Raw genomic sequence first — 51346 nt, 5'->3', positions numbered from 1 at the left:
GATCCGAGACCACTCTTCGTCGCTTAGATAAAATAACTTTCTGCCCATCCAAACCTCCTATCATCAGAAAGCTTGAATCACAGTTCCAATGTCACGAAAAGCACCAATTGAGTACAGACCCTAGTTCTAATCCTTGCTCACGTAGGCCTGAAGCCGCGCGACGTCTGCGATCGCGGCATGGTTCTGTTTAATCTGCACGCCGACATCCTGAAGCCGGTGGAACGCCCGCGACAGACTTTCGGGTTTCATGCCCAGCCGCCCGGCAATCAGCACCTTGTCATAGGGTAGCGTGACCGTGCAGGAGCCTGACGAAACGGCGCAGAGCTCCAGCAGAAACGTGGCGACACGTTGCTGTCCGGTCTGCGTGGTCAGCTGCTCGATCTGTTCCACCAGGGTGTGCAGATGCTTGAAAATGGTGGTGATGATCGCGGTGCAGACTTCCGGACGCGAGGTCATGAGATCTGAAATGGTCCCGGCGCTCACCTGCATCAGCCTGCAGGGGGTGACGGCCTCGGCTCCAAAGGGGAAGACATCGTCATGGAAGACCAGGGTCTCGCCGAAGCTTTGGCCCCTGGTAAAGACCCCGACCACGGCTTCGCTGCCGTGCCGCGTATTGCGGAACAGCTTGACCCAACCCTCGAGGACGATGAACACGCTCTCCGCCGGATCGCCCTGCAAGAACACGATCTGCCCGCGGTCGTAGGTCCTGGTGACCGCACGGGCCTGAAGCGCCTCGGCAAGGTCTTCCGGCAGGCTCGCGAAAAACAGAGACGCATTTTCAATGCCTGTTTCTTTGGATTTCTGCCGAGGTGCCCTGCTCATGACATGCGGTTCTTTCATACTGCGACGGGTATGAAACCTGGCCGGTTGTTCACCGACGCAGTATATAGGCTTTTCCGCGGGGATAGAACTCTGGCGTGAAGTAAGAAACCAGAAGTTTCGGAGCAACCTCCGGGATCGCACGCAGCATCGAAGCCACCCGCGGCTTCGCCGGCATCACTTCCGACATCACTTCCGGCATCACGACGGTCTCCGAGACCGCCGCCGATGTCAGTCAGTCTTCAGACGGCATCCTGAGCATCACCGGTGACCTGCGCCAGAAAACCGACAGTCTCCGGAACGAACTGCGCGAGAAGGACTGCGGCTCACCCGGCCGCCCGCGGCGGCCGCTGAGCCTCGTCTGTCTCTGGGCCATAATGCAGCATCTGGGACGTGTCCTCACTCCGCCGCTTGCGTGGCTTCCTTCTTGATGCCGTGTTCCCATTCGTAGATGTAGTCGCGGGTTTGCGGCACGGCAGTGGGGTTCTTGGTGATCTGGATCTGGAAGACCACGAGGCCCTGGTGGCGGAAGCCCATTTCGCAGCCCAGCAGATAGGCTTCCCACATGCGGCAGAAGCGCTCGTCGTAGTGCTCGGCGATCTTCGCCCGGTTGGCCTGGAAGCGTTCCTCCCAGTTGCGCAGGGTTTCGGCGTAATGCAGGCGCAGCACTTCGATGTCCGTGACCTCCAGCATGACGTCCTCGATCACCGGCAGGACCTCGCCCAGGGTCGGCACGTCGGCGCCGGGGAAGATGTATTTGCGGATGAAGGGGTTCGTCGGTCCCGGATCGTTGATACGCCCGACCGAGTGCAGCACGAAAACGCCGTCGTCTTCCAGCATGTCGCTGACCTTCTGGAAAAACTCGTGATAGTTCTGCTTGCCGACATGCTCGAACATGCCCACGGAGACAATGCGGTCGTAGCGGTTCGTGTCTTCGCGGTAATCGCGCAGGTGAAACTCCACCTGCTTCTCCAGGCCCGCCTTCTGGACCCGCTCGCTGCTGACCTTGTGCTGTTCGCGGCTAAGGGTCACACCCGTGACATCGCAGCCGCCTTCCTGCGCCATGTAGAGGCCGAGCCCGCCCCAGCCCGAGCCGATGTCGAGCAGTTTCAGCCCCGGCCGGTTCAGGTGCAGCTTGGCGGCGAGGTGCAGCTTCTTGTCGGTCTGAGCCTGCTCCAGAGTCTCGTCGCCGTTGCGGAAGTAGGCGCAGGAATACTGCCGGTCCGTATCCAGGAACAGATCGTAGAGTTCGCCCGAGAGATCATAGTGGTGCGCGACGTTTTTCTGGGCCTTGCCCACCGGATTGTATTGCTTCAGCTTGCGCGTGTGGCGGGCCAGCTTGAAGCCCAGCATGACCAGCCTGTTCTTCTCCAGGACGTGATAGTTGCGCGCCAGCATCTCCAGAAAGATCCGCAGGCTGCCCTCTTCAATGGTGATCTCCCCGTCCATATAGGCTTCGGCGAGATAGAGCGGGGGGTTGAGCACCAGCTTGTACTCGAGACTTCTGTTGTGCAGATGCAGGGTTACGCGTTCCCCGCTGCCGTCGCCGCAATCGTAAGTCCGGCCCCGCGCATCGATCAGGCGCAGGTCGCCCTCTAAAATCACCTTCTGCATCAACTTCGGAAACAGCATACAAGCACTCCTAAATTTGACCCGGCCGCTGCGGTTTCCCCTGGGCGATTTTTGATCGGAGTTCCAGGCCCGGGGGCGCAGTGGATTTTTCTTAAGGATTCGTTACATCATTGTGGCGTCATAATTCTCATAGTGCAATTCTCAGTAGAATGCCTGGCTGCTGGATTTGACAAAAAAGAATTTGTCCTGCGTGTGGGTTGGGGGAACATGAGGGATATCGGGCGAGCATCCGGCTTCAAACCGATCTCTAAAATTTTAAATATGTATAGCCATTGCATAGTCATTGGCTATACTCTATATGAGTGCAGGAAGTGAGGTCCGAGATGGCCGCCAAAGAGAATGCGAAGAAAAAATCCAAGAAGGACAGTCAACTGGTCATTCGCATCAACAGCGAGGAGAGAGACCAATTTGTTGACCTCTGCGATGAGCTCGATTCAAGCGCTGCTCGGGAGATCCGCGCCTTCATTCGTGAGTTCCTTCGCAAGAACAAGCGCCCGGACTAATTGCTTCCGAACCTCCCTTAACCTCTGATAGGAGACAGATCCTTGTCTAAGAAATCGAAAATCAAAGACCTGAAAAAAGAAGTCAAAAGCCGCAAAGCCAAGGTGGCAGCCCAGTCAGCCAAGCTGAAAAAAGCTAAAAAAGCTCTGAAAAAAGCCGCCTAAAGCGGGTTCACGCGATCCGGCGGAACCGCACAGTAAGGCTTCCGCCGGATCGTGATTCGCCAAGTCGTGATTTCGCCGTCCGTCCGCATCGCCTCCGTCGCGGGCGTCTTAACTGCGGCGGTATTTACGGATCACCGCATCGAGAGTCAGGGAGAGGCCGGTCATCGCCGCTACCCTGTCACGTGCTGCTCCCGTTGACTTGCGCCCGTGCGGCGTCATCTCCAGAAGATCCATCAGCAGTTCGGCGTTGGGGACACTTGCCTCAAACCGGCTGACGGTTTCGCCCATGAGCTCATAACCGTTTGCCGTCGCGGCTTCATGACGGGGCGGGGCGTGGACCTGGAGTGTTGGATAGATGATCTCGCGCAGTTCGATCAGGTGCCGGGGGCCGGCATCCACCACCAGCACAAACTGCCCACTTCTTTGAAGCGCCGCCCAGTCGGGCCAGGTCTCAAATCCGAAGAGGCTGGTAATGCCCGTTACTGTCCCCTGAACCAGCGGCAGCCGCTTGTTGCTCGCCACCACCCAGGCCAGGTCCTTACTTCGCTTTGCGGCGGCCATCACGGCCCACTTGGAAATGTCGGCGCCGAGAATTTTCGGCGCGGCGTCCCCCATCCGATTGCGCAGGTCTGCAGCAAGGCGCGCCGTATAGAAACCCTCTCCGCAACCCGCGTCCACCAGCAGCGTCTCTTCTTGCCCGCGCGCCGCAAATTCTTCGAACGCAAGCCCGCAGACCGCGTCGGCCAGGGGATCGAACAGGCCCGCATCCAGCACCCGCCGCCGTGCCGCCACCATGGACTTGCTGTCCCCCGGGTCGCGGGACTTCTTAAACTGTACGGGCAGCAGGTTGATATAGCCGCGCGCTGAAATGTCAAAGCTGTGACCGCCCGCGCAGACCAGGGAACCCGCCCCTGGCATGAGCGGCTGACCGTCCAGCGGACAGACGAAGGGAATGGCGTTCAGGGGCGATGGCCGTGGCGAATGCAAGGGCGAATCAGGCGGCGGGGGTGTGGTCATTATTGAACTGCTTGCATTGAGAAAACATCCTGCCCTCCTGCCTTATCGGCTGGCGTCCGTTTCTGCAAACACTCCGCGCACTAACGACCATCAAGGAATAGGGGTCCTTAACCTAGGTTGAGGACTCCTATTCCTTGATGGTCTTGATCGTGTTTTGCCTGGTTTTAGGCAGGAGAGGTCTCGAAAGCGGGCCCGTAGGCCCGGTGAGAGGCGTCAACGCACCTAAAACCCGGCAAAATACGACCCATCCGGGCGATAAGATTATGAGTTCTGGGAACCACGTTCTGGACAGCGTCGTGTCGCCCTTCTTTCAGCTATGGGGTCACGATGCTATAGCATCGCTCCACTCTTAACTCCTTGCCAGAAAACATAATTTTATCGTCAAGACCGTCAAGAAATAGGAGTCCTCAACCTAAGGCCGTGGCCCATCCAAGTCGAGGGGCTGAGCTCCGGGAAGAGCGCAAGTGTGTGTCCCTCCCCAGCAAGTTCAGCGAAATTGATCCCCGGTAACGACCCGCCATCCCAGGGGCCGGCTCGACCCTCATTGTCGAACGTTCCTCACCAGGGGCAAATCGAACCAGTTCGCTTTTCGCGACCTCCCTGACCTAAGCCAGGTGCTCCTTGAAAAAGTCGATGGTCCGGGTCCAGGCGAGCTCCGCCGCTTCCTGGTCGTAGCGGGGCGTGGTGTCGTTGTGGAACCCGTGGTTGGCGTCTGGATAGATATAGGCCCTGTAGTCCTTGTCGTTCGCCTTCAGCGCGGCTTCATAGGCGGGCCAACCTTCGTTGATACGCTTGTCGAGCTCACCGAAATGCAGCAGGAGAGGGGCCTGGATGCGCGGCACGTCCTCGGCTTTCGCATGCCGTCCATAGAAGGGCACCGAGGCCGAGAGTTCGGGATAGGCGACGGCCAGGGCATTGCAGACGCCCCCACCATAGCAAAATCCGACGGCACCCACTTTGTCGCTGCTGTCGTCGCGGGCCATCAGGTGTTCGAAACCGGCGAAGAAGTCGTTCATCAGCTTCGTGCCGTCCACCGTCTTTTGAAGCGCCCGGCCATCATCGTCGTTTCCGGGGTATCCGCCGACCGAGGTCAGGCCGTCAGGGGCCAGCGCCAGGAACCCGGCTTTGGCCGTTCGCCGTGCCACGTCTTCGATGTAGGGGTTGAGACCCCGGTTCTCGTGAACCACCAGCACGGCAGGCGGCGGTCCGGAGACCTCCAACGGTTTTACCAGGTAACCTTTGACCGTGCCGTGGCCGTTCGGCGAGTCGTACTCGATGTATTCCGCCTTGATCGCCGGGTCGTCCTCGGCCACCTGCTGCGCCAGCGCATATTTCGGTGACAGCAGGTTGAGCAGGCCCAGCGCCGTCACACCGCCCACTGCGAACTTTCCCGCGCCCTCCAGAAATTCGCGCTTGGTAATTCTGCCATGCGCATAGAAATCGTAGAGGTCCAGAAGTTCCTGATCGAAGTCCTTTGCCGTAAGACGCATGATTCGGCTCCCTGTTATTGCTGATCGTTCGATGAGGCTTTAGCTACATCATCTTGCTGTTCGCCAGGCAGAATCAAGGGCCCGCCCCATTGATCCGCTCTTTTTACGAGCGGTAAGCGGCTGGACCCCGATCTCCCCGGCATCTCTATCGTCGCCGCATCTCTATCGTCGCGGCAATTCTAGAGGATGCTCTGCAAATCGGGACCCAGCGCATTGTATTGGCAGTGTGGGATTTGTGCGATGGCCGTTACCTTCATCCTCTCAGGGTCTGCGGGATAAGGTTGTCCACCACCGGCAGCTTGCGGAGGGCATAGGCGCCGTTGCCGTTCAGGGCGACGGCGATCGCGATCACGACCAGCAGCAGGGGAAATTCCCATCCGCCACCCTCGTTGCTGAAGACCCAGCCGTTGCCGGCATGCGTCCAGAACGCGCCCAGGAGGATGGGCAGGGAAAGGACCGCGGCGAGCCGCGTGTAGAGACCGAGTATGATCGCGGTACCGCCGACAATTTCACCGAAGATGGTCAGGTAGGCGACGATCGCCGGCAGGCCGAGGCTCTCAAAAAAGCCAACCGTTCCTGGGATGGTGAAGACGAAAAGCTTGAGCAGTCCGTGGGCGAGTAAAATCCCTCCCAGCGCCAGTCGCATGATGAAAGCACTGTGCCTGGCATTCATTTCCTGTGTCATGACTTATCTCCGTTTCTCTGTGGGCTTGGTGTCTGCATGACTGGAAGATTGTGTTTTGGACTGAAATTGATAATATTGAGTTTCAGAAAGAAATTATTTCCATTTGATTGATAATTAAATTGGACCAGTTATCGCGAGTCGGCATCTTCATTGCCGTGGTCAGGAACGAGAGTTTTATCGGGGCCGCCCGTGATCTCGGCATCACCAGCTCGGCCGTCTCCAAGCAGGTTCAGAACCTGGAACTCGATCTGCAGGTCAAACTTCTCAACCGCACGACGCGGAAGGTTTCCGTCACGGAAGAGGGGGCGGTCTTCTTCGCGCGCGCCGCACGGGCCCTGGACGACCTGCGCGAGGCCCAGGAACAGGTTTACGAGCTGAAGTCCCGCCCCCGGGGGCCGTTGAAGGTCAGCCTGCCGCTCAGCCTGGGGATCAAGTATCTGGGGCGGGCGGTCGCCGCCTTCGCGCGGCGCTATCCCGAGGTCGAGCTGGATGTCAGTCTGGATGACCGTTTCGTCGATATCTCCGCAGAGGGTTTCGATCTGGTGGTGCGGATCGGATCCCTTGAGGACAGCAGCCTGACCGCACGGCGTCTGGCCTCCTGTCCCTTCGTCATCTGCGCCAGCCCGGCGTATCTCAAGCAACATGGCACACCGGCCGCCCCAGCGGACCTGGCCCGCCACAACGTCATGCTCTACACCCGTAACAACGCACGGCACGAGTGGCGTTACAAAGGACGTGGCAAGCGGCCCGGCCAGGTCGATCTGAAGGGCAGCTTTAAATGCGATTCGGGCAGTGTGCTCTGTGATGCCGCGCTCGAGGGTATCGGAATTGTGGCGCTGCCGATCTTTTATGTCGCGGAGCATCTGAAAGACGGCAGTCTGCGGTCTCTCCTGCCGGGCTATGTCACCTGGCCCGAACGCGATATCCACGCCGTCTTCCCGCCAAACCGCTTTCTATCGACGCGGCTGCGGCTGCTGATCGATCATCTGAGCGCGGCCTGCAGGGATCTGCCCTGGGAGTAAGAGGCACGCCGAGGCTCACCTTGCGCGGCGCTTAACCCGGGTCCGCGTCCCGCGCCAGGTCACGGTAAAGCTGGAGAGTTGGCTCGGCGTCGGCGGCCTCATGGCATCGCCGTGGCATGGTAACCTCGGCGAAGTGCCCGGGATCTATGTTGGGCCAGTTCCGGCGTTGCGCTTCGATCAGGACCCTTGCGTCCTCCGTGCGGTCCAGGCCGTTCAGCAGGGCGGCCATCCGCAGGACGGTATCGGGCGTCTGGAAAATCTGATGGGTCCGCTGTTCCGCGGCCAACGCAAGATCCAGCTCGCTTCTGTTCAGATGCAGCATGCTGACCCAGGTCAGTGTCACCCAGCGCACGGGATTGTCCGGCGCGAGCGCGGCATCGTAGGCGATCGCTGCCTCCAGGACTTCGTCGGGGGGTGGGCTGCAGGTGTAGGGAAAGGTCTCGACCAGGATGCGCGCCAGGACGTGACTGGGGTCAAGCTCCAGGACCCGGGCCATGCTCCGCGTTGCCTGTCCGATCTTGCCCACGTGCCAGTAGTGAATGGCGAGGTTGAACAGAACGTCCGCGTCGCTGGGTGCCAACTCATGGGCCGAATGAGCATGAAACAGTGCCTCCTTCAGCGTGGCGTGGGAATTTGACGGCGGATCCACGGCGGCAAGATAGGCCAGTTTGTCGGCGAGAACCGCGTGAGCCTGGCCGAAGCGGGGCCGGAGCGTCACCGAGCGCCGCGCCAGTTCGATCCGTTCTTTCTCCCATTCCAGGCTGCTGAGCGCCTCGCCCGGTGCCCAGGTCGCCATAAGATAAAGTTCCCATGCCGAGAGGTCGTTCGGGTCTTTTGCCGAAATTGCGCGCTTTGAGGCGCTGTAGAGCTGTGGCCGCAGATCGCTTGAAACCGCCATGACAAAGCTGTCGCGGAAAGCTTCGACTTTCGGGGAATCCTCAGGGTAGGTCCGGGCCCAGATGACTTCTCCGCTCGTGCCGTCCAAAAGCTCCACGGCGACACGCAGACTGCCGGAAAGCTCCTGCACGCTTCCGGTCACGAAGTACGCGACCTGTCCGCTGCGGCCGAGCGCACGCAAATCCTCCGTGCTCGTGCCTTCGTTGAAGGGAATGTTGGTGATAAGGGACAGGGCCTGGTTTCTGGAGAGGGAACTGCGCAATTCCTTGGCCATGCCGCCGGAAAGCTGCGTCGCGCGCGCGCTGTCCGACAGGCTCCTGAAGGGCAGGACAGCGACCGTGATGGCGTTGCGGTCAAGCTGGTGGGTGCGGTCAAGCACGATTGGGCCTGTCGGCGCGCCCGGATCCAGGCCCGGCTTCAGCAGCAGCGTCACCAGGATAACCGCGGCGAGGGTTGCAAAGGCGGTCAGCGCCGCAAACCAATGCGAAGACCAGGAGCCGGCCTTGGGCTGAGCCGCGTGCCCCGAAGCATGCCCCGGTGCGTCACCCGAGGCTTCATCCAAGGCTGCCTCCGCTACTGATTCCGGCGCTGCCCCTGGCCCCGGCTTTGCCCCTGGCCCCGGCTTTGCCCCTGGTCCAGGCGGCCGGATGCCGAAGGCATGAAGCCGCGGCCGGTAGCTGCCTTTTGGGATATTGATCCTGAGCGACTCCTGCGCGCCCTTGGTATTATAGTAATGTTCCAGGGCCTGCCGCAGGCGGTTGACCTCCACGCGGACAATGCTGTCCGTGCCCGGATCAAAGTCGCTTCCCCGTCCCAGGGCCTCGGTTGCGATGGTGTAGGCTTTTAATTTTTCGCCCTGACCTTCGATTTCCATCTGGACGAGATAGCCGAGTAACTTTTGAATGCGGGACTTGCTGCCGAGCACACCGCTGTCGCGGATTCTGCCGAGTGCGGCCTGGGCCTCTTCAGGGCTGAAAACCTTGGGTTTCTGCTCATAGCTCACGTCGAAATTCTCCGCAGGCACTGCAGAATGCTAGAGGGCTGCGGGCGCTTGTCAACTGTCATTCGCTGTGGTGGCGCGACCGGCCCGCGGCCGTGGCGCACGGCGTTACAACGCCCGTTGTTCTTCACTTTGCCCGCCGTTCTTTGGTAACGACCCCCGACCAGATCGGATCATGGTTTGGTCGAGACCTGACCATCGACGTCTTCTCGACCCAGCGGCAGCCGCTTCAGTTCCACCACACTTCAGTTCCACCATACTGGGGTTCAGCCATACTGGGGTTCCGCCAAAACATGTGAATCCGATCCAACCCAAACAAAGCACGCGGATTTGCGGCTTCGGGGGTCGCCTATGGCGATTCGCTGTTGCCCTGATCTGCAGAAGAGGCGGCTTGCCGCCGTACGGAGATAAAGATGCTCGGACGATCGCGTTCCCTGCAGCAGAATCTCGTGATCCAGGAAGAAACCCTGGATCACGGGGTGCTGCCGATGCTGTTGAAGAGTCTTGGCGGGGATGCGTCCTGCCCGGACAGCCCTCAGCATGCGGTTCAGTTGCTGCAGGAGCGGCAATTTGACGTGGTCCTGACGGACCTCAATTTTTTGAACCTGAGCGGCATCGAACTGATCGACGCCGTCCGGAAAGGTGAGGGTCCCAACGCGCAGACGCCGATCCTGGTCGTGACCACCGATGACTGCGAAGAGACCCGAAAAGCCGCGCTTTCGGCGGGTGCGGACGGCTATCTGATTAAGCCGGTGCTTCGCACCACGCTGCAGCAGGAAATCGTTAACGCAGTCGCCCGGCGCGAGGCCTTGAGCGCGATCGCCCGCCGGTAACCGGAACCGGGCCATACGGCTTTTATCGACGAACTTTTAACAAAGGAGCTCTCGCCAGGAGAGCGTGAAGCATGGACAGCAGTCAAAAGAATAAAATCCTGAATCAATTCGTGGCGCGCCGCCTCGTCCAGTACCGGATTCACAACGGCATGAGCCAGGAGCGTCTCGCGAAGCACCTCGGGGTCACCCCCGAGCGGATCCGGCGGGTTGAGAGCGGGGCGCAGCATCTGGAAGCCATCAGTCTCTACGCAGCCTGCGAGGTTTTCGGCACGTCGATGGCGGCCTTCTTCAAGTGCTACAAGGGTTTCGAGGAACAGTACCAAAGCCGCGCGCGGTCATCTTCCGCCTCAGCGGCTTGCAGGTAAGCGGAAACGGGCTCTTTGGTGAGACCGGGGTCTATCGCTTCGGGCGGCGTCCGCTCAGGGCGCCCGTCACGGGCGAAGGCCAGACAAGGCACGAGCTCAGGGGGTGCGCGCAAGTGGGGCCGCCTTACCTTTGGACCTGCTCTGTTCAAAGCGACCGCCAGCAGGAGAGGAACGCAAATGAGCGCCGGTCCCAGATTGCGCATAAACCCGGATCCGGCCCGGCTATTTGCTGAGAATTTCGCGCGCAGCCGACCTCTATAGGTGGCGGCGTTTCCTTGCTCACGAAAGCCCCGGCTTTATCACAAGTTGTCACAGTTTATTGACGGAACTCAATTCGTTTAAATATCCACTAACCTTTTGTTATTTAAAATAAAAATTATTTACCTGACGCCAAGCCAGAGGAGGCCTGGATTTTTTACGCTCATGGGCATGACGCGAGCGGACATCTCACAAAAGCGTGACGCGCAGAATGGGAGAAGGCTTCTTAGCTGCTCTGCAATGGACAACCAGAGCGGAGCATTCTTATGCGTAATATCATCCCTAAAGCTGTTCTTTCCGCAGCTCTCATCGCCGGTGTCACCCTGCCGGCAGCGGCCCGTTTCGAAAACCTGCGCCCGGACGTTGAGCGGCACTTGAGCACGAAGGGCATCAGCGAGGCGGACGTCGATAAAATCTCTATCCTGCCGCGCCGGCGCGCGGGGGAAGGGAGCGACATCGTCAGAGGTTACAACGCCACGGTCAGCTTTCATAACTGCGATGGTCATCTCGTGATCAGCATGAACAGGGTCGGCCATATCAAAGACGTCTACAGCCGTGGCGCCTGCAGTTTCCCCGGCGTTCCTTCTTACTGAATTGAACGTCCCGGGAGCGCCTGGAGCGCGTCATAGTGTTAGAGCAGACTCACCGGTACGACGGATCGCCGAAGGCGATTCCATCTAACCTTGATCCGGTCCAGGGGCTGGCGCGATCGTCTGATCGGTGAGCGCTGGGCCCGACCACTGTCTTTCGTGATGACGCGGCTGCCGTTTACCGCCTGCCTTTTGCAAGCTGCAGAGGGCAGGCGGCCCAGCCTGCGCAGAAATTGCGTAGATCAGAAGAATAATGTTTACACAAATACAAATTGTTTAAACAGTTAGCAACCTTTGTATCGCATTGTGAGGATCGCAAATTCCACCTGAGAGTGCAGCTGATCCGGAGCCGCGGTTATGAATTGGTCGTCGATTAAAACGAAGCCGAAAGTTCTTTTCGGTATTTCTATACCTCTGATCTTTACGCTGGCTCTGGGCGTGATCGCGATTACCAGCATCAACAAAATCACGACGACGGCGGGCTGGGTGAACCACACCTATAAGGTTCTCGGCAAAGCCGACGCAATCGTCGCCGCCGCCGTGGATATGGAAACCGGCATGCGCGGCTTCCTGTTGGCGGGAAAGGATGAATTCCTCGAGCCTTATAACAATGGTGAGAAGGCCACTTACGAGGGCATCACGTCTTTGCAGGAGGTCGTAAGCGACAATCCGGGGCAGGTCGCCCGGCTGGGCGAGGTGGAAAAGGTTCTGCGCGAATGGCAGGCCGAAGTCACGACACCGACCATCAAGTTGCGCCGGGATATCGGTGATGCGGAAACCATGAACGATATGGCCGCCCTCGTCGGGCAGGCAAAGGGCAAGGCGTTCTTCGACAGGTTCCGGGATCAGATCGCCACCTTCATCGAGCGTGAGCGTGTGCTGCTGGTCCAGCGTGAAAGCGACTTTGCCGAGCTGCTGCGCGCGCCAAGCGTGGACAGCAGCCTTGCCGAGCAGACCATCGGATGGGTGACACACACCTACCGGGTGATGGCGCAGGCCAACGACATCATTGCGGCTGCCGTTGACATGGAAACCGGCATGCGGGGTTACCTGCTGGCGGGCAAGGAAGAGTTTCTCGAGCCTTACAACGCAGGTTCCGCCAGATTTTTCGATCTTACCGCTTCGCTCAGCGAAACCGTCAGCGACAATCCGGCACAGGTTGCGCTCCTGTCGGAAGTGAACGAAACCATCAAGTCCTGGCAGACCGGGGTGACCGAGCCCATGATCGGGTTGCGCCGCCAGATCGGCAGCGCCAAGACCATGGACGATATGGCCGATCTGATCGGTGAAGCACGCGGTAAAGTCTACTTCGACAGGTTTCGCGCTTTGATGGCCGACTTTTCGGCCGAGGAAGCCGCTCTGATGGAGATCCGCAAGCAACAAAACCTTGAAACCGAGACTTCCACCGACGTCGCTATCGTCTCGGGGATCATCGTTTCTCTGGTTCTTGGCGGCGGTATCGGCTGGATCATCGGCAGCAGTATCGCCGGACCGATCGGTCGTATGACCGCAGCCATGGGCCGCCTCGCGGAAGGCGAAAAGTCGACGGAAATTCCGGGCACCGAGCGCGGCGATGAAGTGGGCGCCATGGCGAAGGCCGTGCAGGTCTTCAAGGACAATATGATCAAGGCCGATGAGCTGACCGCGCAGCAGGAAACCGAGCGGGCCGCCCGTGAACAGCGGGCAAAGCGCATCGAGGGTTTGACCAGGGGCTTCGACCGGCAGGTCGGAGAGGTCATCAACAGCGTGGTTTCCGCGACCGAACAGATGGGCGCGACGGCGCAGTCCATGACCGTCATGGCGCAAAGCGCAAGCGAGAGCTCAGGCTCTGTCGCCGCCGCATCTCAGCAGGCGAGCAACAATGTCCAAACCGTGGCGGCCGCATCGGAAGAGCTTTCCGCCTCGATCACGGAGATATCGAGCCAGGTTGCCACCTCGTCCAGCACCGCGAATGCGGCTGTCAACGCAGCCGAACAGGCGACCGAGAAAGTCCAGGGTCTGGTCCTGGCGTCGCAGAAGGTCGGTGAGGTCATTAATCTGATCAACGACATCGCCGAACAAACGAACCTGCTGGCTTTGAACGCGACGATCGAAGCGGCGCGCGCGGGCGAAGCGGGCAAAGGCTTTGCCGTCGTCGCCTCGGAGGTCAAGAACCTCGCTTCCCAGACCAGCAAGGCCACGGACGAGATCGCCGAGCAGGTCTCGGGAATTCAGAACGCGACCGGCGAGGCGGTCGGGGCGATCGACGAGATCGCGAAATCCATCGGTCAGGTCAACGAGGTGGCTGGCGCCATTGCCGCTGCCGTCGAAGAGCAGGGCGCGGCGACTGGGGAGATCAGCCGGAACGCCCAGGAAGCCGCCAGCGGCACCGAACAGGTTGACCGCAACATCGCGGACGTGAGCAAAGCCAGTGCCGAGACTGGCAACGCGGCAAACGAAGTTCTGGATGCCTCGAAGGGACTCTCGCAGCAAACCGAACTTCTGCGCGGTGAGGTGGATAGGTTCCTGAGTGCCGTCAAGGCGGCCTGACCGGTCACCCACCCTGGAGCCGGGGGGGCGTCAATCAGCCCTTGCCTCGGGCACAGCGGACTGGACCCGAGGCAAGGGAACTGAAATCAGCTGCCCGGGATGATCACCGTATCGATAACGTGAATGACACCGTTCGACGCTTCGATGTCGGCCGCCACAACAGTGGCTTCATCCACCTTCACGCCACTGGAGGCATCGATTGCGACTTCACTGCCTTCCAGCGTCGCCGCGGAGAGCTTCTGGCCGGCCAGATCGCTCGCCATGAACTTGCCGGGCACCACGTGATAGGTCAGGATCGCGACCAGCTTATCCTTGTTTTCCGGCTTGAGCAGATCCTCGACGGTGCCGGCGGGCAGCTTGGCGAAGGCCTCGTCGGTCGGCGCGAATACGGTCAGCGGACCCTCGCCCTCGAGCGCCTCGACCAGGCCGGCTGCCTGCACGGCGGCGACGAGGGTGGTCAGATTTTCGGCCTCCGCCGCATTTTTTACGATGGACTTCTCGGAAGAGAGGTGTCCGCCTGCGATAGCCGAGAGGCCGGTGCCGGCCAGCACGACCGCGGCTGCGACCAGGGTGAAGATACGACGCATGGTTCTTTCTCCTATCAGTTTCCTGTGATTGATCAGCGAACCAGCGAGACCGCCTCCCGGTCGGAGGACGGGTCACGCCAGAACCTGTTCCTAATCAGGGCAGGCCGGGATGACATCGCGCGCGGCGGTTCATCGTGCCTGTGGACCTGATCTTTGTGGTCGTAAGAGTTTTTACGAAGCGCATCGCAGTTCGGATGATGTGAAAGTGTACTGTCTGCAATTTTCGGCCGGGCGCGCGCCCCCCATGCACGCCGCTTGCTGATCTGAACACCTGCGATCATCGTAAAGGCTATGACCCACATCCGAGAAACCGGCGGCAAGAGAGTTGGGCCCTGATGCCTGAAGGTCATACCATCCATCGTGCCGCCCGCGACCATGGCCGTGTGCTTGCCGGACAGGTCCTGGCTGTCTCCTCGCCACAGGGACGCTTCGCCGAGGGCGCGGCCCTTATCGACGGGCGGCGGTGCGTCGGGGTCGAAGCCTATGGCAAGCATCTGCTTTATCGCTTCGACAGCGGCGACGCGCTGCATATCCATCTGGGCCTCTTCGGCCGCCTGCGCAAACAAAAGCTGCCGCTCAGCGCGCCGCGCGGCGCCGTGCGGGTCCGGCTTGTCGGCAAGAGCCACGTCGTGGATGTGAACGGCCCGAACATCTGCCGGCTGCTCGACCCGCCGCAGATCCAGTCGCTTGTCGAGCGGATCGGACCCGATGTCCTGCGCAGCGATGCCGATCCGGAGCGTGCCTTCAAACGCATCGCAAAGAGCCGGGCGCCGATCGGGCGCCTGATCATGGACCAGTCTGTGATGGCCGGGATCGGCAACATCTACCGGTCGGAAATCCTCTGGCGGCAGGGTATCCATCCGGAGACCCCGGGGCGGGACATTGGCCGCGATCGCTTCGACCGCATCTGGAACGATGCCAAGGCCCTGCTGGCCATCGGGGTGAAGCACGACGCGATCATCACCGTGGAGAGGGTGGCGGAGGGGGCGGCACCCTCTAAGGCGCGTACCCGCGAGCGGGTGAACATCTTCGGGAAAGCCTCCTGTCCCACCTGCGGACAGAAAATCCGCCGGTTCGAAATCGACGGCCGCCGGGCTTTTGCCTGCGAAGCCTGTCAGCCTTCCGGGGCCGGGGCAGGGGCGGGGGCGGGGGCGGGGACAGGGTCAGCGCAGGATTGACCCTATGCACAGGCCCTCTCGACAGGTAAAATCTTAAACACAAGGAACCGACCATGGCTCATGTTCTCGTCATCGGCGCCAGCAAGGGGATCGGCCTCGCGACCGTGAAGCGCGCCCTGGCCTGCGGACACCGCGTGCGTGCGCTGGCGCGCAGCGCCGGGCAGATCCGGCTTCGCCACGAAGCGCTTGAAAAGGTTCCGGGCGACGCGCTGAAGGCAGACGACATCGCGGCCGCGCTCGATGGGATCGATGTCGTCATCCAGGCGCTGGGCGTGCGGCCCGGCCACAATATGATCTTCGGGCCGATCACCCTCTTTTCCAGGGCTACGCAGATCCTGGTGCCGGCGATGGAGGCCGCCGCCGTGAAGCGCTTGATCGCGGTCACCGGTTTCGGCGCCGGCGACAGCAAGGCCAGCATCAACTGTCTCCAGCGCATTCCTTTCCGCCTGGTTCTCGGACAGGCCTATGACGACAAGACGCTTCAGGAGCAGATGATCAAGGAGAGCAATCTGGACTGGACCATCGTCCGGCCCGTGGTCCTGACCCCGGGTCCCCGCAGCGGACGTACCCGGGTCCTGGTCGAACCCGAAAGCTGGCGCAACGGACTCATCTCCCGCAATGACGTGGCGGACTTCCTGGTGAAGCAGATCGAAGACGACAGCCTGCTCCACCAGGCCCCGGTCATCGCCTACTGAGCCTGGCCAGCCGCCGCGCGGGCCGGGTCTGCGGGGCGAGGGCGAGTATCCGGGGTAGCTCAATCCGACCCGTCATGGGCGGGTTCTTTGACCCCCGGCTGTTTTGCTTTTCTCGACCGCTGCACCCGTTCCGATTCTGGGGGCATCGATCTGAAGTCAGAGAGCTCTGCTGAAACGCCGCGCCGGGGCTGGTGTCCGAGAGAGACAAATACCTGCCATCCTTGGGGCGCGGCGTTCCAGTTCTCCTGTTGAGTTATCGGCTATTCTTAGAAGGGGTGAATGCGCGGCCAGTTTTCATCGCCCGCAACGATATGTGCGGGGATATCCGCCTGCCAGAGTTCCTGTGCGCGCGGATGGACCTGCACGTATAGCGTACCGTCCACAATTTGCCAGACATTCGGGTCGCCCGGTGCCTTGTAATTCTGGCTGGCCGCCCAGGAGCAATAGCCATCGTAGGCAGGTGCATAGCGCTCGGGATCCGCGGCAAAGCTGTCCCGGTTTTCCGTCGAAGAGAAGTACCAGATCGCTCCGTTCCAGAAATGGTTGATCCGGGCCTCACCCGGCACGGGACCGCCTTGATGATATGAGACTGTATCGTAGCCACCGATGGCAACGGCCAACTGGTTTCCAGCCGTAGCCGGCAAAGAGGCGAGGGCCAAGGTGATTGCGGCAGCGAAAGCCGTAACAAGTTTTTTGATCACTTCACTCTCCATTTTAAGTGCCCGCTCCCGCGGGCGATGGAGTGAACTAGGTGAACGAGGCGATCACTGACCATTCAAGTTGCCGGGGGAGAAAAGTGACTGAAATCCTGTATCTTGTGTATTGATCGTGAGGTGAGGAAACCAGGGGTCGGGGGTGAGCTCAGGCTGACCCCGACTCCGACCCCGACCCCGACCCCAACCCCGACCCCGACCACGATCAGGAGTGCCGGCAAAGCAGTCGCAAAAACCCAGTGCCGGCTCGGGTCCTGTCAGTTCAGGTTTCGGCCGCAATGGGGGCATTGGCCGACGAGGTTATCGCTGCGTGACTTCTGAACATCCGCCCTGATTTCCTCGGCGATGCGTTTGCTGAGCCCCAGTTCACGCCGCATCGCCTCGAGCTCCTGTTCCTCGTCCGCATCGATCACGCCGTCTTCCAGGGCGATGCGAAGCTGCTTGGTCAGGGCCGCCCGCCGGCGGCGCAAGAGATCGGCCAGGCCGCTTGCCAGAATACCGGCGGGCAGGGCAGCCATGCCGATGCCCACGACACCGACCAGGGACCCGAAGATCTGTCCGGCGGCTGTAATGGGCACGACATCGCCGTAGCCCACGGTCGTGAGCGTGGCCATGGCCCACCACATCGCCTCGGGGATTGAGCCGAATTTCTCCGGCTGAACCTGATGTTCGGCCAGATAGGCCCCGCTCGCGGCCAGAACCAGCAGAACGATCAGGATGAAGAAGCCCGCGAGAAAGGCATTTGCTTCTTCCCGGAATACATCCAGCAGCATCGACATGGCCGGCGAATAGCGGGTCAGCTTGAGAATCCGCAGCAGGCGCAGCACCCGCAGGAACCGCAGGTCCATGTCCACGAGAAAGCCCAGGTAGAACGGCAGAATGGCCACCAGATCGATGATTGCCAACGGCGAGGTCATATAGGCCAGCCTGGGATGTTTGCGGTCCCGGAACTCGGGATCTTCGGGGCTCGCCCAGACCCGCGCGGCGTATTCGACGCTGAAGACCGCCACCGAGATGACCTCGATCACCCAGAAGGCCATGCGGAACCGCGTCTCGATGCTGTCGACGGTCTCCAGGATAACGGCCGCGACGTTGATGGCGATCAGCGCGATCAGAAAGAGATCCAGTCCCCGGCTGATCGGACCGGACCTGTCGCTCGGATCGAGTTTTTCGTGGATGGTTCTCTGAAGCTGGCCCATTGCTTAACCCCCGGGTTCGCGAATGGAGTGCTTTGTACTGAAGCGGCTAGCGTTTTCTCGTATGGTGAAGCTTCTCACAATCTGCGTTTTGAGGGGCAGCGAATTTTGAGGCAGCTTAACCGCAAGTTGCTCTAATCCGGCATTTGCGGGGGGAGAACGCCTTTTACCGTTTGTCGCCGTTATTTTGTGGAGGAATCGGAGGTCTTGAGGTCTTACTGATGTATTTTAGGCAAAGGGCGCACGGGGCCAACCAACGGCGGCGGGTTTCAGGCTCAAGGCCAGGGCAATACTATTAGATCGGACACCATTTCCTTACATGCTTAAGCTGTTGTTAGGTAGGCAAAATCAAATACCCAACCTTAGGTACTCTTTGTTTGCCGGTCATCTCCGGAATCATAACTTTGTTGCTTTGCTTTAGGTCGGAAAGCCATTTCTTTAGATCGCTTTCCCAAACCAATGGCGTCTCCAAAATTATCCCAATCAGCTTTTCATATTTGATGCCTTCAGGATGTCTTCGCAGAGCTTCAGTCAGTTTAGATTCTGCGTGTTCAAGCTGCGTTTCTCGTTCAGCTTCGTATGTCTTATTAGATGCTTCCATAACAGCTTCTCCAAAAAGACTCTTTTGGCCTGTTTTTGCGACCTCTGCTGTATATTTTGCGGCATTTCTTAATCGCTCTTGTTCATAAATTGCCTTCTTTTCAACGGACCGAAATTCTTGAACACCTTTCCAATGCTGCGTTGCATATATTAGGTAAAAATATGAGCGGTCTGCTTTTGGTTTCAGAATCCTAGTGGAGGTTACGTGTTTAAAGTTACCTACTCTCTTTAGCCGTTGAGTATATACTTCGATTGCTGCAGCTTCCCTACTCAATCCGCTACTGTGCAGTTGACTCCACTCAGAGAACCAGTTTTTCCCAAACAGGTTATCAAAAGAACTAGCTATCTCGGGTCTTGGATCTTCAAGAAATCGAACAATAAAGTTCGACATAAAATTAATAAGAACCTCTCCCCGTAGATTCAAAAGAGGGGTGATTTTTTCAAGTGAGAAACCTTGCCAGCCGGTTGGGTCAATGAATATCAGAGAAAAAGAAGTTTTCGCGAATTCACTAATGCGGCTTACGTTATCTTCGAAGGATCCGTGAATCAGTTCAATAGGCACATCTTGAATGTTTCTAACGGTTTCTTCGAGTTCTTGAAACGCTTTCGGGGCTTTCTCGATGAACATACATCGAAAATTGACGTCCTTATTGCGGCTGTCTTTTATATTCGACCGCACTGCTCGCAACTGCGCAATTGCTATGAAAAACGATGTATCTTCGTAGCGCTCGTTCTCAGATTTCCACGGCCCTGAAAAGCCATCTACGTAGGTAAAGTCAGTTTGAAATGAGAATATGTTGTAGGCAACTCGCTCTAAATATTTTTCTAGGACGAAGTGCTTCACGTAAGTCTGTTCGCGATCGATATAAGCGCTAGGTTCGAGCATTAGTCTTAACCGCTAGCGATAATTTGCCGATCTGGCATTTTCGAAGTTATTAATACTTTGGGAAACTCATTCCATTCACGACCATCCAATTCACGACCACCCGATTTAGGTCTAAAACCTCCCCATTGCTTGAAGAAGAAGGGTACGCCCTGCTCGGTACACTGATCACGCGCAGATCTAGCCCATGATAGCTGCATCGGTCTTGCGAAAGGACCACTTTCTCCTCCAACGATCACCCATCGTATTTTTGAAAGATCAAGTTCTCCTGGAGGCCCAATCAACGGCTCGATAGACAGAAATCGCACCTCAGCGTTCGTATCTTGTAGGTGTTTGATTCGAGAACGTTTTGAGTGATCTTCAAGAGATGTACCAAGCCATATGTGACTCGGTACGGGCTTATCTCTATAGCGAGTGTTTACGAACCGTTTCATGAGCGAACTTCGTTTTGTCAACACTTGAAACACATGCCAGTTCGCACGTTCCATTGTTTCGAATACTTCGGAAATAAAACTGTTGGGCACCTTTTTGTGGAACAAATCGCTCATCGAGTTCACAAAAATCATTTTAGGTTTTTTCCAAGTGAGGGGTTGCTCCATCCGTTCAGGCCTAAGCATCAAGTCAAAACCGTGCTCAAAGGGGTGGTTAGGAACACCACGGAATCGCTCGGAGAAACGCTCAGCGTAACAATTGTCACACCCCGCGCTAATCTTTGTGCAGCCAGTCACTGGATTCCACGTTGCGTTAGTCCATTCGATTGCAGAGTTCTGTGCCATATTTTTATCCGTGAACAAAACAAGAACATTATGGGGAATTTGAAGACGCTAAGCAACAGAAACTCAGTGTAACTGTAACCATGGCACGATTTTCATACGAAAACTACCTTGAATGGTAGTGTTCTGGTGGTTTGCTATTCAGCAGTTTTAGTGAGATTGGCTGCTATTTGACTGGTGCAGTTTCTTGTGGATTGCTTTTTGTCACAAACGTTCAAAGCCATTTGGATAGGGCAGATATAATGAGACGGTCTCGATATTCACAAATTCAAGTGTTTTAAAACTTCAGTCCCTGTCCCAACCCGCCCTGCCGTCGCAAAATGCACAGCCGTTATAGTGGCTCATTTCCGACACTCCTCCGAGCTGTCCCTCACTGCACCAGCCGCACGTTCCAACTTCCTCCGAATACTCGAAGCACTCAGTGCAGACATAGCCATCGTGGTGTTCAACCACACTATGATATCCATTGCAGTGCGGACAGTTTATCGGGGTATGGTCAAAGTAGTTATCTGGCGTGACTGGATCGCCAGTGTCCAAACCTTCTGATATCCATTCCATAATGGTTGCGCCGCATGAGGGGCAATGCGTCGGAGGACCTACGTAGGAATCGAATTCGATTTGCTGATGGCATCTCTCGCCAGGGCAGTCTACGGACACGAATGACCCAGTATACCAGCATACGAGACACGATGCCGCTGAAATGGCACCTGAGACGGGCTCGACCAATAAGGCTTGATAACCGCAGCTATGGCACGATCGAACACTTTGCCCAGCGTCCAGATGTTTCTTGATGGTTTCCGCCAAAGAACCAAACTTAGCGTCGAGATATCCGCGATGTCTCTGCATCATTGTCTCGACATCCGCGATCTTAACCTCAAAATCCACGAAGTGCGGCGCCCAGCCACCCACAAGCAGCTGGTGCAGGTGCATCCATCCTTTGCACTGTTCAGCTACGACGTCATCAATTTCTTTTTGAGCTAGCTCAGGCGGTTTTGCCACTCCATGCACGAAATGAACCATGCGGTTCCTATGTTGTGCGATCTCTTGAAAGGTCTTTCTAGCCGCTTCCGGAATTGGGTCAGCACAGATGCTGTTTAGACGTTCCATAACCGCGTTGGGCGTGATTGTTTTCAATTGTCCTTGAACGAAAGCATCGGGGTTCGCTTTATCCAATCTCTCAACCAGAAGCGACCAGTGCTCTTTCATAAGGCGAGCTTTGAGGAACAATTCTAATGCGGCAGCGAAATGAACTGTTGAGAATTTAGGGCTGGCTTCAAACTCGTTGAGAGACTTGATAAGAAATTCAAACCCACTTTCGACAAGAGATCGGAACACCAGATCAGAATCGAAGTTTTGTCCTTGCAACATTTGAACTATTTCGTCCTCAGAGATGGTTCAATTTTAGCAGGAAACCGTACTCAGTCCTATGCGTGCAATACGAAGTTTGCTTAATGAACGAACCTTGTGTGGGTAACCTATTCTGTGCCCACGTTTTCTACGTATATCAAGTGCTTGTCTATAGATGTTCTGTCTAAAACCCAAACATATGGTCAAAGCTAAACGCGCTCTCCCCCTTAACCGGCCCATGATACCCAAATAACCTACAGGTCACGTCCCGGATCAGCATGTAACCGTCCCCGCCCGCGGCCTTCACTTCCTCGGCCTCGAACATCTCCTACACCCGCCGCAGCAACGACCCGCCGCAGGCGATCTGCACTTCGCAGGTGGCCAGCAGCTCGCCATTGCCGTTGTGCAGGATCAGCTTGCCGTCGCTCTTTGCGTGCCAGGGGGGAGGCCGGGTAGATCCGGTGGCGGGGATGGCTTCACAAAGATCCGGGGTTCAGCCGCGCCCGCAATGCCTCGGGCATCCGGGTGCGGATCTCTTCGGCGATGCGGGCGGTCTCGCTGAGGGGCGGGTAGCTCCAGCTTTCCAGTTCGCCGGTGAAGGGGCGGGTGATGCCGTCCCTGCGCAGGGAGTCGTGGAAGCGTTTGAACTTGGCCGAACCGCCCGCCAGCTCGATCACCTGGACCGGCTTGCCCGTGGTTGCGGCTTCCGAGACCATGTTGACGGAATCGCCGGTCACCAGCAGGTTATCGGCCAGGGCCAGGATGCCGAAGTAGGGGTTGGCGCCTGTGCCGTCCCAGATGTCCGCTGCCGTGTCCGCCAGCCCGGCGCGCAGGATCGCCTCGTTGGCAGCGCCGGTTCGCCGGGAGGTCGTGACCGCCAGCCCGGCGCCCTTGTCGCGGGCGAGCGCGGCCAGCTGTGCTGTCAGACGCTCGACCACCGGGGCATCCATTTTATAGACCCGGTTGGCACCGCCGATGATCACGCCGATCAGGGGGCGGGGCAGAGCGGCATAACGCGGGGCGAATTCCTCTGCCGCCTGGGCCAGGCGCTCCGGCGTGATGCCGTTGATGCTGCCGCGCCCGGTGATGACGTTAGGGCCTGAGATTTGGTCGTGCTCCGGCGCGACGACCACATCGAACCAGCCGAAGGGCACTCTGGGGTTCTGGATATGGATGGCGAAGGTCTTGGCCCCTGCCAGACCGGCTGAGCGGCGGCGGATCTCCGCGGCGGGCGCGACCGCCTGACGGCCGCAGGTGATGATGACGTCGGGCCAAGGCGGTGCAAGCACATCGCCATCGGGTCCGGCATAGGAGAGGGGGGCGGGCAGAAAGCGCGGTGGTATCCAGCGCCAGGGTTTGCGGATTTTCACCCGCTTTATCTCGGGCTCCAACCCCAGCGCCCGTGCCAGCGCCACCGCCGGGACTTCCATGCCGGCATGGCCCTCGCTCATGGCCCAGCAGGTCGCTCTCACGGCGTCGCTCTCACGGTATCGCTCTCTTGTCTGTCGGTCATGGATTTTCACTCAAATGCGCGCGCGACTATCGCCCCTCGATAAAGTCAGGGCAAGCTTTGCTTGCGCTTTCATGAAGGCGGAAATCAGCGCAGGCGAATGACCGGGATGACGCGGTTAAAACAGGCTCCCGGGACCGTCTGCGCTCTTGCGTATGCGGCGAGCCTGGGTAATATTGTTGCGCGAATCTGCGAGCGAATAAGCTGAATTGTTTTCCAAGGGATGGCCTATGCGCCGGGTAAAACTCGACCGGATCGATCTCCAAATTCTCCAGGATCTTCAGGAAGATGGGCGGATCACCAACGTGGAGCTGGCGCGCCGCGCGGGCATCTCCGCGCCGCCCTGTCTGCGCCGGGTGCGCGCGCTGGAGGAGGCCGGTTACATCCGCGGCTATCACGCCGAACTGGACGCCGAGGAACTGGGCTTCGAGGTCAGCTTCTTCGCCCTGGTCGGCCTGGACGCCCAGTCGGAAGCCGTGCTCTCGGAATTCGAGGCGACCCTGGCCGACTGGCGCGAGGTGCGCGAATGCAACATGGCACGCGGCCCCCATGACTTCGTCCTGAAGCTGGTCGCCCGCAACACCGCCCACGAAAACGAGCTGACCACCAAGCTGACCGCGTTACCTCACGTGGTCACCGTGCAGACCATCCAGGTCATCCGGACCTCCAAGTGGCGCCCCGGTGTGCCGATCGATCTGGAATCCGGCCTGGAGCCCGTCGCGGAGTAGCCGCCCGCCGGGGAATAAAAAGGCCGCCGGGGAATCAACAGCCCGCCGGGGAATAAGCCAAGCCGTCCGGGAACAGGAAATCGGTCGGCGCGGCGTTGCCCGGCTTGGGGTTGTCCGGCGTGGGGTTGTTCGGCGTGGGGTTGTCCGGCGCGGAATGGCTCCTGGCTGTTACCACGAATTCTGACTCGCCTTCCATAATTCTGACTTACCCCCCGGACTCGCGACTCACGCCCCCGACTTGCGCTCAAGCCCCCGACTTGTGCTCACGCCCGCGTCTGAAATCACCTTCCCGGCCTTTGGGGAAAATGCCCCCGCCCCAAAGAAATGACGATCAAAATGACGGCCGAAAAAATGCCGACCGAAAATGACGAGCGAAAAATGCTCACCAAAAACCGACGGCTGTCCCCTCTGAGATATCCCCCGACTTCAAGTGATTTGTGAGCACGGGCATGCTTCAGCGGCACCGATCGCCGAAGCTGTGGCATTTGGCCGAAGCTGTGGCATTTGTATGTCATAACGTTTTGTTTCTGGGGGATAAGAGGGCGCATCCGGGGGATAAAAACGTCAAAACGAAAAGGCCGGAGGCGGGCTTGCCGCGCGCGGGGACGAACCCTCAACGCAGCGCGCCGAGGGGCCGAACCGATCTCAAATCTGGGTGCTTGGGGCCGGGAGCAGAAGCCTGACGTCAGACGTATTTGATCGAGAGAATCTCGTAGCTCTTCTCGGTCGAGGGCGTGCTCAACTCGACGGAATCGCCGACTTCCTTGCCGATCATGGCCCGTGCCAGCGGCGCGGAAATGGCCAGACGGCCCTGCTTCACGTCCGCTTCCACATCGCCGACCAGTTGGTAGGTGATCTCTTCATCGGTGTCTTCATCGACGATGGTCACCGTGGCGCCGAACTTGACGGTGTCGCCGGAAAGCTTAGAGACATCAATGACTTCCGCGCGGGAAATCTTGTCTTCCAGCTCCATGACGCGGCCTTCGATAAAGCTCTGGCGTTCGCGCGCCGCGTGGTATTCGGCGTTCTCCGAGAGATCGCCGTGCTCACGGGCTTCGGCGATGGCGCGGATCACGGCCGGCCGCTCGACGCTCTTCAGTTGTCTCAGCTCATCTTCCAGACGGTTCAAGCCGTCCGCGCTCATTGGGAATCTCTCACTCATCGGCGTACGTCCGCCACCTAACTTATCACTAAAGGTTTGAAGAAACTGCGCGGTTCACTCAAATTCGCCGCGCTAAAACGAACTTCTAAAATAAGACTGTAGCGGCGCAACATCAAGCTGACCAGCTTTCATCGCATTTATGGCCTGCACCGCCGCCGCCGCGCCCGCCACCGTGGTGTAGTAAGGGATCGAGCTGTTGAGCGCGCCGCGGCGAAGTTCGAAGCTGTCGGCGATGGCTTTCGCGCCTTCGGTGGTGTTGAAAACCAACTGCACCTCGCCGGACATCATGCTGTCGACAATGTGAGGGCGGCCCTCGCGGACCTTGTTAACCCCTTGGACTTCGAGACCTTTTTCGACGAAGTAAGCGGCTGTGCCGTGGGTGGCGATGATTTTGTAGCCCAGATCGATCAGGGCTCTGGCCACCGGCGTCATGGCTTCTTTATCGCCGTCCTTGACCGAAATAAAGATGGTGCCGGTCTCGGGCAGCGGTGCGCCGCAGCCGATCTGCGCTTTCAAAAACGCCCGGTCAAAGGAGCTGTCGAGCCCCATGACTTCGCCGGTCGAGCGCATTTCCGGACCCAGCATAATGTCGACCCCTGGGAAGCGCGCGAAGGGAAAGACCGCTTCCTTGACTGCGACATGGCCGTTCTTGACCTGTCCGACGCTCCGGTCGCTCAGATCGAATTCGCCCAGCTTCGTGCCGGCCATAACGCGCGCGGCGATCTTGGCGATGGGAATGCCGGTTGCCTTGGCCACGAAAGGCACGGTGCGGCTGGCGCGCGGGTTGACCTCTAGAATGAAAATGTCGCCGTTCTGAACCGCGAACTGCACGTTCATCAGGCCGACGACCTTCAGGCCGAGTGCGAGCTGCTCGGTCTGGCGGCAGATCTCAGACACGATATCCTGCCCCAGTGTGTGGGGCGGCAGGGCGCAGGCGGAGTCACCGGAATGGATGCCGGCCTCCTCGATATGTTCCATGATTCCAGCGATGTAGACGTCGGCCCCGTCGGAGACCGCGTCCACGTCCACCTCGACCGCATCCCGCAGGTAGCTGTCGATCAGCACCGGATTGTCGCCGGAGACCTTCACGGCGGTCGCGATGTAGCGTTCCAGCTGCGCGGCGTCGTGGACGATTTCCATGGCGCGCCCGCCCAGCACATAGGAGGGCCGGATCACGATCGGGAAGCCGATGCGCTCGGCCACGGCATGGGCCTCGTCCCGGCTGGTGGCGGTCCCGTTGTTGGGCTGGCGCAGCTCCAGATCCTGAAGCAGCTTCTGGAAGCGCTTGCGGTCCTCGGCCAGATCGATGGCGTCCGGGGAAGTGCCGAGAATGGGAATCTCCGCTTCCTCCAGCGCCTGTGCCAGCTTCAGAGGCGTTTGCCCGCCGAATTGCACGATGACACCGCGCAGCTTGCCCTTGCGCTGTTCCACGCGGGCGATTTCGACAACGTCCTCGGCGGTCAGGGGTTCGAAATAGAGCCGGTCCGAGGTGTCGTAATCGGTCGAGACCGTTTCGGGATTGCAGTTCACCATGATGGTTTCGATCCCGGCATCGCTCAAAGCGTAGGCGGCATGAACGCAGCAGTAATCGAATTCGATGCCCTGCCCGATCCGGTTCGGACCGCCGCCCAGGATCATGACCTTGTCCCGGTCGCTGGGGTCGGCCTCGCACTCGGCAGCCTGCACGCCATCGCCCTCGTAGGCGGAGTACATGTAAGGCGTTGCCGAGGGGAATTCGCCGGCGCAGGTGTCGATGCGCTTATAGACCGGTGTGACCTCGAGGCTGCGCCGGCGCGCGGCCACCGCCGCTTCGCTCTTGCCGGTCAGGGTGGCCAGACGTGCATCGGAAAAGCCGAGCATCTTCAGGCGCAGCAGCTCCTGCCGGTTTTCCGGCAGGCCGTTGGTTTTCAGCGCGGCCTCCCGGGTGACCAGGTCTTCGATCTGGCGGACGAACCAGGGATCGAAGCGGGTTGCGGTGCAAACCTGTTCGACCGTCATGCCGTGGCGCAGCGCCTGAGCAATCGAGAGAACGCGGTCGGGCGTGGGTTTGGTCAGGAAGCTGTGGATGGCCTCGTGATCGACCATGCCTTCCATGCCGATGGCGCCGGGAATCTCGATGTCGTCCAGGCCGTTCAGGCCGGTTTCCATGGAGCGTAAAGCCTTCTGCAGCGACTCCGAAAAGGACCGGCCGATGGCCATGGCTTCACCGACCGACTTCATAGAGGTGGTCAGATAGGGATCGGCGCCCGGGAACTTCTCGAAGGTGAAGCGCGGAATCTTCGTGACCACGTAATCGATGCTGGGCTCGAAGGAGGCCGGCGTGACCTTGGTGATGTCATTGTCGAGTTCATCTAGCGTATAGCCGACCGCCAGTTTCGCGGCGATTTTCGCAATCGGAAAACCGGTCGCCTTGGAGGCAAGGGCAGACGAGCGGGACACCCGCGGGTTCATCTCGATCACGACCAGTTCGCCGTTATCCGGGTTCATGCCGAACTGAACGTTCGAGCCACCGGTGTCGACCCCGATTTCCCGCAGGCAGGCCAGCGAGGCGTCGCGCAGGATCTGGTATTCCTTATCGGTCAGGGTCAGGGCGGGGGCGACCGTGACCGAGTCGCCGGTGTGGATGCCCATGGGGTCCACGTTTTCGATCGAACAGACGATGATGCAGTTGTCCGCGCAGTCGCGCACGACCTCCATCTCGTACTCTTTCCAACCCAGCACCGACTGTTCGACCAGAACCTCCGTGGTCGGCGAGGCGCGCAGGCCGCCGGAGACAATCTCCTCGAACTCATCCCGGTTATAGGCCACGCCGCCACCGGTTCCGCCCAGCGTGAAGGAGGGACGGATGATCGCCGGCAGTCCAACGAACTCCAGGGCGTCGAGGGCTTCTTCCAGGGTCCTGACCACACGGGAACGCGGGCTCGACAGGCCGATCTTATCCATGGCCTCGCGGAACAAAAGGCGGTCTTCGGCCTTTTCGATAACGTCGGCTTTCGCGCCGATCATTTCTACGCCGTGGCGCTCAAGGCGTCCGCTACGAGCGAGTTCCAGGCCCGTATTGAGCGCGGTCTGTCCACCCATGGTCGGCAGCAGGGCGTCTGGTTTTTCTTTCGCGATGATCTTTTCAACTATGTCGGGCGTGATCGGCTCTATATAGGTCGCATCGGCCAGGCCGGGGTCGGTCATGATGGTCGCCGGGTTCGAGTTCACCAGAATGACCCGGTAGCCCTCTTCCTTCAGCGCCTTGCAGGCCTGTGCGCCGGAATAGTCGAATTCGCAGGCCTGACCGATAACGATCGGGCCCGCGCCGATGATGAGGATCGATTTGATGTCTGTACGTTTGGGCATCTTCGTAAGTTCCGCTGGCGTTCCAGTCGGCTTCCCGTTGACGTCTGCGTTGCAGCGGTCGGTTTATCAGTTACGTAATCAATTGCTCTTGGCGCGTTCGTCCAACAAATCCACAAAGCGCTTGAAGAGGTAATGGCTGTCTTGCGGACCCGGACTGGCTTCCGGGTGGTATTGTACCGAAAAGACCGGACGGTCTTTCACCCGCAGGCCTTCGTTGGTTTTATCGAAAAGCGAGATATGCGTTTCTTCGACGCCCTCTGGCAGGGACGTGGCGTCGACCACAAAACCATGGTTCTGGCTGGTGATTTCCACCTTGCCCGTGGTCAGGTCCTTAACCGGATGGTTCCCGCCGCGATGCCCCAGATGCATCTTGTGGGTTTTCGCGCCCAGAGCCAGAGCCAGGATCTGGTGACCGAGACAGATGCCAAACACCGGAAGGCCCTTGTCGAGCAGAGTCCGCAGCGTCGGGACGGCATAGACGCCGGTTGCAGCCGGATCACCGGGGCCGTTTGAGAGGAAGATGCCATCGGGCGCCTGCGCCAAAATCTCATCTGCGGTTGCCGAGGCGGATACAACCGTGACCCGGCAGCCTTCGGACGCGAGACAGCGCAGAATGTTGTGTTTTGCCCCGTAGTCGACAGCAACCACATGATGCCTGGCTTCCGAGAGCGTGCCGTAGCCATCGCTCAGCGACCAACCGGTCTGCTCCCATTTGTAAGTTTGCCGCGTGGTGACCTCCGCGGCCAGGTCCATACCTTCGAGGCCAGCCCACTGAGCAGCTTCCGCCTGATAGCTGTCGACGGCCAGATTGCCGTCCGCAGCATGGGCAATGCAGCCCTGCGGCGCGCCCAGGTCGCGGATACGCCGGGTCAGGGCCCGGGTGTCGACCCCGGCAATGCCGATCAGGTTTTGGGATTTCAGCCAGGCATCCAGATGTTGAACCGCCCGCCAGTTCGAGGGCTCCGTGATGTCAAGGCGAATGACCACGCCGCGGGCCGCCGGCGTCTTCGTTTCAATGTCTTCCTGATTGGTGCCGACGTTGCCGATGTGGGGAAAAGTGAAGGTAATGATTTGTCCGGCGTAGGAGGGGTCCGTAATGATTTCCTGATAGCCCGTCATCGAGGTGTTGAAGCAGACCTCGCCCACTGATGTTCCGGTCGCACCGAGACCCTTGCCCCAGAACACCGATCCGTCGGACAGCACCAGGGATGCGGTGACACCTTCGGGCTGTTGCAGGGAGGAGGGAGCGGGTTTGGCGGCTTCGGCTGCCGGACGCGCAGAAAGATTGGCCCCTGTCTCAATGGACGGGGACGTTTCGATTGGTGTTTGCGGCATCACGGCAGGTCTTTCAGATTTACGCAGGCCTCATCGCTGAGAAACCTGCGGTCGATCGAGGCTTTGATCTGGGCGGTTGGGGCGGTCGCTGGCACGTTTATGCGGTCGCCAATAATCGCGGACTTTGTTTACGGGAAAGGCCCTATCGGGTCAAGGGGAAGGCGACGATAAAAATACAGTAAAATCAGGTAGTTAGAAAATTCAGGATCTTTTGCATTTTCCGAGGCTATCGGCTAGTCTCTGCGCCTTTCCCGATCCGCTGGAGCAAAACGCATGTTGCGTAGCCGTTTGAACGATGCCCTGAAAGACGCCATGAAGGCGAAAGAGAGCCTTGCTGTGTCTACGCTTCGCCTGATTTTGGCGGCGCTTAAAGACCGCGATATCGCGGGGCGCTCGAAGGGCAACAGCGACGGCATCTCGGAAGACGAAATCCTGGAGATGCTCCAAAAGATGGTCCGGCAGCGCCGGGACTCCATTGAAATGTACACTAAGGCCGGCCGTGATGAGCTGGCGGAGCGGGAAGCGAACGAGATCGTCGTGATCGAACAGTTTTTGCCCCAGGCCCTGGGCGAAGATGAAATGCGTGCGGCGATCGACACGGTGATCGCGGAGCTCGATGCCTCGAGCATCAAGGATATGGGCCGGGTCATGGCCGAGCTGAAGCAGCGCTTCGCCGGTCAGATGGACTTCGGTAAAGCCAGCGCCACCGTCAAGGAATTGCTCGCCTGACCTGCCGTGCGGTCCTGCGGGACCGGATTGACGTCTTACGCCGCTGACAGACTGCGTGCTTTCTTGCTAGAGTGTTGTGCTCGCCGCGACGTTGGTAGCGATGAACCGCAAAGGCACCCCTGATCCATGAGTCTCTCCACAGAATTTCTCGATGAAATTCGCGCCCGTGTCTCTCTGGCGGGTGTGGTGGGGCGCAAGGTCAAGCTGGTGAAGCGTGGCCGCGAGCACTCGGGTCTCTGTCCTTTTCATAACGAGAAATCTCCATCCTTTACGGTGAGTGAGGATAAAGGCTTCTTTCATTGTTTTGGCTGCGGCGCCCACGGCGATGTGATCGGTTTCGTCATGCGGACCGAGGGGCTGGCGTTTCCTGAAGCCGCTGAAAAGCTGGCGAACGAAGCCGGGCTTCAAATGCCGGTCTCCACCCCGATGGACCGGGAAGCCGCGCAGCGGCGGGCAGACCTTTATGAGGTGCTGGACGCCGCAACCGGCTGGTTTCAGGAACAACTGCATGCTTCGGGCGGCGAAGAAGCCCGTGCCTATCTGGAACGCAGGGGCCTTTCGCCAGAGACCACGGCGCTCTTCCGCCTCGGTTTGGCGCCCGACAGCCGGGGCGCCTTGCGCAAGGCGATGAACGCGCGCGGCTATGACGACGACCAGCTGGTCGATGCGGGTTTGATGAAGCGCCCCGACAGCGATGAGGGCAGTCCCCGGAGTTCCCAGAGCCTGCGCGATTACTTCTTTAATCGGATTACCTTCCCGATCACCGACCGGCGCGGCCGGGTGATTGCCTTCGGCGGCCGGGCGCTCGGAGACTCAAAGGCCAAGTATCTCAATTCGCCGGAAACCACGATGTTTCACAAAGGGCGCGTCCTCTACAATATGGCCCGCGCCCGCCAGGCGGCGCACGATACCGGCGAAGTTATTGTCGTCGAAGGCTATATGGATGTCATTGCGCTCGCCCAGGCCGGGTTTCCGGCCGCCGTGGCCCCGCTCGGGACCGCGGTTACAGAGGAGCAGATCGAAGAGCTCTGGCGTATGGCGCCCCGTCCCACCATGTGCCTGGACGGCGACGCGGCGGGACAGCGGGCAGGTTTCCGGGCGGCGACACGGGCCTTGCCCATGCTCAAGCCGGGCTGTTCCCTGGGATTTGCCGTGCTGCCCCCGAATGAAGACCCCGATAGCCTGGTCAACAGCCGGGGCGCCGCCGCCTTTCGCCAGGTGCTCGACAGCGCGCAGCCGCTTGCCGAGGTGGTCTGGCGGATGACGCTGGGTGACAAGCCGATGACGTCGCCTGAGGACCGGGCTGCCTTGCGGGTCGAACTTCGCAAGACCGTGGCGCAGATCGCCGATCCCGATCTGAAGGCCGAGTATGGGCGCGAGATGGATCAGCGTGTTCAACAGGCCTTCGGCGGCAATTTTTCCGGTGGCGGCGGCGGTGCGCGCCATCGCGACAGGGGCGGCAAGTATGGCGGCGCAGGCAAGTATGGCCGGGGCGGCTCTTGGGATAAATCTAGCGGTCGCCGACGGGGCTGGGGAGACCAGGCCACTACAATGCGGATCGGCGCCCTGCAGTCACCGGAGTTTTTGCGGCGGCGTCAGGATCAGGTTCTGCTCGCGACTTTGGTTAATCATCCGAAGGTATTGCTGGATTATGCCGAGGATTTGGCCCTTTTGCGGCTTGAAGCGCAGGACCTTGACCACTTCCGCCAAGCCCTTTTGGACCTTGTCGCACGCGAACCAGATCTTGACAGTGATGCTTTGAAGTGCCACCTCTCCGAACAAGGGTATTCAGGACTTCTGGGCGAACTTTTGAGCTCGGATGTCTATGTACATGGAAAATTCGCTCGCCCCGCCACGGATTCCCTGGCGGCACGCGAGGGTATTGGCCATGTTCTTGCGGTGTTTCGGGAACGGCAGGCAGCCGAGGATACCGAAGAGGCCGCACGGCAACTGGCGGTGGATATGAGCGAAGATCACCTCGCGCGGGTGCGGGCTCGTCAAGAGCTTGGGCAAGAGGACGAAGGCCGGACGATCGATCTCGATCGCTTTGCGGCCGCGGGATCAAGCGACCTAGATTAACTGGTGGATGGACACACGTCGGCAGCTCGGGGGGAGCGCCGCGTAATTAGGGTATGGGGTAACAAACCGTATGGCGAGTAAGGCAAGCGAAAGCGCCGAAGCAACAGAAACGCGCGACGAAGCCTCCGATGGCCCGCTGATGGACGGTATGTCTGCGGCCGTCAAGAAGATGATCCAGAAGGCCAAGGAGCGTGGTTACGTCACTTATGACGAGTTGAACCAGGTTTTGCCGCCGGATCAGATGTCGTCCGAGCAAATCGAAGATACGATGGCGATGCTGTCCGAGATGGGCATCAACGTCATCGAGAACGAGGAGCAGGAAGAGGCGCCGGGGGACGAAGAGGCCGCGGAAACCTCCTCACGCGCGACCGGTAACCTGAACGACGATGACATCGGGCGCACCGATGACCCGGTGCGCATGTACCTGCGCGAGATGGGCTCGGTGGAGCTTTTGTCGCGTGAGGGCGAAATTGCGATCGCCAAGCGCATCGAAGCCGGCCGTGAAAAAATGATCGGCGGCATCTGCGAGAGCCCGCTGACCATCCGAGCCCTGCTGGAGTGGCATGAATCCCTGATCGAGGGGCGGATGCTGCTGCGCGACATCATCGATCTTGATGCGACCTACGGATCCGGGCCCTCGGCTGAAGAAATCACCGAGAGCGAAGAAGGTGAAGAGGGCGAAGACGGCGCGGTCGAGGCCGCCGCCGAGGGTGAAGTCGATGCGAAAGCGCCATCCGCGAAGGTGGCAGAGGCCCTAAAGGAAGCCAGCGCGAAGAAGGCTGAGGGGGCCGCGAAGCCCGCAGATGACGAGGCCTCCGACGGCAAGAAAGAAGGCGCTGCAGAAGGCGAGACGGCCGAGGGCGAAGAAGGCGCGTCCACTGACGGCGACGACGAGGAAGAGGAAGAAAACAATATCTCCCTCGCCGCCATGGAGCAGGCACTGCTGCCCGTCGTCATCGAGATGCTCGAGCAGATTGCCGACACCTATAAAAAACTCTCGAAAGTGCAGGAAAAACGCCTCCTGAGCCTTCAAAAAGGTGAAAAGGCGGCGTCCGCAACCGAGAAGAAATTCGAGAAGCTGAAGTCCGAGCTGGTCGACCTGATGGAAGGCGTCCACTTCAACAACAACCGCCTCGAGCAGCTGGTGGACCAGCTTTACGGCCTGAACCGCGGATTGGTCGGGCTTGAGGGTAAAATGTTGCGCATGGCGGAAAAGCGCGGCGTGAACCGCAGCCAGTTCCTGGACGAGTACTTCGGGCACGAACTGGATCCGACCTGGACCGAGCGGATCAAGACCATGCCGGGCAAGGGCTGGGCCTCCTTCTCCGAGCGCCATGCCGAGGACATTGTCTCCATCCGCTCGCGGGTGTCAGAGATTGCCGATCTGACCGGCCTGCCGATCGGCGAGTTCCGCCGCATCGTGAAAACCGTTCAAACCGGCGAACGTGAAGCCAGCAAAGCCAAGACCGAGATGGTCGAGGCCAACCTGCGGCTCGTGATCTCGATCGCCAAGAAATATACCAACCGTGGCCTGCAGTTCCTGGATCTCATCCAGGAAGGCAATATCGGCCTCATGAAAGCGGTCGATAAGTTCGAATACCGCCGCGGTTACAAATTCTCGACCTACGCCACCTGGTGGATCCGCCAGGCAATCACGCGCTCGATCGCCGATCAGGCTCGCACCATCCGTATTCCGGTGCATATGATCGAGACGATCAACAAGCTGGTCCGTACCAGCCGCCAGATGCTGCACGAGATCGGCCGTGAACCGACCCCGGAAGAGCTGGCTGAGCGTCTGGTCATGCCGCTTGAGAAGGTCCGCAAGGTCCTGAAGATCGCCAAGGAGCCGATCTCCCTCGAAACGCCGATCGGCGACGAGGAAGACAGCCATCTGGGCGATTTCATCGAAGACAAGAACGCGGTTATCCCGCTCGACGCTGCGATTCAGGCCAACTTGCGTGAGACCACGACCCGTGTGCTCGCCAGTCTGACGCCGCGTGAAGAGCGTGTGCTGCGGATGCGCTTCGGCATCGGCATGAACACCGATCATACCCTGGAAGAGGTCGGTCAGCAGTTCTCCGTCACACGTGAACGTATTCGACAGATCGAAGCTAAGGCCTTGCGCAAACTGAAACATCCGAGCCGTTCGCGGAAACTGCGCAGCTTTCTGGACACCTGACGGCACAGCGCGGGTTCGCAAGCAGTCACGAGGGAAGAGGGGGCGTTTCAGCCCCCTTTTTTCTGTTCGGGGGCTGCATTCTAAAAAAGGGCTGTGTTCCAAAAAATTTGAGGGAACTTCAAACAGAATAGCCTGAAGTATCCCGAAAGCGGCTGGTATGTATATGAATACAACCAGTTACATAGACATCGAAAATCTGTCGTGTCATAACTTATAGAGCGGAGTCCGGCACTGGAATTGGGGTGTGCTGAGAAACTCTCGCGAAACACCACGAAACTGGGGAACAGGGGCGGGGCGCTTTGCGTCCTGATACAATGCGAATGGGCCGTTTGACCACTCATGTCCTCAATACCGCCGAAGGCGTGCCGGGCGCGGGGATAACGCTTGAGCTCTATCTGGAAAGTCCGGATGAAGCCGGGGCCGGGCGGCAATTGATCAAGACAGTGGTCACGAACGACGACGGCCGTTGCGATAGCCCGTTGCTTGAGGGGGAAGCCTTTCAGAAAGGCACCTACGAACTGCACTTTCTGGCCGGCGATTATTTCGAGGCGCGCGGCGTTTCGAGCGCGGCGCCGCGGTTTTTAGACAGGGTTGTGCTGCGTTTCGGGCTTGCCGACCCGGATCAGCACTATCACGTGCCCTTGCTTGTCTCGCCCTACAGCTATTCGACCTACCGTGGGAGCTGAGCGCGCCGTGCGGATCATCTGGACAAAACTAACGGCGATTTCCGGGATCGAGTCCGGGCTGGATGAGTTTTGGCTGGATGCGATCCGGGGGACTGGGGCATGACGGGAACGGCCCCTGCATCCGGCGCAAGCGGCAAGACGGATACGCTTCGCTTTTTGCTGGGCGATGAAGTTCGCGAACTCAGGAATATCGATCCGACCGTCTCGGTCCTGCAGTATCTTCGCGAGACCGAGGGGCGGTGCGGCACCAAGGAAGGCTGTGCGGAAGGCGACTGCGGTGCCTGTTCGGTTGTGATCGCCGAACTTGATGACGAGAGGAAGCTGACGTACCGGGCGGTCAACGCCTGCATTCAGTTCCTGCCGACCCTCCACGGCAAGCAGCTGATTACGGTCGAAGATCTCAAGCCGCAGCAGCATGACGAAGTGAATGCCCAAGCCCTGCATCCTGTGCAGCAGGCGATGGTCGACTGTCACGGCTCGCAGTGCGGGTTCTGTACTCCGGGCATTGTGATGTCGCTTTTTGCCATGTTCCATGACGAGACCAGTGCGAAAGACCGGGGCGCAATCAACGACGCGCTGGCCGGAAACCTTTGCCGTTGCACGGGGTATGGACCGATCGTGAAGGCGGCGCAGCGTATGCGCAGTTATGGCGCAAAGGATCAGTTTGACGCGCGCGCCGAGGTGACGGTCGAAACTCTGGCGGGTCTGGCCGGCGCGGAAACGCTGGTCCTGAAACAGGGAGCCCGACGCTTCTTTGCCCCTACCACGGCGGACCAACTGGCAGGGCTGGTGATCGCCTATCCCGACGCCTGCATCCTGGCCGGGGGAACCGATGTGGGGCTTTGGGTGACCAAGCAGCACCAGATTCTGGAGACGGTGATTTACACCGGCGACGTCGCGGAGCTGCATCGGGTCGAGGAGACGCCTGACGGCATCCGGATCGGCGCCGCCGCCACCTATGTGGAGGCACAGAACGTACTGGCGCGGGAGTACCCGGACTTTGGTGAGTTGATCCGTCGCCTGGGATCGGTGCAGATCCGCAACAGCGGCACGATCGGCGGCAACATCGCCAATGCATCGCCGATCGGAGACTCGGCACCGGTTTTGCTCGCCGCCGGCGCCCGCCTCGTCCTTAGGCGCGGTGGCGAACGCCGCGAACTGCCGCTAGATCAGTTCTTCCATGCCTACCGGGAAACCGACCTGACTTCGGGTGAGTTCCTGGAGAGCATTCTGGTCCCCAGGCGAAATCCGGCGGCCAAACTGCGCTGCTACAAGATCACCAAGCGCTTTGATCAGGATATCTCCGCTATCTGCGCGGCCTTTGCGGTTGAGCTTGAGGGGGGCATAGTGAAGTCCCTGCGCACAGGCTTTGGCGGCATGGCGGCGATTCCGAAACGGGCGGATGCCTGCGAGGCCGCTCTAACGGGCAAGGCCTGGACACGGGAAAACATTGAGGCTGCGATGGATGCGCTGGACAGCGATTTCTCGCCCATGAGCGACATGCGCGCCAGCAGGGATTACCGCGCAACGCTCGCCAGAAACCTGCTTCTGAAGTTCTTCTTCGAGACCTCGGGCGCGGAGGGCGAGACCCGGCTGGTCGGTCACAAGGATCTGGCCCATGCCTGACGCCCGGAACCTGGAGACCGAGGCCATCTCGGGCGGTGTCCATCACGCGCTGAAGCATGATTCGGCGCATAAGCACGTCACCGGCGAAGCCGTTTATGTTGACGACATCCCCGCGCCGGCGAACCTGCTCCATCTCGCCGCGGGACAATCGGCCCGCGCCCACGCGAAGATTCTCTCGATGGATCTCTCCATGGTGCGGCAAGCGCCTGGAGTGGTGGCGGTTCTGACAGCCGAGGACATTCCCGGTGAAAACGATGTGGGGCCCGTCATCCATGACGACCCGGTCTTTGCGGAAAAGGTCGTCGAGTTCATTGGACAGTCGCTCTTCGCGGTGGCTGCCGAGACCCGTGAAGAAGCGCGCCGCGCGGCGCTTCTGGCAAAGATCGAGTATGAGGATCTGGAGCCGGTCCTGAGCGTCGGGGACGCGTTGGCGAAAGAGAATTTCGTGCTGCCGGATCACGTCATTCGTCGGGGGGATTCCAAAGCGGCCCTGGACCGCTCTCAGCACCGCCTCAGCGGCAGCCTGCAGGTCGGCGGTCAGGATCACTTCTACCTGGAAGGCATGGTCTCCCTGGCGTTGCCTGCAGAGGACGGCGACGTTCAGATCTGGTGCTCCACCCAGCATCCGAGCGAGGTTCAGCACAACGTCGCGCGCGTTCTCGGGCGGCCGTCCAATGCGGTCACCGTCGACGTGCGGCGTATGGGGGGCGGTTTCGGCGGCAAGGAAACCCAGTCGGCGCTCTTCGCGGCTATAGCGGCGCTGACGGCGGTTCGCACCGGCCGTCCGGCCAAGTTCTGCGTCGATCGCGACGACGACATGATCATGACCGGCAAGCGGCACGATTTCCGGATCGACTACGATGTCGGCTTTGACGATGACGGACGGATCGAGGCGGTCGACTTCATGCAGGCTTCGCGTTGCGGAATGTCGGCGGATCTCTCGGGCGCGATCAGCGACCGGGCGATGTTCCATGCGGACAATGCCTATTACCTGAACGATGTCACCATCACCTCGCACCGCTGCAAGACCAACACGGTCTCCAACACGGCATTCCGGGGCTTCGGCGGTCCCCAGGGGATGGTCGGCATTGAACGGGTGATCGACGAAGTCGCCTTCGCCCTGAGCAAGGATCCGCTCGAAGTTCGGAAGCTGAACCTTTACGGCGGCGAAGGCCGGAACATCACGCCCTATTCCATGACGGTCGAGGACAACGTCCTGCCTGAGATCATCGAGGAACTGGAGGCATCGTCCGACTATGCCCGGCGCCGCGCGGAAATCCGGACCTTCAATGCATCCAGTCCGGTGATGAAAAAGGGGATTTCCCTGACCCCGGTCAAGTTTGGCATTTCTTTCTCCACCAAACACCTCAATCAGGCCGGTGCGCTGATCCATATCTACGCTGACGGCAGCGTGCACCTGAACCATGGCGGCACCGAGATGGGGCAGGGGCTTTACATCAAAGTGGCGCAGATCGTGGCGGAGGAGCTGCAGATCGATCTGGAGCGGATCAAGATCTCGGCGGCCAGCACCGGCAAGGTGCCCAACACCTCGGCCACGGCGGCCTCCTCGGGCACCGATCTCAACGGCAAGGCGGCTCAGGCGGCGGCGCGGACGATCCGCGAGCGGCTGGTGGCCTTCGCGGCGTCCAGATATGACGTCAAGCCCAGCGAGGTGTTTTTCCACGCCAATAAGGTTCAGATCGGCCCGCAGACCATCTCCTTTGACGAACTGATCGGCCAGGCTTATCTGGCCCGGGTGTCACTCTCCTCGACCGGTTTCTATAAGACGCCCAAGATCTTCTACGACCGGGAGACCGCGAGCGGGCGACCCTTTTACTATTTTGCCTATGGCGCGGCGGTTTCCGAGGTCATGATCGATAGTCTGACCGGCGAACATAAGCTGCTGCGGGTCGATATCCTTCATGATGTGGGACGCTCGATCAATCCGGCGATCGACCTGGGTCAGATCGAGGGTGGCTTTATTCAGGGTTACGGCTGGCTCACCAGTGAGGAACTCTTCTGGGACGAGACGGGCCGTCTGCGGACCCACGCGCCTTCGACCTACAAAATTCCGGCCTGTAGTGACCGGCCGGAGGACTTCCGGATGAAGCTGCTGGAGAGCGGCTGGAACCGGGAGGACGTTATTCACCGTTCCAAAGCCGTGGGCGAGCCGCCGCTGATGTTGGCGATCTCCGCCTTTCTGGCGCTTTCCGATGCGGTGGCGAGTGTTGCCGATTACCGGATCCGTCCCGACCTCGATGCACCGGCGACACCGGAGCGTGTTTTAATGGCGGTCGAGAGGCTTCGCCGGGAGGCCGCAGGCGCTGAGCAGACCGAGGCCGCGCAATGACCGGTTTGTCATCCTCCAAAAACCTGGGCAAACTGGATTGGCTTGCTGCACTCAAGCGATTGGCGATTGCGGGCGAGCCTGTGATCCTGGTGACCGTGACCTCGGTGAAGGGCTCTACACCCCGTGAGGCCGGGACCAAGATGGTGGTTACCGCCGAGGACTTCCACGGAACTATCGGCGGCGGTCATCTGGAATACCGCTGTCTGGAGATCGCGCGCGATATCTTGCAAAAAAAACCGGATGGACGCGCGCGCCAGCGCGAGAGCTTTCCGCTCGGCCCCGCGCTCGGGCAGTGCTGTGGCGGGCATGCGGAGGTTCTGTTCGAAGCGGTTCTCGCCGAGGATGTTGAGGGGCTTGCGCCAGATGCGCACTCACTCTTGATAACCCCCCTGACGTGCGGGGATGGAGCGATGTACCTGCGCGCCCTTCTTGACGGCGAGGACATAAAGGGACTGCCCCGTACAGCCATGGAGGCCGGACGCGAGGTCTTCATCGAACGGATTGGTGGCTGGCGTCCGCAGGTTTTTCTGTTCGGTGCGGGTCACGTTGGTCAGGCCGTGGTGAGAGCCCTGGAGCCGCTGCCTTTCGAAGTGCGGTGGATCGACAGCCGGGCAGAGGTATTCCCCGGGGAAAGGCCCGCCCACGTCCGGGTCGAGGTCACGGATGATCCTGATCTTCAAGTGAAATCCGCTGAAGCAAACGCGCTCTATCTGGTCATGACCCATAGTCACCAGCTCGATCTGGAGATCTGCGAGCGCGTGCTGCGCCGGGGTGATTTCGCTTACCTGGGCTTGATCGGATCGGAGACCAAGAGGGCGCGTTTCGTGCGGCGTTTGCGGATAAAGGGCGTTACCCGCGAGGCCGTGGACCGCATGACCTGCCCGATCGGCATTCCCGGGATCTCGGGCAAACATCCGGCGGAAATTGCCGCGTCGGTCTCGGCTCAGCTTTTGGTTGCCTGTGAGCGTGTCTCTGCGGCACAAAGGAGATCTCGGGAGGAGGAACCCGGAGCAACGGATAAATCGCTGTTGCGGGGCTCGTGAACCGGTAAGACCGCATAAGCGGCGGCCGGCGTTCTTTGGGAGAGGTGGGAGTTAATGGTGCAAGAGACGGCATCGGGCGAGGGGACGGAGCCGGTGGTTCCAAGGCTCGAGCTCAGGGGGATCGAGAAGTCTTTTCCCGGCTGTAAGGCAAATGACGGCGTGGATCTGACGATCCTGCCGGGCGAGATCCATGCTCTTTTGGGAGAGAACGGTGCCGGCAAGAGCACTCTGGTCAAGATCATTTACGGCATTCTCCATGCCGATGCCGGAACCATCTCCTGGGAAGGCAAGGAAACCCATATCGCAGGCCCGAGCTTTGCCAGAAACCTGGGCATCGGGATGGTGTTTCAGCACTTTTCTCTTTTCGAAGCCCTGACGGTCGCGGAAAACATCGCGCTTGGTGTCGAAGGTGAGCACGACATGCGCCGCCTGGAAGCCCGGATCGAGGAAGTCTCGGCGGCCTACGGCCTGCCGCTTGACCCGCGCCGCCACGTCCATAGCCTTTCGGTCGGCGAGCGGCAGCGGATCGAGATCGTGCGCTGTTTGCTGCAGAACCCGCGGCTGCTGATCATGGACGAACCGACCTCGGTGCTGACCCCACAGGAGGTTGAGACGCTTTTCGGCACCTTGCGACGTCTGTCGTCCGAGGGCTGTTCAATTCTCTACATCAGCCACAAGCTGGACGAAATCAAACAGCTCTGCGACACCGCGACGGTGCTGCGCGGCGGTAAGTTCGTCGGCGACTGCGTTCCGAGCGAAGAGTCGGCGCAGAGCATGGCGCGCATGATGATCGGCGACGACGTCAAGGAGCCGAAAGCTGAGGGCAATTCCGAGCCCGGTGAGGTGATGCTGTCGGTTGCCGACCTCTACCTCCAGAGTGACGATCCTTTCGGCACGGACCTCAAGGCCGTCACATTCGATGTGCATGCAGGCGAAATCTTCGGCATCGCCGGGATCGCCGGCAATGGCCAGAATGAGTTGCTGGCGGCGCTCAGCGGCGAGCAACTGGTCCCTGACAGCGCCGCGGTGGTGATCGCCGGTGAGGCGGCCGGGCGGCTTGGCCCGCGGCGCAGGCGCAAGCTGGGACTGAGCTTTGTGCCCGAGGAGCGTCATGGTCATGGAGCGGTGCCCGCCTTGCGCCTGACCGAGAACGCCTTTCTCAGCGGTCATCTACGGGAGAAACTGGTGCGCTGGGGCCTGATCGATTTCCCTAAGACCGCGGCCTACGCAAAAAAAATCTGTGAATCCTTCGATGTCCGCACTTCGGGGATCCATTCCGAGGCCAGCAGCCTGTCCGGCGGTAATCTTCAGAAGTTCATCATTGGCCGTGAAATCCTGCAGAGTCCCAGTCTCCTGATTGCTGCCCAGCCGACCTGGGGCGTGGACGCGGGCGCCGCGGCGGCGATCCATCAGGCCCTGATCGATCTGGCGGCATCAGGCGCCGCGGTCTTGGTGGTGTCTCAGGAGCTCGATGAGCTCTTCGCCATCAGCGACCGGATCGCGGTCATGTCCTCGGGTCATCTCTCGGCGGCGCGCCCGACCCGTGCCACAACGCTGGAGGAGATCGGCTTGCTCATGGGCGGCGACGGAACCGCAGCCGGGGAGCCGATGACCCATGTTGCTTAAGCTGGAGCCGCGCGGCGAAACCTCCCGCGTGATGGTCTATCTGACGCCGCTGCTGGCGATCTTCCTGACTCTGATCATGGGGGCTATCCTCTTCGCGCTGCTGGGGCATGATCCCCTGGAGGCAATGCACGCCTTTTTTATCGTGCCGGTCTCCAGCGCTTATGGCCTGGGCGAGCTTGGGGTGAAGGCCACGCCCCTGGTGCTCTGCGCCATCGGTCTTGCGATCGGCTTCCGGGCCAACGTCTGGAACATCGGGGCCGAGGGACAGTTAACCCTGGGCGCGATCTTCGGCGGCGGGCTGGCACTTTGGTTCTACGATAGCGACAGCGTGCTGCTCCTGCCGGCGATGGCGCTGGCCGGAGCCCTGGGAGGACTTGCCTGGGCGGCCATCCCGGCCTTCCTGAAGCTGCGCTTCAACGCCAACGAAATTCTGACCAGCCTGATGCTGACCTACGTGGCGACGCTTTTGCTCAGCCTCCTGGTCCACGGGCCCTATCGCGACCCGGATGGATTTAACTTTCCCGAGTCCCGGCTGTTCGAGGACTCCGCCTTGCTGCCGGTGATGATCGAAGGCACGCGTCTGCATCTGGGGGCGGCGGTGGCGGTCTTTGTGGTGCTTGCGGCCTGGCTGATCCTGAGCCGCAGCTTCATCGGCTTCCAGATCAAGGTCATCGGCCTGACCCCGGCGGCGGCGGGTTACGCAGGTTTCCGCCAGAGCAATCTGGTGTGGCTGACGCTTCTGACCGGCGGTGCCCTCGCGGGTCTTGCCGGCCTTTTCGAGGTGGCCGGACCGATCGGGCAGATCACCCCGGTGATCTCTCCGGGCTATGGCTTTACGGCGATTATCGTGGCCTTCGTCGGGCGTCTTCATCCGGTCGGCATTCTGGGGGCGGGGCTCTTGATCGCCCTATCCTATCTGGGCGGCGAGACGGTGCAGATCCAGATGGGCCTGCCGCAGGCGGTAACCGGCGTGTTTCAGGGTTTGCTTCTCTTCTTCCTGTTGGCCTGTGACGTTCTGATCCGCTACCGCATCCGCTGGACTCTCGGGGCCGCAAAGGAAGGCCGGAGGACGGCAGCATGATCGAGACACTTGCAGCGATCCTGGTGACTGTCGTGACGGCGGCAACCCCACTGGTCTTCGCGGCGACGGGTGAGCTGGTGACCGAGAAGTCGGGTGTGCTGAACCTGGGCGTCGAGGGTATGATGCTGGTCGGCGCGGTTAGCGGCTTCGCGGCGGCCATCGCGACCGGAAATCCGGCGATTGCGATCCTCGTGGCCATGATCGCTGGGGCTGTGATGGCCTTTCTCTTCGGGGTTCTTACGCTTTCGTTGATGGCCAATCAGGTGGCCACTGGACTGGCGCTGACCATGTTCGGTGTCGGACTCTCGGCGCTGATCGGACAGGACTATGTGGGAACGCCCATCAAGGCATTGGCGAAGCTGGATATTCCGGTCTTATCGGATTTGCCGCTGATCGGCCCGGTTGTCTTCGGACAGGATTTCCTGGTTTATCTATCGCTGGTCATGGTCGCCGGGGTGGCCTGGTTCCTGAAATCAACGCGGGCAGGATTGATCCTGCGTGCGACGGGCGAATCCCACGATGCCGCCCATGCGCTGGGATATTCCGTGATCCGGATCCGCTATCTCGCGGTGATGTTCGGCGGCGCCATGAGCGGGCTGGCGGGGGCTTACTTGTCGCTCGCTTACACGCCGATGTGGGCTGAAAACATGTCGGCGGGCCGGGGCTGGATTGCCTTGGCGCTGGTGGTCTTCGCCACCTGGAAGCCCGGACGGGTTTTGGTGGGGGCCTACCTTTTCGGTGGGGTGACGATCCTTCAGCTTCACGCGCAGGGCGCAGGTTTTGCCGTTCCCTCGCAGGCTCTGTCCATGTTGCCATATCTGGCGACGATTGTGGTTCTGGTGGTGATTTCTCGGGACTCCACCCGTATTCGGTTGAATGCACCGGCCTGTATTGGCAAGGTTTTCCATCCGGAGACATAAGCCCCGACAGCCTCGCGCAGGGGCAAACCTGAAAACCGCAGATAACTGAAGGGCGGAGACCAGGGCAAAATTGAAACAGGGAACGATGACAAGGAGTTATGTGATGATACAGGGAGTATTCAAGACACTTGGCGCCGCGGCGCTGGGGATGGCGGTAACGTTGGGCGCGGCCTCGGCCGAGCCGACCAAGGTGGGTTTTGTCTATGTCGGGCCGATTGGTGACCATGGCTGGACCTATCGTCATGACAAAGGCCGTCTGGCGATCGAGGAAGCCTTCGGCGACAAGGTCGAGACCAGCTATGTCGAGAGCGTGCCGGAAGGTGCCGACGCGGAGCGTGTTATCCGCCAGCTGGCCTCAACGGGTCACGATCTGATCTTCACCACCTCATTCGGGTACATGAACCCGACGGTCAAGGTCGCAAAACAGTTTCCGAACGTGAAGTTCGAGCACGCCACGGGGTACAAGCGTTCAGACAATGTCAGCACCTACGCGGCGCGCTTTTACGAAGGCCGCGTCATTGCCGGCATCCTCGCCGGCCGGATGACCAAATCGAACGTGATCGGCTACATCGGATCCTTCCCGATTCCCGAAGTTGTCCGCGGGATCAATGCTTTCACGCTTTCGATGCGCAAGATCAATCCTGATGCCGAGGTCAAGGTGGTCTGGGTGAACTCCTGGTATGATCCGGGCAAGGAAGGCGATGCCGCCAAAGCCCTCATTGATCAGGGAGCCGATATCATCGTTCAGCATACGGATTCCCCTGCGCCTATGCAGGTCGCGCAGGAGCGCGGCGTCTTTGCCGTGGGCCAGGCTTCCGACATGACGCAGTTCGGTCCTAAGGCGCATCTGACCTCGATCATCGACGACTGGAACGGCTACTATGTCGAGCGGACGAAGGCCGTAATGGACGGCACCTGGTCGTCCGGTGATACCTGGGGCGGTCTGAACACCGGCATGCTTCGTATGGCGACGTATAATGAGGCTATCCCAGCCCAGGTCGTTGAAGAGGCCGAGGCGGCCCGCAAGGCGATCGAGGCGGGCAGCCTGCATCCCTTCGCAGGCCCGGTTCTCGATCAGGACGGCAAGGAGATGGTAGCGGCCGGGGCATTTGCCGAAGACGGCATGCTGCTTTCCATGGACTGGTATGTCCAAGGCGTTCAGGGCAAGCTGCCCAAGTGATGTGACGGTCTCTGGCGGCGATCTCTCGTGGTCGCTGCGTCCAGATAAAGGCACCCTCGCGACAGTGGCTCGCGGGGGTGTTTTTTTGCGCCCCTGTCCTATCTCAAAGGGACATCCCGCCTCAAAAAACGAGAAAGGCCGTGCTTTTGCACGGCCTTCTGGCAGCTGAAGCTTTTGCTTCGATGCCACATCCCGATAACAGCGTTTATACCGCCGCGCTGTTGAGAATTTGTTTCACTTCCGTGTGATTACGGATAACTCGTCAGGACCGGGTGCGCGGGAGATCGGCGGCGGTAACACTAAAGCGGTTTGCGCTTTCTTAGAATCACAGTGTCTTGGAATTTGCGTTCGAGATCAGCAGTTTGCTGATCGAGAGACAGCGAATTCTGAGCCAGTTAAAACGCAAACTGCTCTAGAAAACTGTACGCAAAGAGCGGCGCAGGCCGTGATGGAGCTTCTGTGGGGAGAGATTAATCTAGGGCCGGCAGGACTCGAACCTGCGACAGCACCGTTATGAGCGGTGAGTTCTAACCAACTGAACTACGGCCCCAGATGCCCTGATCGATACACGCTCCCCGGCTGGCGTTCAAGCGGTAATCAAGCGCCATCGCTCTCGAGGTGTTTCGTGCACGCAGGAAACGCCCCATCGTCAAATTGATCAGATCCTGATTTTTGCGAACTAGGTTGGGAACTCCTATTCTTTGACGGTCTTGACGATAAAATTATGTTTTCTGGCAAGGAGTTAGGAACGGAGCGATGCCGTAGCATCGTGACTGACGACACGACGCTGTCCAGAACTCATAATCTTACCGCCCCTTTGGGGTCGTGTTTTGCCTGGTTTTAGGGGCGTCGAGCCCTCTCACCGGGCCTTCAGGCCCGCTTTCGAGACCTCTCCTGCCTAAAACCAGGCAAAACACGATCAAGACCATCAAGGAATATGAGTCCTCAACCTAGGGAACAATCCCTGAACATCAACCGCTTGGACCGGTGAGCAGACGCCTGAAATACGTTGATTTTCGCCTGGGGCGATTCAGAGAATTACAACTAAAAAAAGAACCCCCACAACGGTGTTGAGGGGGTGCCCGAAAGCAAGTTGTACAGGGAGACTCAGGAAAACTGAGTGAGGCAAAGATAACCTCATATGGTTAACAATAGGTTAATGAAAGCTAAGAAAAAAAGCGAGCAAAAAATGCAGGCATCTATATTTTGTCATAACCGGCCCATTTAGGCGATGGACACAAAAAACTACTGAGTCTGATCGATTTTTTGAGGATTACCTGCACTCATATTACTTTGTTTTTACGGAATTTTTTAGAATCCATCCGTTCATGTCGCAAAAACTGAGAGCGCATCCCGCAGGTCCGGGAGGACCCGCTCAACTGCGGCCTCGCCTTCGGCGATAATCTCATCGGCCCGATGAAACTCGAAAAGCCCGATCTGTCCAAGCCGCGGCGTAATGTGTACGTCAGGCGGCTCGCCTGCGAGCCTGGAGCGTGCAATTCGGTCCTGGACGATATTCAGCGATGAGATCATGACGCCGAACAGGCTGGGCTGGTTGGGCTCCCGCCGAAAGGTGCGTCTGGCCAGGGCGTCCAACACGGAGCCTGAAGACGCGGGCGCGTTTTCCTTCATCATCTCAAGCAGATCGAAGCCGGCCACGGTGGGAATCTTGCCGCCGGGTTGGCGCGATTTACCGATGATGTCGGCATTCAGGTTAACCGCAATGATCATCTGAGCGCCCATTGCCTGACAGACTGAAACCGGAACCGGATTCACCAGAGCGCCGTCGACAACCCAACGGTCATTGACCAACATGGGTTGGAACACGCCCGGCAGAGAGAAGGAGGCCCGGACGGCCTCGACCAGGGTGCCTTCGCGCAACCAGACTTCGTGACCTGTGACGAGATCTGTTGCCACGGCCACGAAAGGCATTTCGTAGTCCTCGAAGGCGGCATCTCCGAGGTGTTTCTGCATAACCTCAACAAGATGCCGTCCGCCGATCAAACCGCCGCTGCTGACCTTGAAGTCCATGTAGGACAGCATGCGCAGCTTGGTGATGGAGCGCGCCCAGTCTTCGAGGGTATCGAGTTCGTCCGTCAGATAGGAGGCGCCGACGACAGCGCCGATCGAGGTGCCGGAAATAATGTCGGGTTTGATTCCACAGCGTGCCAGGGCTCTGATGACGCCGATGTGTGCCCAACCGCGTGCCACGCCGCTCCCCAGAGCCAGTCCTATGCGCGGGCGCCAGTTTTGTTCGGAATCATGTGACACAAACTGTCCTCTCTCCTCGTGGACCTAATCATCGACTGAGCCGCACACAAGATCGGTAACGATCAGTTGTTTGCCGCCTCCAGACCGGGTTCATAAGTATAGCGCCTAGATATTAACCAAAAGTCGACCGCTCCATCTGTGTAAAACAGATGTATCCGGTCCGGGCGTTTTCATTGCGGCCTATGGGTACGGTTCCGTGTTCTTGGACATGCTGCGGCTCAACTTGTTCCGAAAGCGCCGGGATGGCGCCGTTGGAGGCTGGTCCGGGTGGTCGGAGGTTGCCTCGGGGCTCTTGCCTCGCGCAGGATATGATGCATCTTCCGATTCAGAAAACGACTGGAGCCCGGGCCAGGTCCGGGAGTAATTGCGCCCCGGCAGGCAATGGGGTAAAACCCGCGCCCGTAACCCTTTTTTGCAGTCTTCCGGCTTCCTCGGAAAGTCGGCACTTGAGCTGTATTCGTTGTTGTCAGAGCCCCCTTTCCTGTCAAAGGGCGCGCAGTCCGGAGTGCTTCATGGCCGCCTATCAATACATCTATCATATGGACCGGGTCTCGAAGACCTTCCCCGGCGGCAAACAGGTGCTCAAAGATGTCCGGCTGAACTTTTTGCCCGGCGCGAAAATCGGTGTTCTGGGCTTGAACGGTTCGGGTAAGTCGACCCTGATGAAAATCATGGCCGGCCTGGATCAGGATATTAACGGCGAAGCCTGGGCGGCAGAGGGCGTTAAGGTCGGTTATCTGCAGCAAGAGCCGGAACTGGATGCTTCCAAGGATGTCGCCGGCAATGTCTTTGAAGGTGTCGCCGAGACCAAGGACCTGCTGGACCGTTTCGAGGCGGTGAATCTGAAGTTCGCTGAGGTCGATCCGGATGAAATGGATGATCTGCTGGCCGAGCAGGCGGATCTGCAGGAAAAAATCGATGCGGCTGACGCCTGGGACCTGGACCGTCAGGTCGAAATCGCCATGGACGCATTGCGCTGCCCGCCGGGCGATGCCGACGTCACAAAGCTCTCCGGCGGTGAGCGCCGCCGGGTCGCGCTTTGCCGGCTTCTGCTGCAGCATCCCGATATGCTGCTGCTCGATGAGCCGACCAACCACCTGGACGCGGAGTCCGTCGCCTGGCTGGAGCGTTTTCTCGAGGAATACAGCGGTACGGTCGTGGCGGTCACCCATGACCGTTACTTCCTGGACAATGTCGCGGGATGGATCCTGGAGCTGGACCGGGGGCAGGGGCTGCCTTTCGAGGGCAACTATTCAAGCTGGCTGGAACAGAAACAGTCCCGTTTGGCGCAGGAGGAGAAATCCGAATCCGCCCGCCAGAAAGTCCTCTCGCAGGAGCTGGAGTGGGTGCGGCAGGGGCCGAAGGGACGACAGGCGAAGTCCAAAGCACGGCTCCAGGCATACGATACCCTGTTGTCCGAAGCCGCCAACAAAGCCCCTGAGCCCGGTCAGATCAAGATCCCGCCGGGACCGCGTCTTGGCGATGTTGTCATCGATGCGGTCGGCGTGACCAAAGCCTTCGGCGACAAGCTGCTGATGGAGGACGTGAACTTCAAGATTCCCAAGGGCGCGATCGTCGGCATTATCGGTCCGAACGGCGCGGGTAAAACGACCCTTTTCCGGATGATCACCGGCCAGGAAACGCCCGATAGCGGTACGATGTCAGTCGGTGAAACGGTGAAACTCGGCTATGTCGATCAGAGCCGTGAGTCGCTTGAAGCGGGTAAGACGGTCTGGGAAGAAATCTCCGGCGGTCACGATGTGATCGAGATCGGCAAGCACACGATGGCGTCGCGGGCCTACGTGGGGGCGTTCAATTTCAAGAGCGCGGATCAACAGAAAAAGGTCGGTCAGCTCTCGGGCGGTGAACGTAACCGCGTTCATATGGCAAAGATGCTGAAGCGGGACGCCAATGTTCTGCTGCTCGACGAACCGACCAACGACCTGGATGTCGATACCTTGCGCTCTCTGGAAGAGGCGCTGCTGGAGTTCGCCGGTTGCGCGCTGATCACCAGTCATGATCGCTGGTTCCTGGATCGTATCGCCACCCATATTCTCGCGTTCGAGGGCAACAGCCAGGTGATGTGGTTCGAGGGCAATTACGAAGACTATGAAGCCGACCGCAAGCGCCGCCTGGGGGCCGAAGCCGACCAGCCGCACCGGATCAAGTACAAGCCTCTGACCCGCTAAGAGCTAGCGCTCAGGTCTGTATCGGTCAGCACGGAATAGTCGTCCGTTGCCTGCTCTTTGGCTATGAGACCGAGAATCCATTCCCGGAATGCAGAGACATTGGGGTTCTGAAGTTTTTCCTCAGTTGCGACCAGGTAATAGCCAAAGCGGGTGCGGTAGCTGACATCGAACAGCTTTACCAATCGTCCTGCAGCGAGGTCGTCAGCTGCCAGAAGGCTCGTGGCGAGCGTGATCCCCTGGCCCTGAATTGCGGCCAGCACGGCAAAGTCTTCATACCCGACAATCAGGGCCGTCTTTTGCCGGGTTCCTTCAATGCCTGCTGCGTGAAACCACTGCTCCCAGGAAAGATTGTATCTTGAGGGTTCCGATGGCCGGTGAATGAGCGTGTGGTGAGCCAGGTCTTCAGGGGTTGCCAGCGGCAGCTTCCCCTTGCGGAGTTCCGGGCTGCAGACCGCGATGATCTCCTGATTCGGATAGAGCGTATCGATTTCGACGTCCGGAAACTGACCTGCTCCAAAACGGATCGCAATATCGACATCGCCGTTGTGGAGGTCCGCCAGCGCATGACTGGGGTCTATGCGAATGGCGATCTCCGGGTAGAGTGCGCGGAAGTTCTCAAGGCGGGGCATCAGCCATTTGGTCGCGAAGCTCGGTTCGACCGAGACGACAAGAGGAATCTCTTTGTCGCGGCGCCGAAAATCCGAGACGGTTGTCGTCAGCCGCCGGAAGCCGGCCGTCAGGCCGGGCAGCAGCAAATCTCCCTCGCGCGTCAGTTCCACCGTCCGGTTGAGCCGGTGAAACAGCTTGCTGCCGAGCGCCCCCTCCAGTCCTGAAACCAAGTGGCCGATCGCGCTTGGGCTGACGTTGAGCTCCTCAGCAGCGGCTTTAAAACTCAAGTGCCGCCCCGCTGCCTCGAAGGCCCTGAGCGCATTCAGGGACGGCATCGGAGCCTCTGGCTTGCCGGGACTCTCTTCAGTGGAGATTTTCTCGTCTTGAATGGAAATCATATCGTTTGTGAAATTCCTGTTATGCCTCATTTTATAGAGAGTGAAGCAATTTTAGACTCAAGGATAGACGAGAAATTTTCAAATGATTACCTTGTCAGAATTCTCCCGCTCGGCGGAAACAGCCCGCGCCAGCCGTCTGATTTACGAGGACATGGCATTTGTCGCTCACTTCAGCGAACTGGAGCGTATCTCCCCTGTGGCAGACTGCGTGACTGAAGACCGCTCCCAGCCGCAGCTTGAGGCTGCAGGGAGCCGTTGTGCCGGCGGATACGGGCGGATTACCGAGCGGCTGTTGCGTATCTTCTGGCCAAACACGCCCGCATCCGCAAAGTAGTCCCTCAGCTATTCAAGCGTTTTGACCAAGAGCGCCGGATCTGAATGAGTCCTCAACCTAGTTGTTTAGTCCCGGCATGTGGTGGATAGGATCGAGTGTGAACCGCTCGGTTTGTTCAGTCCAGAGCTTGCAGATGTATTCGTATGGTGTGAGGCCTTTGAGGGTTTTGAGCCGCTTTGCGAAGTTGTA

The 51346-nt window shown here is 59.6% G+C and carries 42 protein-coding genes, 1 tRNA gene and 1 pseudogene; 22 read left to right on the top strand and 22 right to left on the bottom strand.

Annotation, left to right across the window (positions count from 1 at the left end):
• Nucleotides 1-126: 126 nt before the first annotated feature.
• The 3 genes from FKG95_RS28260 to FKG95_RS28255 form a co-directional block, all read right to left on the bottom strand.
• Nucleotides 127-822: a Crp/Fnr family transcriptional regulator gene (locus FKG95_RS28260; protein ID WP_142899825.1), complete on the bottom strand. Its 696-nt coding sequence runs from the start codon at nucleotides 820-822 to the stop codon at nucleotides 127-129.
• A gap of 49 nt (nucleotides 823-871) precedes the next feature.
• Nucleotides 872-1021, bottom strand: coding sequence for a hypothetical protein (locus FKG95_RS29825; protein ID WP_179954315.1), 150 nt, complete (start codon nucleotides 1019-1021; stop codon nucleotides 872-874).
• Between the two features lie 197 nt (nucleotides 1022-1218).
• Entirely contained in the window at nucleotides 1219-2451 is a 1233-nt protein-coding gene (locus FKG95_RS28255) for an SAM-dependent methyltransferase (RefSeq protein WP_142899824.1), read from the bottom strand.
• Between the two features lie 323 nt (nucleotides 2452-2774).
• Here FKG95_RS28255 and FKG95_RS28250 point away from each other — a divergent pair, with 323 nt between their 5' ends.
• Nucleotides 2775-2954, top strand: coding sequence for a hypothetical protein (locus tag FKG95_RS28250; RefSeq protein WP_142899823.1), 180 nt, complete (start codon nucleotides 2775-2777; stop codon nucleotides 2952-2954).
• Nucleotides 2955-3224: 270 nt separating this feature from the next.
• Here FKG95_RS28250 and FKG95_RS28245 read toward each other — a convergent pair whose 3' ends face one another.
• The 3 genes from FKG95_RS28245 to FKG95_RS28235 form a co-directional block, all read right to left on the bottom strand.
• Nucleotides 3225-4133, bottom strand: coding sequence for a putative RNA methyltransferase (locus FKG95_RS28245; RefSeq protein ID WP_142899822.1), 909 nt, complete (start codon nucleotides 4131-4133; stop codon nucleotides 3225-3227).
• 605 nt (nucleotides 4134-4738) lie between these two features.
• Nucleotides 4739-5623, bottom strand: a complete 885-nt coding sequence (gene yghX / locus FKG95_RS28240; RefSeq protein ID WP_246116931.1) for a YghX family hydrolase — start codon at nucleotides 5621-5623, stop codon at nucleotides 4739-4741.
• A gap of 253 nt (nucleotides 5624-5876) precedes the next feature.
• A complete protein-coding gene (locus tag FKG95_RS28235; RefSeq protein ID WP_142899820.1) occupies nucleotides 5877-6308 on the bottom strand; it encodes a DoxX family protein in 432 nt (143 codons plus the stop codon).
• A 119-nt stretch (nucleotides 6309-6427) separates the two neighbouring features.
• Between FKG95_RS28235 and FKG95_RS28230 the strand changes: the two genes are divergently transcribed.
• The gene (locus FKG95_RS28230; protein ID WP_179954314.1) at nucleotides 6428-7330 is read left to right on the top strand and encodes a LysR family transcriptional regulator; all 903 of its coding nucleotides are present in this window, start codon (nucleotides 6428-6430) and stop codon (nucleotides 7328-7330) included.
• Between the two features lie 31 nt (nucleotides 7331-7361).
• Here FKG95_RS28230 and FKG95_RS28225 read toward each other — a convergent pair whose 3' ends face one another.
• Complete coding sequence (locus FKG95_RS28225; RefSeq protein WP_142899818.1) at nucleotides 7362-9230, bottom strand: hypothetical protein; 1869 nt, start codon at nucleotides 9228-9230, stop codon at nucleotides 7362-7364.
• A gap of 410 nt (nucleotides 9231-9640) precedes the next feature.
• Here FKG95_RS28225 and FKG95_RS28220 point away from each other — a divergent pair, with 410 nt between their 5' ends.
• The 4 genes from FKG95_RS28220 to FKG95_RS28205 all read left to right on the top strand — a co-directional run bounded on the left by FKG95_RS28220 (nucleotide 9641) and on the right by FKG95_RS28205 (nucleotide 13802).
• Nucleotides 9641-10060 carry a response regulator gene (locus FKG95_RS28220; protein WP_142899817.1) on the top strand — a complete coding sequence of 140 codons (420 nt, stop codon included), beginning with the start codon at nucleotides 9641-9643 and terminating at the stop codon, nucleotides 10058-10060.
• Between the two features lie 71 nt (nucleotides 10061-10131).
• Nucleotides 10132-10425, top strand: coding sequence for a helix-turn-helix domain-containing protein (locus FKG95_RS28215; protein ID WP_142899816.1), 294 nt, complete (start codon nucleotides 10132-10134; stop codon nucleotides 10423-10425).
• A 524-nt stretch (nucleotides 10426-10949) separates the two neighbouring features.
• Complete coding sequence (locus FKG95_RS28210; RefSeq protein WP_142899815.1) at nucleotides 10950-11276, top strand: hypothetical protein; 327 nt, start codon at nucleotides 10950-10952, stop codon at nucleotides 11274-11276.
• Between the two features lie 354 nt (nucleotides 11277-11630).
• On the top strand, nucleotides 11631-13802 hold the full coding sequence (locus FKG95_RS28205) for a CHASE3 domain-containing protein (RefSeq protein WP_142899814.1): 2172 nt from the start codon (nucleotides 11631-11633) through the stop codon (nucleotides 13800-13802).
• 86 nt (nucleotides 13803-13888) lie between these two features.
• On the opposite strand, the gene FKG95_RS28200 is transcribed toward FKG95_RS28205, so the two are convergent.
• On the bottom strand, nucleotides 13889-14389 hold the full coding sequence (locus FKG95_RS28200) for a fasciclin domain-containing protein (protein ID WP_142899813.1): 501 nt from the start codon (nucleotides 14387-14389) through the stop codon (nucleotides 13889-13891).
• Between the two features lie 335 nt (nucleotides 14390-14724).
• Between FKG95_RS28200 and FKG95_RS28195 the strand changes: the two genes are divergently transcribed.
• A complete protein-coding gene (locus FKG95_RS28195) occupies nucleotides 14725-15567 on the top strand; it encodes an Fpg/Nei family DNA glycosylase (protein ID WP_142899812.1) in 843 nt (280 codons plus the stop codon).
• A gap of 53 nt (nucleotides 15568-15620) precedes the next feature.
• Entirely contained in the window at nucleotides 15621-16262 is a 642-nt protein-coding gene (locus tag FKG95_RS28190; RefSeq protein ID WP_142899811.1) for an NAD(P)-dependent oxidoreductase, read from the top strand.
• A gap of 266 nt (nucleotides 16263-16528) precedes the next feature.
• Here FKG95_RS28190 and FKG95_RS28185 read toward each other — a convergent pair whose 3' ends face one another.
• The 6 genes from FKG95_RS28185 to FKG95_RS28160 form a co-directional block, all read right to left on the bottom strand.
• Nucleotides 16529-16963: a YHS domain-containing (seleno)protein gene (locus FKG95_RS28185; RefSeq protein ID WP_142899810.1), complete on the bottom strand. Its 435-nt coding sequence runs from the start codon at nucleotides 16961-16963 to the stop codon at nucleotides 16529-16531.
• Nucleotides 16964-17232: 269 nt separating this feature from the next.
• Nucleotides 17233-18174, bottom strand: a complete 942-nt coding sequence (locus tag FKG95_RS28180; RefSeq protein WP_142899809.1) for an ion transporter — start codon at nucleotides 18172-18174, stop codon at nucleotides 17233-17235.
• Nucleotides 18175-18505: 331 nt separating this feature from the next.
• On the bottom strand, nucleotides 18506-19657 hold the full coding sequence (gene tcmP / locus FKG95_RS28175; protein ID WP_142899808.1) for a three-Cys-motif partner protein TcmP: 1152 nt from the start codon (nucleotides 19655-19657) through the stop codon (nucleotides 18506-18508).
• Between the two features lie 5 nt (nucleotides 19658-19662).
• Nucleotides 19663-20430, bottom strand: a complete 768-nt coding sequence (locus FKG95_RS28170; RefSeq protein WP_142899807.1) for a DUF5131 family protein — start codon at nucleotides 20428-20430, stop codon at nucleotides 19663-19665.
• A 282-nt stretch (nucleotides 20431-20712) separates the two neighbouring features.
• Entirely contained in the window at nucleotides 20713-21795 is a 1083-nt protein-coding gene (locus FKG95_RS28165) for a hypothetical protein (RefSeq protein WP_142899806.1), read from the bottom strand.
• A 455-nt stretch (nucleotides 21796-22250) separates the two neighbouring features.
• Nucleotides 22251-23246: a mitochondrial fission ELM1 family protein gene (locus FKG95_RS28160; protein ID WP_246116930.1), complete on the bottom strand. Its 996-nt coding sequence runs from the start codon at nucleotides 23244-23246 to the stop codon at nucleotides 22251-22253.
• 268 nt (nucleotides 23247-23514) lie between these two features.
• On the opposite strand from FKG95_RS28160, the gene FKG95_RS28155 reads away from it, so the two are divergent.
• A complete protein-coding gene (locus FKG95_RS28155; RefSeq protein ID WP_142899805.1) occupies nucleotides 23515-24012 on the top strand; it encodes an Lrp/AsnC family transcriptional regulator in 498 nt (165 codons plus the stop codon).
• 34 nt (nucleotides 24013-24046) lie between these two features.
• Here the strand turns inward: FKG95_RS28155 and FKG95_RS29820 are convergent, their stop codons facing one another.
• From FKG95_RS29820 to carA, 4 genes are all read right to left on the bottom strand, one after another.
• Nucleotides 24047-24187 (bottom strand): hypothetical protein, encoded by a 141-nt coding sequence (locus tag FKG95_RS29820; RefSeq protein ID WP_179954313.1) that lies wholly within the window; start codon nucleotides 24185-24187, stop codon nucleotides 24047-24049.
• A 510-nt stretch (nucleotides 24188-24697) separates the two neighbouring features.
• The gene (gene greA, locus FKG95_RS28150; RefSeq protein ID WP_142899804.1) at nucleotides 24698-25174 is read right to left on the bottom strand and encodes a transcription elongation factor GreA; all 477 of its coding nucleotides are present in this window, start codon (nucleotides 25172-25174) and stop codon (nucleotides 24698-24700) included.
• 72 nt (nucleotides 25175-25246) lie between these two features.
• Nucleotides 25247-28522 carry a carbamoyl-phosphate synthase large subunit gene (carB, locus tag FKG95_RS28145; protein WP_142899803.1) on the bottom strand — a complete coding sequence of 1092 codons (3276 nt, stop codon included), beginning with the start codon at nucleotides 28520-28522 and terminating at the stop codon, nucleotides 25247-25249.
• Between the two features lie 78 nt (nucleotides 28523-28600).
• Nucleotides 28601-29857, bottom strand: a complete 1257-nt coding sequence (gene carA, locus FKG95_RS28140) for a glutamine-hydrolyzing carbamoyl-phosphate synthase small subunit (protein WP_142899802.1) — start codon at nucleotides 29855-29857, stop codon at nucleotides 28601-28603.
• Between the two features lie 273 nt (nucleotides 29858-30130).
• Here carA and FKG95_RS28135 point away from each other — a divergent pair, with 273 nt between their 5' ends.
• The 11 genes from FKG95_RS28135 (at nucleotide 30131) to FKG95_RS28085 (ending at nucleotide 45356) form a co-directional block, all read left to right on the top strand.
• The gene (locus FKG95_RS28135) at nucleotides 30131-30586 is read left to right on the top strand and encodes a GatB/YqeY domain-containing protein (RefSeq protein ID WP_142899801.1); all 456 of its coding nucleotides are present in this window, start codon (nucleotides 30131-30133) and stop codon (nucleotides 30584-30586) included.
• Nucleotides 30587-30712: 126 nt separating this feature from the next.
• Nucleotides 30713-32665 (top strand): DNA primase, encoded by a 1953-nt coding sequence (gene dnaG, locus FKG95_RS28130; protein ID WP_142899800.1) that lies wholly within the window; start codon nucleotides 30713-30715, stop codon nucleotides 32663-32665.
• Nucleotides 32666-32735: 70 nt separating this feature from the next.
• Nucleotides 32736-34844: an RNA polymerase sigma factor RpoD gene (gene rpoD, locus FKG95_RS28125; protein WP_142899799.1), complete on the top strand. Its 2109-nt coding sequence runs from the start codon at nucleotides 32736-32738 to the stop codon at nucleotides 34842-34844.
• A 320-nt stretch (nucleotides 34845-35164) separates the two neighbouring features.
• Complete coding sequence (gene uraH, locus FKG95_RS28120; RefSeq protein ID WP_142899798.1) at nucleotides 35165-35530, top strand: hydroxyisourate hydrolase; 366 nt, start codon at nucleotides 35165-35167, stop codon at nucleotides 35528-35530.
• A 99-nt stretch (nucleotides 35531-35629) separates the two neighbouring features.
• A complete protein-coding gene (gene xdhA, locus FKG95_RS28115; RefSeq protein ID WP_142899797.1) occupies nucleotides 35630-37156 on the top strand; it encodes a xanthine dehydrogenase small subunit in 1527 nt (508 codons plus the stop codon).
• On the top strand, nucleotides 37149-39506 hold the full coding sequence (gene xdhB, locus FKG95_RS28110; RefSeq protein WP_142899796.1) for a xanthine dehydrogenase molybdopterin binding subunit: 2358 nt from the start codon (nucleotides 37149-37151) through the stop codon (nucleotides 39504-39506). Before xdhA ends, xdhB begins: the two co-directional genes overlap by 8 nt.
• Entirely contained in the window at nucleotides 39503-40549 is a 1047-nt protein-coding gene (gene xdhC, locus FKG95_RS28105; RefSeq protein WP_142899795.1) for a xanthine dehydrogenase accessory protein XdhC, read from the top strand. The genes xdhB and xdhC overlap by 4 nt, the downstream gene beginning before the upstream one ends.
• A 54-nt stretch (nucleotides 40550-40603) precedes the next feature.
• Nucleotides 40604-42175, top strand: coding sequence for an ABC transporter ATP-binding protein (locus tag FKG95_RS28100; protein WP_142899794.1), 1572 nt, complete (start codon nucleotides 40604-40606; stop codon nucleotides 42173-42175).
• A complete protein-coding gene (locus FKG95_RS28095) occupies nucleotides 42165-43256 on the top strand; it encodes an ABC transporter permease (RefSeq protein WP_142899793.1) in 1092 nt (363 codons plus the stop codon). Before FKG95_RS28100 ends, FKG95_RS28095 begins: the two co-directional genes overlap by 11 nt.
• A complete protein-coding gene (locus FKG95_RS28090; protein ID WP_142899792.1) occupies nucleotides 43253-44176 on the top strand; it encodes an ABC transporter permease in 924 nt (307 codons plus the stop codon). The genes FKG95_RS28095 and FKG95_RS28090 overlap by 4 nt, the downstream gene beginning before the upstream one ends.
• Before the next feature lie 103 nt (nucleotides 44177-44279).
• Nucleotides 44280-45356 (top strand): BMP family ABC transporter substrate-binding protein, encoded by a 1077-nt coding sequence (locus FKG95_RS28085; protein WP_142899791.1) that lies wholly within the window; start codon nucleotides 44280-44282, stop codon nucleotides 45354-45356.
• A gap of 476 nt (nucleotides 45357-45832) precedes the next feature.
• Here FKG95_RS28085 and FKG95_RS28080 read toward each other — a convergent pair.
• Nucleotides 45833-45906: transfer RNA gene (locus FKG95_RS28080), tRNA-Ile, on the bottom strand.
• Nucleotides 45907-46682: 776 nt separating this feature from the next.
• Complete coding sequence (locus FKG95_RS28075; RefSeq protein ID WP_142899790.1) at nucleotides 46683-47627, bottom strand: patatin-like phospholipase family protein; 945 nt, start codon at nucleotides 47625-47627, stop codon at nucleotides 46683-46685.
• Between the two features lie 512 nt (nucleotides 47628-48139).
• Here FKG95_RS28075 and ettA point away from each other — a divergent pair.
• Nucleotides 48140-49816, top strand: coding sequence for an energy-dependent translational throttle protein EttA (gene ettA / locus FKG95_RS28070; RefSeq protein WP_142899789.1), 1677 nt, complete (start codon nucleotides 48140-48142; stop codon nucleotides 49814-49816).
• On the opposite strand, the gene gcvA is transcribed toward ettA, so the two are convergent.
• Nucleotides 49813-50823: a transcriptional regulator GcvA gene (gene gcvA / locus FKG95_RS28065; protein WP_179954312.1), complete on the bottom strand. Its 1011-nt coding sequence runs from the start codon at nucleotides 50821-50823 to the stop codon at nucleotides 49813-49815. The two genes, ettA and gcvA, sit on opposite strands and share 4 nt — an antisense overlap.
• 82 nt (nucleotides 50824-50905) lie before the next feature.
• On the opposite strand from gcvA, the gene FKG95_RS28060 reads away from it, so the two are divergent.
• Nucleotides 50906-51157 (top strand): hypothetical protein, encoded by a 252-nt coding sequence (locus tag FKG95_RS28060; protein WP_142899787.1) that lies wholly within the window; start codon nucleotides 50906-50908, stop codon nucleotides 51155-51157.
• Nucleotides 51158-51214: 57 nt separating this feature from the next.
• On the opposite strand, the pseudogene FKG95_RS28055 reads toward FKG95_RS28060, so the two are convergent.
• Nucleotides 51215-51346: pseudogene (locus FKG95_RS28055) on the bottom strand (IS481 family transposase); the annotation flags it as partial.

It is taken from the genome of Denitrobaculum tricleocarpae (genome assembly GCF_007004665.1).
Classification (GTDB): domain Bacteria; phylum Pseudomonadota; class Alphaproteobacteria; order Kiloniellales; family Kiloniellaceae; genus Denitrobaculum; species Denitrobaculum tricleocarpae.
This window is presented reverse-complemented; position numbering and strand designations above follow the sequence as displayed.

Coding starts and splice junctions, on each gene's coding strand:
- FKG95_RS28260 (WP_142899825.1), bottom strand. CDS start 822: ATGAGCAGGGCACCTCGGCAGAAATCCAAAGAAACAGGCATTGAAAAT.
- FKG95_RS29825 (WP_179954315.1), bottom strand. CDS start 1,021: ATGCCGGAAGTGATGTCGGAAGTGATGCCGGCGAAGCCGCGGGTGGCT.
- FKG95_RS28255 (WP_142899824.1), bottom strand. CDS start 2,451: ATGCTGTTTCCGAAGTTGATGCAGAAGGTGATTTTAGAGGGCGACCTG.
- FKG95_RS28250 (WP_142899823.1), top strand. CDS start 2,775: ATGGCCGCCAAAGAGAATGCGAAGAAAAAATCCAAGAAGGACAGTCAA.
- FKG95_RS28245 (WP_142899822.1), bottom strand. CDS start 4,133: ATGACCACACCCCCGCCGCCTGATTCGCCCTTGCATTCGCCACGGCCA.
- yghX (WP_246116931.1), bottom strand. CDS start 5,623: ATGCGTCTTACGGCAAAGGACTTCGATCAGGAACTTCTGGACCTCTAC.
- FKG95_RS28235 (WP_142899820.1), bottom strand. CDS start 6,308: ATGACACAGGAAATGAATGCCAGGCACAGTGCTTTCATCATGCGACTG.
- FKG95_RS28220 (WP_142899817.1), top strand. CDS start 9,641: ATGCTCGGACGATCGCGTTCCCTGCAGCAGAATCTCGTGATCCAGGAA.
- FKG95_RS28215 (WP_142899816.1), top strand. CDS start 10,132: ATGGACAGCAGTCAAAAGAATAAAATCCTGAATCAATTCGTGGCGCGC.
- FKG95_RS28210 (WP_142899815.1), top strand. CDS start 10,950: ATGCGTAATATCATCCCTAAAGCTGTTCTTTCCGCAGCTCTCATCGCC.
- FKG95_RS28205 (WP_142899814.1), top strand. CDS start 11,631: ATGAATTGGTCGTCGATTAAAACGAAGCCGAAAGTTCTTTTCGGTATT.
- FKG95_RS28200 (WP_142899813.1), bottom strand. CDS start 14,389: ATGCGTCGTATCTTCACCCTGGTCGCAGCCGCGGTCGTGCTGGCCGGC.
- FKG95_RS28195 (WP_142899812.1), top strand. CDS start 14,725: ATGCCTGAAGGTCATACCATCCATCGTGCCGCCCGCGACCATGGCCGT.
- FKG95_RS28190 (WP_142899811.1), top strand. CDS start 15,621: ATGGCTCATGTTCTCGTCATCGGCGCCAGCAAGGGGATCGGCCTCGCG.
- FKG95_RS28180 (WP_142899809.1), bottom strand. CDS start 18,174: ATGGGCCAGCTTCAGAGAACCATCCACGAAAAACTCGATCCGAGCGAC.
- tcmP (WP_142899808.1), bottom strand. CDS start 19,657: ATGCTCGAACCTAGCGCTTATATCGATCGCGAACAGACTTACGTGAAG.
- FKG95_RS28170 (WP_142899807.1), bottom strand. CDS start 20,430: ATGGCACAGAACTCTGCAATCGAATGGACTAACGCAACGTGGAATCCA.
- FKG95_RS28165 (WP_142899806.1), bottom strand. CDS start 21,795: ATGTTGCAAGGACAAAACTTCGATTCTGATCTGGTGTTCCGATCTCTT.
- FKG95_RS28155 (WP_142899805.1), top strand. CDS start 23,515: ATGCGCCGGGTAAAACTCGACCGGATCGATCTCCAAATTCTCCAGGAT.
- greA (WP_142899804.1), bottom strand. CDS start 25,174: ATGAGTGAGAGATTCCCAATGAGCGCGGACGGCTTGAACCGTCTGGAA.
- carB (WP_142899803.1), bottom strand. CDS start 28,522: ATGCCCAAACGTACAGACATCAAATCGATCCTCATCATCGGCGCGGGC.
- carA (WP_142899802.1), bottom strand. CDS start 29,857: ATGCCGCAAACACCAATCGAAACGTCCCCGTCCATTGAGACAGGGGCC.
- FKG95_RS28135 (WP_142899801.1), top strand. CDS start 30,131: ATGTTGCGTAGCCGTTTGAACGATGCCCTGAAAGACGCCATGAAGGCG.
- dnaG (WP_142899800.1), top strand. CDS start 30,713: ATGAGTCTCTCCACAGAATTTCTCGATGAAATTCGCGCCCGTGTCTCT.
- rpoD (WP_142899799.1), top strand. CDS start 32,736: ATGGCGAGTAAGGCAAGCGAAAGCGCCGAAGCAACAGAAACGCGCGAC.
- uraH (WP_142899798.1), top strand. CDS start 35,165: ATGGGCCGTTTGACCACTCATGTCCTCAATACCGCCGAAGGCGTGCCG.
- xdhA (WP_142899797.1), top strand. CDS start 35,630: ATGACGGGAACGGCCCCTGCATCCGGCGCAAGCGGCAAGACGGATACG.
- xdhB (WP_142899796.1), top strand. CDS start 37,149: ATGCCTGACGCCCGGAACCTGGAGACCGAGGCCATCTCGGGCGGTGTC.
- xdhC (WP_142899795.1), top strand. CDS start 39,503: ATGACCGGTTTGTCATCCTCCAAAAACCTGGGCAAACTGGATTGGCTT.
- FKG95_RS28100 (WP_142899794.1), top strand. CDS start 40,604: ATGGTGCAAGAGACGGCATCGGGCGAGGGGACGGAGCCGGTGGTTCCA.
- FKG95_RS28095 (WP_142899793.1), top strand. CDS start 42,165: ATGTTGCTTAAGCTGGAGCCGCGCGGCGAAACCTCCCGCGTGATGGTC.
- FKG95_RS28090 (WP_142899792.1), top strand. CDS start 43,253: ATGATCGAGACACTTGCAGCGATCCTGGTGACTGTCGTGACGGCGGCA.
- FKG95_RS28085 (WP_142899791.1), top strand. CDS start 44,280: ATGATACAGGGAGTATTCAAGACACTTGGCGCCGCGGCGCTGGGGATG.
- ettA (WP_142899789.1), top strand. CDS start 48,140: ATGGCCGCCTATCAATACATCTATCATATGGACCGGGTCTCGAAGACC.
- gcvA (WP_179954312.1), bottom strand. CDS start 50,823: ATGATTTCCATTCAAGACGAGAAAATCTCCACTGAAGAGAGTCCCGGC.
- FKG95_RS28060 (WP_142899787.1), top strand. CDS start 50,906: ATGATTACCTTGTCAGAATTCTCCCGCTCGGCGGAAACAGCCCGCGCC.